Origin of the sequence: Caenimonas soli, from assembly GCF_013155545.1 — a bacterium.
In the GTDB taxonomy this organism is placed as follows: Bacteria; Pseudomonadota; Gammaproteobacteria; order Burkholderiales; family Burkholderiaceae_C; genus Ramlibacter; species Ramlibacter soli.
On record NZ_JABJVV010000012.1, the window covers coordinates 53,448 to 108,147 of the forward strand.

Genomic DNA, 54,700 nt, shown 5'->3' on the forward strand with positions numbered 1-54,700 from the left:
CCAGCGAGTTTTAACGTTATTGCCCGTACGCTATGTGTACGTTTTGCCTTTACGCCTGGCGTATTTGGCAGGGGAGGAAGGACTCGAACCCTCGCATGCTGGAATCAAAATCCAGTGCCTTAACCAACTTGGCGACTCCCCTACACGGGTTGACGGCTGCAATCAGCCGCCCACCGATGAATCGTCGCTGGGTGCCCATCCCAACAGGGGATGAGCCTCCAAATTACCGCATTCTCTAACCTGCCAGCCCACCGGAGCAGCCTGCAACGGCTTGGCCCCGGTTATCTGCGCAAATACCGCGCTGCCTGAGCCGGTCATCCGGCCTTGCAAGCCCTGCGAGCCCAGCCATTGAAGAGCCTGGGTGACGCCGGGGCAAAGCCTTTGGGCGACCGGCTGCAAGTCGTTCACTCCGAAAGCGTACGGGTTTGCAGCAAAGCCTGAAATTATAGCAGGCTCACTGCAGCGTTTCAGCAGCGGGTCCTTGAAGATTCCCGCAGTTTCCAGTCCCTCGGGTGGCTTCGCCACGACAAACCGGGCCCGCGGCAGCGCGATCGGGCTGAGAAGTTCCCCCACGCCTTCGACCCAGGCGTTACGCCCGCCCAGGAAAAATGGCACGTCGGCGCCCAGGCTCAAGCCGATTTCCGTCAGCCGGGCCAAGGGATAGTTCAGCCCCCACAGGCGATTGAGCGCGAGCAGGCAGCTCGCGGCGTCCGAGGAGCCGCCACCCATCCCCGCCTGGGAAGGCAAGCGTTTCTCGATCGCGATATGGGCGCCATGGCCGGTGGCCGAGGCTTGTTGCAGAGCGCGGGCAGCGCGCAGCACCAGGTCATCCGCCGGCAATGCATCGCCCAGGTCTTCCCGGCTGAGCCCCCCGCCAGGCCGCAACTCGAAGTGCAGCGTGTCGCACCAGTCGATGAGCATGAAGGCCGACTGCAGCAGGTGCATGCCGTCGGGCCTGCGCCCGGTGACATGCAGGAACAGATTGAGCTTGGCTGGCGCCGGAACGTCGTAGAGCGCCTTCATTAGCGCTCCAGCACCACCCGCAGATCGGCTTGCGGCGGGGGCTCGAGCCGCTTGGCTGCGACGCGCCCTTGAGCCAATTGGCTGAGGTCGGCCCGCCATCCGGCCACGCGGGTGTCGATGCCGCGCAACCAGTCGAACAAAGCCGCCACCGGAATGGCAGAGCCGGTCACATGGCCCACCAGGGCATCGACCGAGTCGAACTGGCGCGTCTGGCCGTTGGAGTTGAGGGTGGCGACGCCGGGCACCCAGGCCAATACCGCCAGGGTGCCGCCGAGCGGGTTGAAGAGGGTCAGCTCGCCGGAGCGCGCGCTGCCCTTGAGTTCGAAAGAAGCCGAGAACGACTGGCTCGCCTGGTCTTCCACTTGCAGGGCCAGCCGGCCGCTCCAGGGGCCGCTGACCGGATCGACGGGCCCGGCAGCCCGGGGCGGGCTGGCGCAGCCCGTCAGGAAGGCAAGGGCAAACACCACCAGCCCGGCGGCCCAGCGTGCGCGAGCGTTCATGGCTTGACGCGCAACCGCTTCAGCGTTTCCTGCAGGGTGTCGTTTTCGCTGTTGAGCAGCAAGCCTTCCTTCCAGATGGCCTGGGCCCGGTCGCGCTGCCCCAGGCTCCAGAGCACCTCGCCCAGGTGGGCGGCGATGTCGGCGTCCGGCCGGGCCTTGTACGCGGTGTCGAGGATGCGCAGCGCCTCGGCCTTGTTGCCCATGCGGAATTCCACCCAGGCCAGGCTATCGCTGATGAAGGGGTCGTCCGGCGCGAACGTCAGCGCCTTCTTGATGAGCTCCTTGGCTTCCGGCAGCCGAAGGCTGCGTTCGGCCAGCGAGTAACCCAGGGCGTTGTACGCATGGTGATAGTCGGGCTTGGCGGCGATGACCTGCCGCAGCAGACGCTCCATTTCCGGCAGGTTGTCCAGTTTCTCGGCCAGCATCGCCTGGTCATAGACCAGGTCGGCATCGAACGGCGGCTTGGCCGCGGCCTGGGCCAGCAAGTCGTAGGCTGCCTTGAACTGCTTGTGCTCCCGCAGCAGCTGGACTTCCGCCATCAGCTTGGTGCGGGCGTCGGTGGGGGCGCGATCGGGCAGCGAGCGCAACAGCTTGCGCGCCTCGTCCATCTTGCCCTGCCGCGCCAGGATGGAGGCGCGGCGGTGCTGCGCGGCCACCAGATCCTGCGGATTCTCGATCTTGTCCAGCCAGGCGCCGGCCAAGGCGTAGTCCTTGCGCTTTTCGGCGATCCGCGACAGCGACAGGTAGGCCTGGGCCAGCCCGCGGCTGCGTTCTTCGCCCGAGCGCTGGGCCTGGGCGAGTTCCAGGAATCGCTTGAGCGAGGTTTCGGCGGCCGCGTCCTGGTTGTCCTGCAGCTGCAGCGTTCCCTGCACCAGCCAGGCTTCGGGGTAGTCGGGCTTTTCGGCAGTGACCACTTGCAGCTGCTTCGTGGCCTCGGCGTAGCGCTGGGCGTCGAGCAGGGCACGGGCGTAGCCCATGCGCAACTCGGGCAGGGGCTTGCCTTCCATGTAGCGGCGCACGATGGGCTCGGCCTGGGGCAGCTTCGGGTCCATCAGTTCCAGCGCGAGCAGGGCAGGGCCCTCGGCCCGGGGATTGGCGGCCTGGCCGCGCCGCGCCGCTTCGACCGCGCCGGCGTTGTCGTCCGCGGCCAGCCGCAGCCGTCCGACGGAAGTCCAGGCGGACGCGGCGGTGGCGGGGTTGGCGAGGTAGTCGCCCAACGCCTGCTCCACCACGGTGGCTGCCAATTTCTTGTCGCTCACCCGGGCATAGGTGCGGGGGATGCCGGACAACACGGCGTTGCGCTCCTTGGCGTCGGACAGCGCGATGTCCGCCTTCAGGGGTTCGGCACTGTCAGCGACCCGGTTCAGCGCCACCAGGATCTGCAGCACATAGCGGTTGGCCTCGCGCGAAGTGGGATGCGCCTGCTTCCAGGCCCTGGCTGCCTGTAGCGCAGCGTCGCCGGAGCGCGACTGGAAGGCGACTTCCACGGCGCGCTGATAAAGCGCGGGGTCGTTGGTCTTGCGGGCCGAGTCGAGGATCAGCGAGTACCCGGTCGCCGGCTCCAGGCCTCGCGCGTTGAGCTCGCCCAGCAGCAACTGATAGAAAAGTTCGGCATCCAGGGGCGTGGGCGCAGGCGCCGGCGACGCGGTTTCCTCCGGCTGAGGGGTCTGGGGGGTTTGCGCGCAAGCTACCTGGGCCAGGGCCAGCAGCATGGCGCCGGCCGCGAGGGGAAATCTCTTCATCGAACCATAATAATCCAAGCCCCGATTCCCACCATGCCAGAACTGCCCGAAGTCGAAGTTACACGCCTGAGCCTTGCCGACCGCATCGCGGGGGCCAGGATCGAGTCGGTGCGCCTGGGCAAGCCTTTGCGTTGGCCGCTGGGCCTGGAAGCGCAGTTGCTGGTGGGCCGCACCGTGCGCGGGGTCAGGCGCCGCGGCAAGTACCTGCTGATCGACCTGAACGAAGGCGTGCTGCTCCTGCACCTGGGGATGTCCGGCAGCTTGAGCTTCGGGCTGGCGCGCTCCGCCGCCGGGGTGCATGACCACTTCGACCTGGTGACCAGCCAGGGCGTGCTGCGACTGAACGACCCGCGGCGTTTCGGCGCTGTGGTGTATGCACCGGGCGAAAACTCCCCGGAAGGCCTCAAGCTGCTGGGACGGCTGGGGGTGGAGCCCCTGACCGAGGAATTCGACATCGAGTCTTTCCACACCGGTCTCCGGCGCCGCAACGCGCCGGTCAAGCAGGTACTGCTGGCCGGCGATCTGGTCGTCGGCGTCGGGAATATCTATGCGTCGGAGGCACTGTTCCTGGCCGGCATCCGTCCAACCCTGCGCGCTTCCCGCATCAGCCGTCCCCGGGCGGAAAAGCTGCGGACCGCCGTGCGCGAGGTGCTGGCCCGCGCGGTGGCAAAAGGCGGCAGCACCCTGCGCGATTTCTCCAATGCGCAGGGGCAGGCGGGCTACTTCCAGCTGGAGGCCATGGTCTACGACCGGGCGGGCGAAGCGTGCCGAGTTTGCGGCGCTGTTGTGAAAACCATCCGCCAGGGTCAACGCGCCACGTATTACTGCCCCAATTGCCAGAAATCCTGAGAGGGAAAAAGCACCGGAATGCTATATTCAATTTCACTCCGGGGGCACAGTGGGCACTTCTTTCAACGAACAATTCGACCAGCATGGCACGTGGCGGCGCGAATTCGCCCTGCGCCTGAAGCTGCTGTCCGAGTGGCTGAAAGACCATGACCTGCTGGATTCCGCGGTCGAAGAGCGCCTGCGCCGGCTGGAGACGCAGATGCGCTCCGACAAGGTCATGGTGGCCTTCGTCGCCGAATTTTCGCGCGGCAAGTCGGAGCTGATCAACGCCATCTTCTTTGCCGGCTACAAGCGCCGCATCATGCCCGCCAGCGCCGGCCGCACCACCATGTGCCCGACCGAGCTGGGCTACGACGCCGACGTGCCGCCCTGCCTGCGCCTGTTGCCCATCGAAACCCGCCTGCAGCCGCAGCCGCTGATGGAATGGCGCATGGCCACCGAGAAGTGGACGCGAGTGGACCTCGACGTCAACGACCCGGCCCAGCTTGCCAAGGCCTTCGAGAAGGTGGCCGAGATCCGGCACGTCACCAAGGCCGAAGCCAAGGCCCTGGGCTTCTGGCATGACGACGCGCCCGAAGACAACCCGATGGTCAACGCGCAGGGCATGGTGGAAGTGCCGAAGTGGCGCCACGCCCTGATCAACATCGCGCACCCGCTGCTCAAACAGGGGCTGGTGATCCTGGACACGCCCGGCCTGAACGCCATCGGCGCCGAACCCGAACTGACCGTCAACCTGATTCCGCAGGCCCATGCCGTGGTGTTCATCCTGGCGGCCGATACCGGTGTCACCAAGTCCGATCTGTCGATCTGGCGCGAACACCTCATCACTGAATCGGACAACATCGATTCGCGCCTGGTCGTCCTGAACAAGATCGACACGATGTGGGACTCGCTGAGCACCCCCGCGCAGATCCAGGCGCAGATCGACCGGCAGCGCGCGACATCGGCCGAGATCCTGGGCCTGCCCGCGGAGCAGGTCATCCCGGTTTCCGCGCAAAAGGGCTTGGTCGCCAAGGTCAACAACGATGCGGCACTGCTGCAGGCCAGCCAGTTGCCCGTCCTTGAACGCGCCCTGAGCCAGGGCGTAATGGGCCAGCGCCAGAAGATCCTGCGCAGCGCCGTGGCAGGCGGCATCGGCGAGCTGCGGGTCGAAGCCGGCCGCGCAATCCACATCCGCCGCCGCGACCTGGCCGAGCAGATGCTCGAACTCAAGGGCCTGCGCGGCAAGAACACCTCGGTCATCAGGCACATGCGCTCGCGCATCGAGCAGGAGCAGGTGGATTTCGATGTGAGCGGCGCCCGCATCCACGCCGTCCGCTCGGTCCACCTGAAGCTGCTGCGGGACGTGTTCACGCTCCTGGGCACCGCCACGCTGAAAACCGAGATGGCCGAACTGACGGCGGCGTTGCGCCAGCCCGGCATCAAGCTGGGCGTGCGCAAGGCCTATGCCTCCACCTTCGATCGCCTGCGCTTGGGCCTGCAGACCGCCCAGAGCAAAAGCGCAGACATCCAGTCGATGCTGACCGGCACCTTCCGCCAGCTCAATGCCGAATACGGTTTCTCGCTGCAGGCCCCGCGCGAGCCCGATCTGGCCCGCTATGAGCGGGACCTGGATCTGGTGGAGCGCAGCCACAACCAGTACCTGGGCATGGGGAACGCGTTCCGTTTGGCGCAGCCCGAATTCGCCGACCGCCTCGTGCGGGCGTTGGGCACGCGCCTGCGCGTCGTCTTCGAGTCGGCGCTGGGCGAGGTGGAGCTGTGGAACAAATCGGCGGCAGCCCAGCTCGATGCGCAGCTGCGCGAGCGGCGCCGCAACTTCGGCCGCCGCCTCGAGGCGATCGAACGCATCCAGCAGGCCGCGACCGGCCTGGACGACCGCATTGCCGAGATCGAGGCCCACGAAACGGCCATCGACGAGCTGGACGCCAAGCTCACCGAGCTGACCGACCATCTGGTGAACATCCAGGTAACCGGCCACGCGCCGGCCGAGCCCCTGCTGCACGCGGCATGAGCATTTCGCCGGCGGGCTTTGCCAGCCGCGTGGTGCGCTGGCAGCAAGAGCACGGGCGCAACAGCCTGCCCTGGCAGAACACGCGCGACCCCTACCGCGTCTGGCTCTCGGAGATCATGCTCCAGCAGACCCAGGTGGCCACGGTGCTGGATTACTACGCCCGCTTCCTGGCGCGCTTTCCGGATGTGAAGACCCTGGCCGCCGCGCATTTGGACGAGGTGCTGGGTCTGTGGAGTGGCCTGGGCTACTACAGCCGGGCCCGCAACCTGCACCGCTGCGCCCAGGACGTGGTGGCAGTGCACGGCGGCGAGTTTCCGCGCCGCGCCCAGGTGCTGCAAACGCTGCCCGGCATCGGGCGCTCCACGGCCGCCGCGATCGCCTCGTTTTGTTTCGGCGAGCGCGCCGCCATCCTGGACGGCAACGTCAAACGTGTGCTCACTCGCGTCCTCGGCTTCGATGCCGATCTCGCCAGCGCGAGCAACGAACGCAGCCTGTGGGCGCAGGCCGAAGCGCTGCTGCCCGAACACAAGGTGCAGGAAGCCATGCCGCGCTACACCCAGGGCCTGATGGATCTGGGCGCGGGCATCTGCCTGACGCGCAACCCGAGCTGCCTGCTGTGCCCGGTTCGCGAGCTGTGCGCCGCGCGGCGCGAAGGCACGCCGGAAAAGTATCCGGTGAGGACCCGCAAACTCAAGCGCAGCGCGCATTCGCTGTGGCTGCTGCAGGCCCGCTCCGGCGACGGTGCGGTGTGGCTGGAGAAGAGGCCGGCGACCGGCATCTGGGCGGGCCTGTATTGTTTGCCCGCGTTCGAGAGCCGCGATGCGCTGGAAGCCGCGGTGCCGGCAGAGGGCAGGGCGCGCCTGCAGGACCATGCCCCGTTTCTGCATGTGCTGACCCACAAGGATCTGCATCTCCACCCGGTCGCCGGCGAGTTCACCAAGTCGGCGCTGCGCCGCGCCGGCGGCGCCTGGTTTGCCAACGATGAATGGGCAAAGCTGGGATTGCCCGCGCCGGTGCGCAAGCTGCTGGAGGCCGCCGCCTAGAGCCCGTCGAGCTCGCGGTGCCGCTTGAGGGTGATCCAGCGAGCGCTGAACGATGCGGCCAGCTTTTCCACCAGGAATACCGAGCGGTGCTGGCCGCCCGTGCACCCGACGGCCACCGTGACATAACTGCGGTGGTCGCGCGCCAGCGGTTCCAGCCAGTGGTTGAGGAAATGCTCGATGTGGCTGTACATCTGCTCCACGTCGGCATGCCGCGCCAGGAAATCGATGACCGGCTGGTCGCGCCCGGTCAGGTCGCGCAGCGCGGGCTCGTAGTGCGGGTTGGGCAGCATGCGCACGTCGAACACATAGTCCGCGTCCACCGGAACGCCGCGCTTGAAAGCAAACGACTCGAAGACCAGCGTGAGCTGGCTGACCGGCGCCGACAACAGCGACTTGACATGCGCCTGCAGCTGCGATGACCGGATCACGCTGGTGTCTATGGCGTGGGCCTGCTCGCGCAGGTCGGCCAGCAGTTCGCGTTCAAGCTCGATGGCATCGACTAGCGCATGTTGGCGGTCGTAGGCCACATCGCTGGTCTGCGCGCCGGAACGGCTGCCGGACAGCGGATGCCGGCGCCGCGTTTCGGAGAACCGCCGCACCAGGGTATCGGTCGTCGCATCCAGGAACAGCGGGCGCACGACGACGCCCTGCGCCCGCAGCTCGCGCAGTTGCGCCGGCACCAGCGGCAGCGAGGTGGCGCTTCGCACGTCCATGGCGATGGCCACCCGCTGGGCATTGTTCTGCTGCTCCAGCGCCACGAAAGACAGCAGCAGCTCGGGCGGGAGGTTGTCCACGCAGTAATAGCCGGCGTCCTCCAGCGCGCGCAGCGCCACCGATTTGCCGGATCCCGACATGCCCGTGATGAGCACAACCTCGAGCGTCATGATTTGACGGGTGCGCGCGCTGCCGCGCCCGACAGCATTTCCTTGGCGTGCGCCAGTGTGGTTCCGGACAGGTGCTCGCCGCCCAGCATGCGCGCGACTTCGGCCACGCGCTGCTCGCCCTGCACGGCCGCCACGGTGCTCGAAGGGCCGGAGGCGCCGCCGTGCTTGGCCACGACCAGGTGATGGTCGGCGCACGCGGCTACCTGGGGCAGATGCGTGACGGCCAACACCTGGCGGTCGCGCCCCAACTGCTTCATCAGCCGGCCCACGGTTTCGGCCACGGCGCCGCCCACGCCTGAATCGACCTCGTCGAAGATCAGCGTTTGCGCAGTGCCCAGGCGGCTGGTCGTCACGGCGATGGCCAGCGCGATGCGCGACAGTTCACCGCCCGACGCAACCTTGCCCACCGGCCGGGGCGTGGTGCCGGCATGGCCGGCCACCAGGAAGCTGATTTCTTCCAGGCCGCCTTGCGCCGGCTGCTCCATGGTCTGCAGGGCCACTTCGAATCGCCCGCCCTGCATGCCCAAACCCTGCATGGCCAGCGTCACCGCCTTGGCCAGCTGGGGTGCAGACTTGGCGCGCGCCTTGGACAGCGCGCGGGCTTCGGCCAGATAGGCGTCCGCGTCTTTCTTCTCGGCCGCTTCCAGCGCGGCCAGGTCGGCTGCGGCATCGAGCTTGGCCAGCTCCTGCTTCCACGAAGCCAGAAGCCCGGGCAGCTCCGCCGGTGTGCGCCGGTAGCGACGCGACAGCGACATCCACAGCGACATACGATCGTCCAGTTCGGCCAGGCGCTGCGGGTCCAGATCGGTCTTGCGCAGGTAGCCGTGCAGCGAATGCGCCGCGTCCTCGGCTTGGGCCAGGCTGGAGGCCAGCACTTGTGCCAGCTCGCGGAAGGCCGGCTCCACATGTGCCTGTCCCTGCAGCAGGGCCTGAGCTTGCGACAGGCTTCGCGCGGCGCCGCCGTCTTCGCCCTCCAGGGCTTGCAGCGCACCCTGCGCCGCCTCGAGCAGCGACTGCGCATTGGCCAGGCGGGCATGGTTGGTGTTCAGCTCGTCCCACTCATGTTCGCCCGGCGCCAGCTTTTCGACTTCGGCGATCTGCCACGCCAGGCGCTCGCGTTCGCGCTGCAGCGAATCCTGTGCGGCGCGGGCATCGGCCAATGTCTTTTGGGCGCCGCGCCAGCGCTGCCACAGCTGCTGCAGCGCCTGGGTGGTCAAGCCGGCGTAACCGTCCAGCAGACCGCGCACGGCCTCGGGCCGGGTCAGGCTTTGCCAGGCGTGCTGGCCGTGGATGTCCACCAGCTGGTCGGCCAGTTCGCGCAGCTGGGTGGCCGTGGCCGGGCTGCCATTGATCCAGGCCCGGCTCTTTCCCTGGCTGTCGATGCTGCGGCGCAGCAGCAGGCTGTCGTCCGCTTCGAAACCGGCTTCTTCCAGCCAAGGTGCCAGCGCGGGGGGCAGGTCGAATTCGGCGCTGATGTCGGCGCGTGCCGCACCTTCGCGCACCACACCGGCGTCTGCCCGGGAGCCCAGCGCCAGCTGCAACGCATCGACAAGGATGGATTTGCCCGCGCCGGTCTCGCCGGTCAGCACGCTGAAGCCCGAGGAAAGGTCCAGCTCGAGCTCTCGCACGATCACGAAGTCGCGCAGCGCAATACGCTTCAAAGCCATTCAGTTGCCCTCATTCCAATGCAGTTTCATGCGCAAGGTGTCGAAATAGGTCCAGCCTCGCGGATGCAGGAATCGTACGCGGTGCTGCGAGCGGCGCACGGTGATGCGGTCGCCATGCAGGAGAGAGGCCAGCGATTGCATATCGAAATTGGCGCTGGCGTCGCGTCCGGCAACCACCTCGATCGCGATCTCCGAAGCGTCGGGCAGCACGATCGGCCGGTTGGACAAGGTATGCGGCGCGATCGGAACCAGCACCCAGCCGGGGGTGGACGGGTGCAACAGCGGCCCGCCGGCGGAAAGGGCATAGGCGGTCGATCCCGTGGGGCTGGCGACGATCAGGCCGTCGGCCCGCTGGTTGGCCACGAAATGCCCGTCGACCTCGACCCGAAGCTCGACCATGCCCGAGGTCGCGCCGCGGTTGACGACCACGTCGTTCATCGCCAGCGCGTCGAAGACGCAATGGCCGTCGCGGACCACTCGGGCGTGCATCAGGCTGCGATGGTCTTCCTCGTACTCACCCCTGAGCATGGGCGTGAGGGTGGCGCGGAACTGGTCCAGCGGAATGTCGGTGATGAAGCCCAGTCGCCCCTGGTTGATGCCGATCAGCGGCACGCCGAAGCGTGCCAGCTGCCGGCCAATGCCCAGCATGGTGCCGTCGCCGCCCACCACCAGGCCCAGGTCGCACTGCGCTCCGATAGCCGGAACGTCCAGCGTGGTGTACCCTGTGATTCCGGCAGACGAAGCCGTTTCGCGTTCGACGACAACATCGCAGCCCTGCGTGCCCAGGAAGTGGGCAATGTCTTCCAGCGTGGCACGGGTGGAGCCCGCGCCCGACCCAGAAGCCGCGGCGTGATATTTGCCGATCAGGGCTACCTGGCGGAATTGGGATTTCATTCACAAATTACATCATTAAAATCCCAGAAAAGCCCTCAATCATGCTCGATGACCGTGCCAAGTTGTTGTTGAAAGCCCTGGTCGAGCGGTATATCGCCGACGGGCAGCCCGTGGGCTCGCGCACGCTGTCGCGCGCCTCCGGGTTGGAGCTTTCGCCGGCCACCATCCGCAACGTGATGTCGGACCTGGAGACTCTGGGCCTTATCGCCAGCCCGCATACCTCGGCGGGCCGCATTCCGACCGCACGCGGCTACCGGCTTTTCGTGGACACCATGCTCACGGCGCAGCGCGAACAGATGCAGGCGCCCAGCCTGGCGGCCGACCAGCCGCAAAAAGTCATCGCCAATGCGGCGCACCTGCTGTCCAACCTGTCGCAGTTCGTCGGCGTGGTCATGGCGCCGCGACGCACGTCGGTGTTCCGCCACATCGAATTCCTGCGCCTGTCGGAACGCAGGTTCCTGGTCATCATCGTCTCGCCCGACGGCGACGTGCAAAACCGCGTGGTCTTCACCGAGGCCGACTACACCCAGAGCCAGCTGATCGAAGCGGCCAACTTCCTCAACGCCAACTACGCCGGCATGGCGATCGAGCAGGTGCGCGAGCGCCTCAAGGGCGAAGTGGACAAGCTGCGCGGCGAGATCGGCGCGCTGATGCAGACGGCCGTGCAGGCCAGCTCGGATGCCATGAGCGAGCAGGACGAGGTGGTGATCTCCGGCGAGCGCAACCTGCTGGCCGTGAGCGACTTCTCCAACGACATGAGCCATCTGCGCCGGGCCTTCGAGCTGTTCGAGCAGAAGACCCAGCTGATGCGCCTGCTCGACGTCTCCAGCCAGGCGGCGGGCGTGCGCATCTACATAGGCGGCGAAAGCACCGTCGTGCCCTTCGAGGAACTGTCCATCGTCAGCGCCCCGTACGAGGTGGACGGCCAGGTCGTGGGAACCCTGGGCGTGATCGGCCCGACCCGCATGCCCTACGACAAGATGATCCAGATCGTGGACATCACTTCCAGGCTGGTCAGTAACGCGCTGAGCCACAACAAGTAGCCTCTTACAATCGGGGTCGGTTGGGGCGTTAGCTCAGTTGGTTAGAGCAGAGGACTCATAATCCTTTGGTCGTTGGTTCAAGTCCAACACGCCCTACCAAATTCTTGAGCGGCAGCCGCTGCGCTCTTCTTAGTAGTCCTAGGTGACCTTTGATTTCGGCTGGTCGGACCTGCGTTCGAGCAGGGCCGGGGCGGTCATGTCGCCTCCATGCTCCCAGTTGCCCTCGTTGCTTAGTAGTGAGTGAAGGCCCGGCTCGGTCGAAACGGGTTGGCTGTCCTCCCGTGCCACCGACAGCTTGGCTGCCTTGGAGCGTGTGATGGTGATCGCGGTGGCGTAGTAAAGGCAGGTCAGATCCTGCTTGAGGTGCCTGACGGTCAAGCCGGTGCGCTGGCGAAGGGCCTCGAAGGTTGCCGGCTCGACCGACAGCTCGCGCACCAGCATCAGCTGCGAATCACGCAGCCATCGCACCGGCACTCGGGGCACGTGGCGGTAATAGATTAGGTCGGTGACATAGCGCGCCGGCAGCAAGTCGCGATCGGTGCGGCAAACGTAGGCCCAGGCCAGCTGCGCCGGCGTGGCGGCAAGGAAGCCGGGAGGCGTGGCGCCCGCCCCAACCGGCCGCTTGTCCCATTGCGCCTCCCACAGATCCGCCGGGTGTGCGCCGGGCGAGATCGCGCACTTGCCCTCGTAGAGGTCGAGAACGGCTAGCAGGCTGCCGCTATAGCTGACGTGATAAACGCCTCGCCGCAGTTCGGCCTCACGCGCGACGAGCTGCGCGCCCAGGACAAACTGGACCCGCAGCAACCGCAGCCAGCCCTCGAATTGGGCAAGCACCCCATGTGTGGCGGCCTTCGAGGCGGGATCGAAGGTGCAGCGCGGCTCGATATCACCAGAGGCCAGCGGCAAAGCGAACGCCACGGGCCGGTCGACCTCGCTCAAGTTGAGATTCAGTGCCCTCTCCGTGGGCAAGCCGGGAGCGACCTTCAGGGTGCCGCTGGGCATCACGCGCACGTTCTGGCCGTTCACGAACCAGGCGTCGGCATCGCCGAACGCGCAGGTACGCCAACTCGGCGAGCCCGCGGAGCGTGTCAAGGACGCTTCCAGTACGGGCCGCTGCTGTGGGGCAAAGCCAGACATTCCCAGCCACAGGATGGGCTGTTCCGTCGCGGACTTGCCAGCATGCATGCCAGCTGTCACAACCGCTTCCTTTCAACCGTGCTCGAAACGCGACACGGTTCGTCGATTACATCTTGCTCCCGTTACGCAACTTCGCCATCCCCAGTTTGGGGGATGGCGCGCTGTTCAATGGCGATTTCTAGGGTTAACCCGCATTTGCCGTAGTCGAGGGTGCGGTTAGTGTTGTAACAAGTTGAAACACGATGCATATGACCTCGCCACAGCGCAGGATTGCAAACGCTGGAACGCTCTCTTCACAACTTGCGCAGAGCAGCGGAGCAGCTTGTGAAAAGATCCTCCTCCCGCAATGGTGCTCAGTTACGATTGCTAACGGTATCGGGGGGCAGACTGTGATCCAAACGCCTGGATTCATCCTGATAGGTATCGCGGCCATTGTCGGCACATTCGCAGGAATTTTTGCAGGTCGGTGGTGGGCACGCCGCGTTGCGAAGCAGCGAAGGCGCATTCCAAAGCATTGGCCACTTGATCCGCGAAGGATGGCCAGCTCCGCGGAATGCCTGGTCTGGCACTGGCTCAATCGCGTCTTTTTCGATCACCACATCATGATCAAGACTCCAGTGACGCGATTTACCTTGCCTAGCAGCAAAGAGAACGGCGCGCATTGGTATCAGCTGCTCAGCGGTGTGTATTGCACTTTCACGGTTTGTGCATCCGACGGTCATGTGGTCGGTTGCGTGGATGTGATTGGGCCCAGCGGCATTTCCCGAAGCAACCGGCAACTCAAGCTGACCTTGCTCTCGCAGTGCGGCATTGCCTATTTGGTTGTCAAGCCCAACAGGCTGCCAGCCTTGTCGGAAGTTCGTACGGAATTCCTAGGGGACAAGGCATTCATGCCAGGCAACAAGGTCACCGACGACGCGATTGTGACCACAGCTCATCAGCTCCGAACAGCCGTCCACCGCTTACGCGACCAACGTCCTAGCGACTTCGGCCGGCTCGAGCCCGACCGCGGTAACAGTTCGGGCTCTGGCCCGGAAAGCCTTCTGTCCGACAGCGACTTCAGCTCAGGTCCATGGCAGCAGGCCGACTCTTTCATCGCGCCGCTGGACAGCCGGCCGGCCACGCTGCACTGAGGCCCGCAGCGCAAGCAAAGGACGCTCTTCGCGGGCAATCGTCATGCAGCGCAAGACACAGCCGGTGCGGTTCGAGATCACAGGTGCTGCGCGCGAATCGCGGATGGGATCTTGCACGCGCAACTACCAGCGCGGCAACGCGACCAAAGGATTCTGAGTCAGCCACCCTCTGTTTGAAGTCAACAGCGTACGTGCAACGTTGCTCGGCCAAGACTGCATTTCGCATGGGCAGCATCGTGTTGGTTCAAGTCCAACACGTCCTACGAATCCATACTTGCACAACAAGGCGGGATTTGGCCTTTCAGCCGCGCAGGCCGACCGAAGTGCCGCGCCCAGGTTGCGTCGCCGGCCACAACTTGGTACCGTTGGCAAGGGCTGGACTTCCCAGGAAGGCCCCGACGAGCAAACAGGTTCAAAAAGGGGTAGAACATGTTAGCGTCCGAATGCGCGTGGGCCATCTTGCGTGCCGAGCACACTCGCATTCGTGAGTTGTTGGGTCTTGTTGCCCGCGCGCTGAAAACTGCAGATTGGACGCGCCCGGGACCGCAGGCGGCGACGCTCGTCGAACACATCGAACGCCTTGAAGCTTTCGAGAAGACGACACATCACCCCAAGGGCGTCGTCCTGCTCAAGATGCTGCGTGGCAGGTCGGCAGAGGCTGACAAGCTGCTTGATCAGCTGGAACTGGAGAGCGAGCGCTGTGACGACCTGCTTTCCCAGTCGAAGGCTTTGTTGAAGCTTGCCGAATCGGGGGAAATGGGCGCGGCCACGGCCGTTGAACCGCTGCTGCAAGAGCACGGCCGGTTGATGCACCACCATCTGGACCAGGAGGACACGCTCCTGCATTCGCAAACGGCCCTGTTGTTGACGCGCGAGGAATGGGTGGCCGTGGTGTCGTCGATGTCCAAAGTGGTGGGGCCTCGCACGACCGTGCCTCCAGCGCGGTAATTACGTCAGCGCGAGCTCCGCTACGGCCACGAACCATGCGATTCCCCAACCCAGGGCTTTGTCGTTGAAGTCGTAGCTGGGGTGGTGCAAAGGGGCATCTTGCTCGCCGATTGGTCTGCCCTGTCCCAGCCAGAGATAGGCGCCGGGCCGCTCGCGCAGCATGAAGGCGAAATCCTCCGAGGTGAAGGCCGGGTGCGGGGCAACGGCGGCCTCCAGGCCGACGCTCCTGGCGGCGGACAGTGCGAGCTCGGCCTCGGCCACGGTGTTGATCGTGGCGGGGTAGTAGCGCAGGTACTCAACCTCGATGGCAGTGCCGCTCGCCTGCGCAACGCCCTGCGCCACCTGGCGGATGGCCGCCTCGATGGCGTCCTGCCCCCCGGCGTCGAAGCTGCGCACCGTGCCCGTCAACTCGACCGCCGACGGCAGCACGTTGTGCGACTGCCCGCCGTTGATGCGCGTGACCGATAGCACCGCGTTCTCGGTGGGCGGCACCCGGCGCGAGACGATGGTGTGGAGTTGACTCACCAGTTCGCTGGCGGCCAGGATCGTGTCGGGCGTGCCGTGGGGTTGCGCGGCATGGCCGCCGCGGCCGCGCACGACGATGTCGAACCGATCCGCTGCGGCCATGATGGGGCCCGGCCTCGTGCGCGCAGACCCCAGCGGCAGCTCCGGCCAGTTGTGCAAGGCGTACACCGAGTCGCACGGAAACCGGTCGAACAGGCCGTCGCGGATCATGACCTTGGCGCCGCCGCGCCCTTCCTCGGCGGGCTGGAAGATGAAGTTCACGCAGCCGTCGAAGCGGCGGGTGCGCGCGAGGTGGCGCGCGGCGCCCAGCAGGATGGCGGTATGGCCGTCGTGACCGCAACCGTGGTGCACGCCGCTGAAGCGGCTGATGTGAGGGCGTCCGCCCTGCTCGAGGATGGGCAGCGCGTCCATGTCAGCGCGTAACCCCACGCTGCGGCCGCTGCTGCCCGAGCGCAACACGCCGACGACGCCGGTGCCGCCAATCCCCTCGTGCACTTCCAGGCCCAGGTCGCGCAGGGCCGCGGCGACGATGCCGGAGGTGCGGCGCTCCTGGAAGGCGAGTTCGGGGTGGGCATGCAGGTCCCGCCGCAGCGCGACCAAGTCAGGAACCAGGTCCGCGATTTCCTGGACGGGCGCGGCGCTCAGCACGGGGTATGCGGCTGGCGGGCCGCCGTGGTCATGTACTGCCCCGGCGTCATGCCGAATACGCTCTTGAAGTGGCGCGAGAGGTGGCTCTGGTCATAGAAACCCGCTTCGCTGGCCGCGGTGGCGGCCGGCACCCCTTCGCGGATCAAGGCCTGCGCGCGCTCCAGGCGCAGGCGGCAAATGTAGCGGTGCGGCGCGACGCCCACCTGCTGCCGGAACACCGTCGCGAAGCGCCACATGCTCAGGCCCGTGAGGCCGGCGAGCTCCGACAGTGAGAGCGGCTGGTTCAGGTTTTCATCGATGTGACGCAGCACACCTTGGATTGCTGCGGCCGAGCGGGGGGATGCCGGGGTGCGAGGCTCAGGATTCATTCTGCAAGCGTAGGCCGCTCGCGCCGAAGATGGCACTGCATGCGGCCGGCGGGACAGCAGCAAATGTGGAATCGGGGTGCGGCGCAGCAAGTAGTGCGGCGCCGGCGCGCCAAGGCTTCAGGCGTGCGGTGGCTGGATCAGCCGCTCGATCGGGTAGTAGTTCTTGATGAACGGCGTCTTGATGACGATGTAGCTGAAGTACTTCTCGATGCCGATGTTCGCCTCCAGCAGCCCTTCGATGATCTCCTGGTAGTGGTTCACCCCGCGCGTGATGAACTTCAGCAGGTAGTCGTAGCCGCCGGACACGAGATGGCACTCGACGATCTCGTCGATCGGCCGGATGCTGGTCTCGAACTTGACGAAGTCCTCGCGCTTGTGGTCCTGCAGCGTGACCTCGGTGAACACCAGCAGCGTGTCGCCCAGCTTCTCGAGGCGGATCTGCGCGCCGTAGCCGGCAATGTAGCCGGCCTGCTCCAGGCGCTTCACCCGAACGAGACAAGGGCTGGGAGACAGTCCCACCGCATCGGCGATCTCCACATTCGTGGCCCGACCGTTCTTCTGCAGGTGGCACAGGATCCGCAGGTCGAGGCGGTCGAGCTTGGGGTTGCCGGTAGAGGTATTCATCTGCGCCCGTTGTATGCAACATCCAACCCTTAGTCAAGCTATCGCGGCGATTGACGCCGCCTTGGCCTCAGTAGCCCTGCGAGCGGTCGACCACGCCTTCGAGCGGCAAGCCCGCAGCGTGGCGGCGCAGGTTGTCCAGCAGTGCCTGCGCGGCTGTCTCGGCCTGGGTGGCGCTGGCGACGTGCGGCGTGAGCCAGATGCCCGGATGGTCCCAGAAGGGATGGCCCGGCAGCAGCGGCTCGGGTTCACAAACGTCGAGGATGGCGGCCGAGAGCTGGCCGCGCTCCAGGGCGTCCAGCAGATCGGGCTGCACCAGGTGGCCGCCGCGTCCCGCGTTGACCAGCGAAGCGCCCGGCGGCAGGGCGCCGAAAATGCGCCGGCCGAGGATACCGCGCGTCTCCGGCGTCAGCGGCAGCAGGCACACCAGGATGTCGGTACGGGCCAGGAAGTCACCCAGCTCCGCCTCGCCCGCGTAGCAGCGAATGCCGGGATCGTTGCGACGCGAGCGGCTCCAGCCGGCGCAGTCGAAGCCGAGCTGGCGCAGCTGCGCAAGCGCCGCGCGCCCCAGCGTGCCCATTCCCATCACGCCCACGCGGCGAGAGGAGGCCGGCCGCACGGGATGTTCCTTCCACTCACCGCGTTGCTGCTGCCGCAGGTACTGCGGGATCCCGCGGTGCAGCGAAAGCACCGCCCAGCTCACGTACTCGCACATGCAGGCCGTCAGCCCGGGCTCCACCATGCGCACCACCTTCAGCCCGGGTGGCAGCGCGGAGAAATCGAACTGGTCCACGCCCGCGCCGACGGAGAACAGCACCTCCAGGTTGGGAAAGGCCTGATCGAGCCGCGGCGGCGGCTCCCAGGCGGCCAGGAAGCGCACCTGCGTCGCGTCGGCGACCTCGGGCCAGATGCAAAACGGCAACTCGGGCATCTTGCGCGCGAACTGTTCGGCCCACACCGCGCCCCGTCGCGTATCGCCTTTGTAAACGAAAGCCATGCTCAGCCCATCGCCTGGGCGACGAGCGCCCAGTAGCCGAGGGCCGGGCCGCGCTCCAGCGGGCCGTTGCGCACCATGGTCGTGACCGTGTCCACCCGGGGCAATCCCTGCGCTTCCAGCCATTCGGGCAAGCCGCTGGCGGCGTCCACGTCGATGCGCAGGAATTTTCCGGCGTAGCGGCTGCACCAGTGGCCGATGAGCGCCTGTGCGCTGGTGAGATCGGGCGCCACGACAGGACCGATGGCATGGCCGCGCCCGAAGCGCCGCACGATGGAAAAACCCACAGCCTCGCCGCCGCGTGCCAGCACCACCGTTTCGCCTTCGGCCAGCAACTGGTGCAACATGGCTTCGCGCGGCATGCCGGCGGAACGGGCATCCAGGGCGACGAGTGTCTTTGCGTCGTTGCGACCCAGCGGGCGCAGCCGCTCGCCCGGCGCCAACGCCACCAGTTGCGCCGGCGCAGCCAGGCCCTGGTGCTGCCGGACCTCGCCCACGATCTCGAAGCCCATCCGTTCATACAGGCCGCGTCCTTCGGCCGTGGCGTGCAGCAGCACGGTGCGGTCTTCAATCCCCGCCATCACCGCGTGCATGAGGTGCTGGCCGATGCGCTGCCCCTGCATTCGCGGCGAGACCATCACATGGCCGACCGTCGCGTGCTGCTTGCCCCAGGGCCAATGCAGCGCGGTGCCTACCAGTTGGCCGTCGCGCAGCGCCGCCACGCCCTGGCCATGCGCCAGGCTGAACTGCCAATCCTCCAGGCGGTGAGGCCACTGGAACTCGCGTGACAGCGCTTGCGCTGCCTCCAGGTCGTCCGCCTTCAGCCGGCGAAGCGTCACGCCGTCGGGCAGTGGGCGGCCCACCGCGGCAAGCGCCGCTTGAGGAATGAGCACGTGTTCGGACATGGAGTTATCCCTTCAATACTTCACCGGTGACAGATCAGTTGTGATGATGCGCGGTGCGGCGGGATGGCGGCTTGTACGAATTTGGCGTGGGCGAGGCGCGGGCGAAGAACGGCACAAAGCGCCTGCGCGCCCCCTCACATCCGGAAGATGCTGCGCGCGCGCGCTGCAGAACCGCAACATCTGCGGCGCCGCTTGCCTAGCATTGACTCTACTTGCCACCCCATCCACCAGCGAGACAACCATGATCTTCAAACCCAAGTACATCACCTTCGACTGCTACGGTACCCTCACCAACTTCCGCATCCACGATATGCCGAAACAGCTCTACGGCGACCAGTTGGCCGGTGAGCGGCTGCAGCAGTTCGTGAAGGACTTCACCGCCTATCGTCTGGACGAAGTCATGGGCGACTGGAAACCTTACGACCAGATCCTCAAGTCGGCCCTGCGGCGCACCTGCAAGCGCCATGGCATCGCCTACCGCGACGAGGATGGGCAGAAGTGCTACGACGCCGTCCCGACCTGGGGCCCGCACGCCGACGTGCCTGAGGCGCTCACGCGCGTGGGCAACAAGATCCCGCTGGTGATCCTGTCCAACGCCATGAACGAGCAGATCATGTTCAACGTGCGCAAGCTGGAGGCGCCGTTCCACAAGGTTTACACGGCGCAGGACGCCGGCGCCTACAAGCCGCGCCTGCAGGCGTTCGAGTACATGCTGGACCAGCTCGGCTGCGCGCCGGAGGACATCCTGCACGTGTCCTCCAGCCCGCGCTACGACCTGATGTCGGCGCACGACCTGGGCATCAAGAACAAGGTGTTCGTCAATCGCAACCACGAGCCGAAGCCCAACGAGGCGTACACGCACGTGGAGATCCGCGACATCAGTGGGCTGCCGGGGTTGGTGGGCCTATAAGGGCAGAGCAAAAAAAGCGGGCGCGAGGCGCCCGCTTTTTTGTACGCGCCGCGCTCAGGCGACCAGGCTGGCGACCGCCTTTCCCGTCTCGACGGTGGTCGCGCTGCCTCCCAGGTCGCGCGTGCGCGGCCCTTCGCGCAGGACCTGCTCGATCGCCCTGAGGATCGCGTCGTGCGCCTCGGGGTAGCCGAGAAACTGCAGCATCAACGCCCCCGACCAGATCATTGCGATCGGGTTGGCGATGCCCTGGCCGTAGATGTCCGGCGCGGAGCCATGGACTGGTTCGAACAGGGAAGGGAATTTCCGTTCCGGGTTCAGGTTGGCCGAAGGCGCGATGCCGATCGTGCCGGTGCAGGCCGGGCCGAGGTCGGACAGGATGTCGCCGAAGAGGTTCGATGCGACGACCACGTCAAAGCGCTGCGGCTGCAGCACGAAGCGTGCGCACAGGATGTCGATGTGCTGCTTGTCGTGCCGCACCTCCGGGAATTGCGCCGCCATCTGATCAGCGCGCTCGTCCCACCACGGCATGCTGATGGCGATGCCGTTGCTCTTTGTCGCTACCGTCACTTGCTTGCGCGTGCGCGACTGCGCCAGCTCGAAGGCATAGCGCAGCACACGGTCCGCGCCGTGGCGGGTGAACACCGACTCCTGGATCACCATCTCACGCTCGGTGCCCTCGAAGATGCGGCCGCCCAGATTGGTATATTCACCCTCGGTGTTCTCGCGGACGACGAAGAAGTCGATGTCGCCGGGCTTGCGTCCGGCGAGGGGGCAGGGCACGCCCTCGAAAAGGCGCACCGGCCGCAAGTTGACGTACTGGTCGAACTCGCGGCGGAACTTCAGCAAGGAGCCCCACAATGAAACGTGGTCGGGCACCGTGTCCGGCCAGCCCGCGGCGCCGAAGTAGATTGCGTCGCAGTCCGCCAGCTGGGACTTCCAGTCGGCGGGCATCATCGTGCCGTGCGACTGGTAGTAATCGCAGCTGGCCCATTCGATGTGCCGCCAGACGAGCTCGATGCCGAAGCGCCGCGCGGCTGCCTCCAGTACGCGGAGGCCCTCGGGCATGACCTCCTTGCCGATGCCGTCGCCGGGGATGACGGCGATGGTGTGCCTGCGCAACGGAGAGGGAGAGGGGGAGAGGAAGGCCGAGCCGCGTGTGTTGGAAATCATGGGACTAGCTTAGGCGCAGGCGGCCGAAGATGACGCCGTCGTGCCGGCCCGCATCCGCATTCCATGGTGTTCTTGCAGCAGACAAAAGCCTCTCGTGCTGCCTTACGCGAGATCCATTGCCAGGCACTCGGGAAAGAGCGGCAGGACGTGGCGTTGTTGCTGCTCCAGGACCTCGGCGTCGACCGCGTCAGCGAGCTCGCGCACGCAGGTGAAGTGCCAGTCGGGCTTGACTGGCTTGGCCGTAGGCCGGCCGGCGCCCGTGCCCTCCCGGCCCGCATGCCGATCGATCCAGCAGGTTCGCCAGCCCAGCGCCTGGGCAATGCGGATGTCGTGGAACTGGCTTTGGCCCACGTGTAGTGTCTCGGCTCGTTGGATGCCGTGGCGCGCCAGCATGTCCTTGAGCCAGACGAAGTACCGGGGATCCGGCTTCTCGCGCCGCGCGTCATCCCAGGTCACCGTCCAGTCGAACGGCATTTCCAGCGCGCGCTCGAAATGGGTCATGGCCCAGCGCTGGGCGTTGGTGGCCGCTACCAGCCGGAAGTGCTTCCTCAGGCGACCGAGCGCGACCACCGAATCGCCGAAGGCCGGCCACTGCAGGGCCGATGCGCGGAATGCGACGGCGGCTTGCTGGGGCAGGCCGAACTGGCGCGCCAGCTCGCTCCAGACGCGTTCGAGATCGTCGGGAAAGGGCCGTGCGAGCGGCGATGCGCGTGCTTCGCGGTAGGCGAGCAAGAACTCGCTGTCTCGAACGCGCGCCTGCGGATCGGTCTCATGCAGGAAGTCGAGCACGCCGCGCTCGAAATCGATCAGCGTGCCGACGACGTCGAACGTGATCGCTTTGAATTGCAGCAGGGACATGGCAGCACCTCATAGGGCGTGAACATGATTCAGATTAGGTCAGGGTGGCGGCCTTTGACGCCGTTGCGCGGCCCCGCCGCCGCATTCCATGGCGTTGTCGCGTGGCGTGCAGCATGTCGTGCGGGATGACAAATCCGTCCAATCGACCCAAACGCGACGCTGCTAACTTCGCGCTCAAATTCAATCGCGAAAGGACCCGCAGATGAGCAACCTCACCTTCTTCAAATTCGACGACCTCGGCCCCGGCCGCGAGAGCGGCCCCTTGCCCGAGAAGCTCATCGCCGGCGATCCGCGCTTCACGAACTGGGACGTGGAGCAGTCGCCGGACGGCAAGGTGCGCACCGGCGTGTGGGAGACCACGCCCGGCACGATCCGCTCGATCAAGGGCGGCGTCTGGGAGTTCTGCCACATCCTCTCCGGCGTGTCGGAGCTGATCGAAGACGGCAAGGAGCCCATCCGCGTGCAGGCCGGCGACACCTTTGTGATGAAGCCGGACTACGTCGGCAAGTGGCGCTGCATCGAGACCACGCGCAAGATCTGGATCATCTACGGCAGCGCGTGAGCCCCATGAAGCTCGAATCGTTCTGGACCGACACCACCCCCGCCTTCGAAGGCCGCACCGACGCGTTGCCCGCCAAGGCCGACGTGGTGGTGGTCGGCGGCGGCTTCACCGGCCTGTCGGCCGCCCGCACGCTGGCGCTGCGCGGCGCTAGCGTCGTGGTGTTGGAGGCGGGCGCGGTCGCCGCCGAGGCGTCCGGGCGCAACGGCGGCCACGTGAACAATGGCCTGGCGGTGGACTACGCCACCGTCGCGGCGCGCGTCGGTCCCGAGCGCGCGGCCGCCTGGTACCGTGCGTACGACGACGCGGTGGACACCGTGGAACGCATCGTGCGCGAGGAGGCGATCCAATGTGACTTCCATCGCCGCGGCAAGCTCAAGCTCGCATCGCGGCCCGCGCACTACGACGCGTTGGTCATGGGCTTCGAGCGGTTGCGCCGCGAAGCGGACCCGCAGGTCGAGCTGATCTCGCCGCAGCGCATTCGTGATGAGATTAGCTGCGACCGTTTCGCGGGCGGCCTGCTGTTCAAGAAGAGCGCCCAGATGCACATGGGGCAGTTCGGCCGTGGGCTGGCGGAAGCGGCAGCGCGGCGCGGCGCGCAGATTTACGACCATACGCAGGTGGAGCGGCTGGAGCGGCTGCACGGTCACGCGCACCGCGTGCACACCCGGCGCGGCGCCATCGATGCGGACCAGGTGCTGCTGGCCACCGGCGCGACGCGCCTGGGCGCTTACTCCAGCTTCTCCTTCTGGCGGCGCCGCATCGTGCCGATCGGCAGCTTCATCATCGTGACCGAGCCGCTCGATCCCAACGCCTTGCAGGCCCTGCTGCCGCAGCGCCGCACCTACACCACCACCGACACGCTGCACAACTACTTCCGCATCACGCCCGACCACCGGTTGGTGTTCGGTGGACGTGCGCGCTTCGCCCTGTCCAGCCCGCGCTCGGACGCCAAGAGCGGCGAGGTGCTGCGCGAGCAGTTGGTGGCGATGTTCCCGCAGTTGCGCGACGTGCGCATCGACTACTGCTGGGGCGGCATCGTGGACATGACGCAGGACCGCTTGCCGCATGCCGGCGAGAAGGATGGCCTGTTTTATTCCATGGGCTACAGCGGCCACGGCACGCAGATGTCGGTGCACATGGGCGAGTGCATGGCCCGCGTTCTCGCGGGCGATGTCGCGGCCAATCCCTGGCGCGACAACCCCTGGCCCGCGATTCCCGGCCACTTCGGCCCGCCGTGGTTCCTACCGGCCGTCGGCCTGTACTACCAGGTGAAGAACAAGTTCGCCTGAGCCCTCTTTCCAACCCAAAAGCAAAACGGACAACCATGAACCCCTACCTGGACCTCAACCCCAGCCGCCGTGACGTACTGGCCTTGCTGATGGCCGGCGGCGCCGCGTCGCTGGCCGTACCGTCGTTCGCGGCAACGCCGCGCCGCGGCGGCCGCATCAAGGTCGCCGGAGCGACCTCCGCGCTCAGCGACACGCTGGATCCGGCCAAGTGCTCCAACCACACCGACTACATCCGCAGCTGCATGTTGTACAACGGGCTGACCTCCCTCGACGGCAGCCTGACGCCGCAGCCCGCGCTGGCCGAGGAGTTCAGCACCAAGGATGCGAAGACCTGGGTGTTCAAGCTGCGCCAGGGCGTGACCTTCCACGACGGCAAGCCGTTCACACCCGCCGACGTGGTGTTCTCCCTCATGCGCCACAAGGATCCGTCGACCGGTTCTAAGGCCAAGGTGCTGGCCGAGCAGATCGAAGAGGTGAAGGCCACCGGCCCGCACGAAGTGACCATCCGCCTCGCGGCGCCCAACGCCGACCTGCCGGCTATCCTGGGCACCTGGCACTTCCATATCGTGCGCGACGGGATCACCGACGTGAATGCGCACATGGCGGGCATCGGTACCGGCCCCTACAAGCTAAAGGAATTCAAGCCCGGCGTGCGTTCGATCGCCGTGCGCAATGAGAACTATTGGAAGCCGAACCGCCCCTACCTGGATGAGATCGAGTACGTGGGCATTGGGGACGAGGCAGCGCGCGTGAACGCGCTGCTCACCGGAGAGATCGACCTGACCATGGCGATCAACCCGCGCTCGGTGGACCGCATCAAGGCGAGCGTCAAGCACGCGATCTTCGAGACCCGCGCCGGCCTCTACACCGACCTGATCATGCGCCGCGACAACGGCCCCGGCAGCAACCCGGACTTCGTGCTGGCCATGAAGCACCTGTTCAACCGCGAGCAGATGGTCAAGTCCATCCTGCTGGGCTATGGCGAAGTGGCCAACGACCATCCCATCCACTCCAGCAACCGCTTTTTCTTCAAGGGCCTGAAGCAGCGGCCCTACGATCCCGAGAAGGCCAAGTGGCACGTGCAGAAGTCCAACCTCGGCAGCGCCGCCATCCCGGTGGTGGTCTCGCCCGCGGCGACCAACTCGATAGAGATGGCCCTGGTCATGCAGCACGCCGCGCGGCAGATCGGCCTGAACCTCGACGTGCGGCGCATGCCGGCGGACGGCTACTGGTCGCAGCACTGGATGAAGCACCCCGTGGGCTTCGGCAACATCAATCCGCGCCCTTCGGCCGACGTGCTGCTCACGCAGTTCTTCAAGTCCGACGCGCCGTGGAACGAGGCCGGGTGGAAGAACCCCAAGTTCGACCAGCTGCTGGTGGCCGCGCGGGCGCAGCCCGACACGGCCAAGCGCGCCAAGATGTACGCCGACATGCAGGTGATGATCCACGAAGAGGGCGGCATCGGCATCCCGTTCTTCATGTCCAGCATCGACGGGCATACCAGGAAGCTCAAGGGGCTGTCGCCGATTCCGCTAGGCGGGTTGATGGGGTACAACTTTGCGGAGAATGTTTGGCTGGAGGCTTGAACACCATGCCCAACAACCTCCTCGTCACCTTCAACCTCGACCAACTCGGCGAGCCGCGTGAATACCGGCCACCGGCCGATCGCGTCGTCGAAGGCGACATCGTGTGCCGCAGCTGGGACGTCGACAGCGCCAAGGACGGCAAGGTGCGCGCCGGCGTGTTCGAGTCGACCCCGGGGGTCAACCGCTCGATCAAGGGCGACACGTGGGAGTTCTGCCTGATCCTGTCCGGGGTGGCCGAGATCACCGAGGACGGGCAGCCCCCCGTGACCTACCGGGCCGGCGACTGTTTCATCATGAAGCCCGGCTACACCGGCACCTGGCGCACGCTCGAAACCGTGCGCAAGGTCTGGGTCACGGCCTGACCGTCTTTCGCCGCCAGGGCGGCGGCGAGAGGGATTGGCGCAGCATGGCCAGGAAGGCGGTCGTGCGCGCACTTCGGCCGGACCGCGTGCCCAGCATGGCGACAACATCCGCCGCAGGAACTTCCCAGGCCGGCAGCACCCGCTTGAGGCGGCGGGCCGCGAGGTCGCCGGCAATGTTCCACTCCGAGCGGATCGCCACGCCTTGTCCGGCGATCGCCCACTCGCGCACCACCGCGCCGTCGTTGCTGCTCATGGTGGGATGAATCCGGACGGTCTCCGGCTCCCTTGAAGGGTGGGTAAAGCGCCACATCGTGACGTCCTCGTCGTTCTCCCTGACTACCAGGCACCGATGGCGCACCAGGTCCGACGGCCTTTGAATGGGTGGGGCGCCGGCGAGGTAGTCCGGGCTGGCGCAGAGGATGCGTCGGTTCGGGGCCAACGTGGTCACGATCTCGTTCAGGTGCGGCGATGGGCCGATGCGGATGATGACATCGCAAGTATCGATCAGGCGTGCGCCGGGAAAATCGGATAGCTCGAGCGTCACCGTCACGCCGGGATGCGCTCTTGCGAACGCGTCCAGTACTGGCGCCACATGGATGCGGCCGAAGCCGTGGGGGGCGGCAACCCGCAGGTGCCCGCTCACGGCGTTCTTCCGGTCCGACAAGGCTTCCGAAAGTGCCTCCATTGCACCGGCCACGATCGTGCCGTGCGAGGCGACGAGTGCGCCCTCGTCGGTCAAGGTGATCTTGCGGCCGGAACGGTCGATCAGCCGGATGCCGATGCGTGCCTCCAGCGCACGCAGTCGCTGCGTGACGGCTGGAGGGGTGACATCCAGCTTCCGGGCGCACTCGGCGAGCGTCGCGGACTTGGCCAGCACGTTGAAGAAGCGAAGATCGTCGGAGCTGATCATTAACAAGATCTTAATCCCACTGCAGATTGGGTTAATCGAAATCTGCACCCATTCCGCGCAGAACTTCGTGCCGATCCGCGCCATCGCAACGCAATGCCGTGCGCATGCAGGCAGGGCATTTCGCTAGAAGCTGCTGTAGTCAATTCCTACCATTCGCTGTCAGGGAGCTGCAAGCAACACCACCACTGAAGGAACCGAAAGTGACCATGCATCCATGCATCGCCTGGGCCATCACGTACATCGACGAACATCTTGACGAACGACTGTCGCTCAATGAGCTGGCCGCCAAGGCCGGACTCAGCGTCTGGCGCTTTTGCGTGGTGTTCCGGCAACATGCGGGCGTGTCGCCGCGCCGCTACATCTGGGGGCAGCGCATGCGGAAGGTGCAGTCGCTGCTCGCCGATGGCGAGTCGCCGGCATCTGCGGCGCTGATGACCGGCTTCTACGACCAGAGCCATCTCTGCCGCTATTTCAAGAACACCTGCGGCATGACGCCGGGCCAGTACATCGCCCGCCAGCGCAGTGCCCAGGCCGCCGCGAACTGCAACCGTGAACGGGAGGCCGCATGAAGCTCGCCTACCAATGGCACGGCCGCTTCGGCTGGGTGCTCGCGCCGCTGCTCGCAATTCAGGCATTGGGCGGCGCCGTCCTGTTGTGGCTGCAACCGCTGCCGGCGCCGCAGGAGAGCCCGCCGGCGGTGCAGGCCTGGGCCCAGGCGGTGGACCAGGGCGTGGCCGAACTGGCGCGCCGGTATCCGACGGCCAAGATCGAGTACGTGAACCTGCCGCACAAAGCGGACGCGCCCGTGAGCGTCCGCCTGCTCGCCTCGGGATCCAACGAAAGCGGCTGGGCCGACATCGACGCCGTGCGTGGCACGGCCGGCGCACTGCAGCCGGACAGCAGCCAGGTGAGGACGTTCCTGTACGGCCTGCACGAACGATTGCTGCTCGCTGACGCCGGGCCGTGGGTGCTGCGCGCGATGGCGCTGGCCGCATTGGTGCTGGTTGCGATGGGGCTGCTTGCCTGGTGGCGCGTGCGCCACCTGCCGCCGCGCACGCCGTGGCGGCGCGTGCATCGCCTGGTCGGACCGGTGGTCGTCTTGCCGGTGGCGATGATGCTGGTCACCGGCTTCGTGCTGCGCTCACCGGACTGGGCGCGCGCGGTGTTGTCGGCTGGGCCGGGTCAGGCGGCCGCGGCACCCGGCGCCGCTGCGCCCGCTGCCAGCGGGCCGCAGACGGCGACGCTGGGCCAGGCCCTCGCCGCCGCTGCGACGGCGTTGCCGGAGGCGCGTCCGATTCGCATCTACCCGCCCCGCAACGGTGAGGTGCGCGTTCGGATGCGCGGCGACGAGTGGCATCCCATCGGCCTGAGCAACGTGTTCGTGAGCGCCACTGACGCCTCGGTGCGGCGCATCGTGCGCGCCACCGAGCAGCCGCTGAGCGTGCGCTATCTCAACGTGGTCTACCCGCTGCACCTCGGCTGGCTGCCCGGCAGCCCGGGCGTGGCGGCCGCGCTCCTGGTCCGCGGCCTGTGGACCCTTATTGCGCTAGCACTCGCCGGGCTGGCCTTGACAGGCGCGGTGCAGCGCTTCCGGACGAAATGAAAACCCCCAACAACCTTTTGGAGACAAATCGAATGCAACCCAAATCGACCGCATTGAAAGCGATAGTGCCTGCCGTCCTCGCGACTTCGCTCGCCGGAACCGCTTTCGCTCAATCCAATGTGTCCCTGTTCGGTGTCGTGGACCTGGCCGTGGCGCATGGTTCCGGCAGCGTCTCGAACGCGAACCAACTGGCCAATGGCTACCTTGCCGCCTCCAGGCTCGCCTTGAAGGGCTTCGAGGACCTGGGTGACGGCCTCAAGGCCGGATTCTGGCTGGAAAGTGGCTTCAACGCCGACACCGGCACGGGCCAAACCACCAACACCAACAACCAGTCCACTGGTGCTGCGGGCAGTGGTGGCCTGACGTTCAACCGTCGTTCGCATGTCAGCCTGGGAGGTAACTGGGGTGAGATTCGCCTCGGCCGCGACTTCCTGCCGCAATACCTGAACATCGCCGACTTCGATCCATTCGACCTCAGCGGCAGCGGAGCCAGCCAGGTGCTCAATTCCGCGATCACCGGCCCGACCCTGGTCCGCGCCTCCAACAGCGTGTCGTACCTCTACGGTCATGGCTTCAACGCCGCCAACATCGGATACGGGCCCGGGGGCTTCGCCGGGTCCGGTTTCCAGATGCACGCAACCTACTATGTGGGTGAAAATCCCAGCGGGTCCAGCACCTCCAAAGATGGCAGTGGCTATGGCCTTCGCGCCGTCTACTCGACCGGCAAGCTCACAGTCTCCGCCGCCACCGGCGGCACGCGCTACGCAGCGGGGAACGTGCGGCAGAGCAACGCAGGTGCGAGCTACGACTTCGGTGTGGTCAATGTCATGGGCATGTACGAGCGGGACCGGAACGGCGCGATCAGCGGCAAGGGCTGGGTGGCGGGTGCGCGGGTCCCTGTCGGCGTCGGCACCATCCGGGCTTCGTACTCGCGTTACAGCACTGATGCGGCAGGCAGCCCGACGGCCGGGAAGTGGGCTCTGGGCTATATCCATCGGTTGTCGAAGCGTACCGAGCTCTATACGGCCGTCGCTCATGTGAGCAACAAGGGCCCGTCTGCCCAAGCCCTGAACGGCGCCGTGACGGGCCCCGGCAAGTCGTCCAACGGGTTCGACATTGGCATCAAGCACAGCTTCTAGCGTGGTCGCCGATGTAAACGCACGGTTGCGTGCCCGTTGTTGTTTTCTCCTGACCGCTCTGGCCGCGCCGCCGCTGGCGCAGGCCGCGGGCGGCCACCATTCGGTCGACGACGCCGACATCCTGCCGGCGGGAGCCTGCGAACAGGAGAACTGGGCGAGCCGCGCGCAGGGTGGCGCCCGCATGATGCACGTCGGCGCCGCGTGCCGGCTGGGTCCCGTGCAGCTCGGCGCCGCGGCGGAATACGCGCGCGACCAGGGCGCTTCGGCCACGGCGTGGGGCCTGGAGCTGAAGTGGGCCCACGCGGTGACGGACAGCTTGAGCCTCGGCGTGGTGGCGCAACCGGTCTGGCAGGCGCACCTGCGGCCGCGGTACCAGGGCGTGAGCGCGCTGGCGCTCGCCTCCTGGAGGCCCCGCGACGACCTTGCCTTCCATGCCAATGCGGGGCGCGACTTCGTGAAGGGTGGCGACGACGAGAAGCGCGGCGGCGTTGCCGCCGAATGGATGGCGGCGCAGGACTGGTGGCTGACCGTGGAACGCTACCGCGAGCAGGCCACGCACTTCACGCGCGCCGGTGTACGCTGGCTGGCGGCGAAAAACTGGAGCGTAGACGTCAGCCGCGCCCACCGCCTCGCGGGGCCGGCGCCCTCGAACTGGACGATCGGCTTGAGCTTCACTTTCGGCGGGGACTGAGCGCCGCCGGCATCGAGTGCCCTCGCGATCAGAGGTCCAGCACCAGCTGCCCGGACTTCGCGCGCGAGACGCAGATCATCATCTTGTCGCCGGCCTTGCGCTCCTTGTGGCTGAGGAACGCGTCGCGATGGTCTGGCGTGCCGGCGATGACGCCGGTCAAGCAGGTGCCGCAGACGCCCTCGCGGCACGAGGTGTCGACGTCTATGCCGTGCGCGCAAAGCGCGTCGGCGATGCTGCAGTCGGCGGCGACCGGAACCGTGCGCTTCGAGCGCTGCAGCTTGACCTCGAACGCGCCTCCCGGTGCCGCCGTGGCGGCAGGGTCGCCGCCGAAGTATTCGGTGTGGATCGCCCCGGGTGGCCAGATGCCGGCCGTGACCTCGCCGATGACATCCGTGAAGCGGCGCGGGCCGCACATGTAGAGGTGGTGGCCTTGCGGACATTGCCGCAGCAGCTGCCGCAGCAGTTCGCGCAACCGGTCGGCGACGGAGTAGTGGAAGTGCACGTTGCCGGCGTACGGCACGGACGAGAGCTCCTCATGGAACGCGGTCTCCGCGATCGAGCGCGTGAAGTAGTGCAGCTCGTACGACGCGCCGCGCGCCTGCAGCTCCTGCGCCATCGCGTGCAGCGGCGTGATCCCGATGCCGGCGGCGATCAGCACGTGGTGGCGCGCGCCGCCCTCGAGCGCGAAGTGGTTGCGCGGGCCGCCGATGACGAGCGTGTCGCCGACGCTTACGCGCTGATGCATCGCGCGCGAGCCGCCGCGCGAGTCGGGCGCGTTCTTCACCGCGATGCGGTACGCATCGCGCGCGCCTGGCGCACCGCAGAGCGAGTATTGGCGCACGGACGCGTCGTCCAGCCGCACGTCGATGTGCGCGCCGGCGCTCCAGGCGGGCAGCGCGGAGCCGTCGGCGCTCACGAGCTCGAACGACTTGATGTCGGCGGTCTCGTTGACGATGCGCCGCACGCGCACCTTCAGCGACGCGGCGGGAGTCCGCGCCGGGCGGCGGCCGCGCAGCCAGCTGCGGATCCCGGTCCAGCTGAGCACGGGGTCACTCGGGCAAGTTCGGCAGCACGAACGACAGCGTCGCCAGGTGTTCGTCGCTGTTCGTCTTCGCAGGGTTCGCAGGCGGCGTGGCGAGCGTTGCAGCGACGACGTTGAGGCCCTGGTTGCGCACCCTGATCGTGGCGGTGCCGTCGGCGCCGGTCTTCAGCGGTTCGGAGTCGGGGTCGGTGACGTAGTCGGCCTGCACGCTGGCGCCCTGCACGGGTTTTCCTTCATACAGCACCCGGACCGTGAGCGCCTGGCCCATCTTGTCCGGCAGTTGCATCACGAGCGGCACGATCTGCAGCTTGTGCGCGGGCAGCACGGGCGGTGCCACGTTCAGCCGGCGCAGGTGCACCGTGTACTTGATGGTGTGCTCGCTCTTCGTCGCATCCGGCACCTCGTCCTTGCCCTTGTTGTGCCACTTGCCGTCGGGCGTCTTGCTCCACAGGCCGTTGTCGAGGATTGCGGCAACGATTGCAGGCTTGTTGTCGGTGTTCACCAAGAGCAGCGGCCCGTTGGGGGCGATCTGAGTCGGCACCTCCTTGCCGTTCTCGTCGTAAGCCGCGACGGTCTTCACCTTGGGCAGTCGCTTCACCATGTCCAGGTCCTCGGCGCCGACCCCGTAGATCAGCGCGAGCTGGTTCGAGCGCTGCGCGAACCAGATGCCATGGGCCTGCGCCACGGTCGCGGCGCCCAGGCCTGCGATCACGCTCGCCGCGAGGGTAAGCTTGCCGAAAATCTTCATTGCGTCTCCTAATGTCTGGTGGTTGGAACAAGAACGATCACGAAGGATCTTGTGTTGCATGGCGAGGCGACTATAGGCGCCGCTTCGCGGTCCTTCTTGGATGGAATTGCTGCAATTGGCACGCAGCTGTTGGAAGCTCGTCGGAGCTGAGCCTTAAGACGGGCTTAACCCCCAATGCAGGTTTGATTAATTGCAATCTGTATCCAACCGGCGCAACATCGCATCCACCTCAAGCAACCAGCGGAGAAAAGACATTGGACTTGGCACTATCCACGGAACAGGCGCAAGCCGAAACGATCGCTACCACGTTGGGGGATCTGGCGACGCCTTGCCTCATCCTCGACGCTGACCGGATGGAGCGGAACATCGCGCGCCTCCGTACCCGGCTGGATGGCCTGGGCGTGGCGCTGCGTCCCCACCTCAAGACGGCCAAATCGGTGGACGTCGCGCGGCGCGTGATGACTTCGCCGGCGGGGCCCGCCACCGTTTCGACACTCAGGGAAGCCGAACAATTCGTCACGGCCGGCGTGCGGGACATCATCTACGCCGTCGGCATCGTGCCTGCCAAGCTGCCGCAGGTGCTCGCGTTGCGCGCCAAGGGCGCCGACGTTGCCGTGGTGCTGGACACGGTGGAACAGGCGCAAGCCGTGGCGCTTGCCTCACGCACGGCGGGAACGCGCATTCCCTCCCTCATCGAAATTGACTGCGACGGCCACCGCTCGGGCGTGCTGCCCAGCGACAAGCAGCGTCTTGTCGAGATCGGCCGCGCCCTGGCAGCCGGTGCGGAACTGCGCGGCGTGCTGACCCATGCCGGCGGGAGTTACACCGCGCGCGGAGCCGAGGCCTTGCGGCAATGCGCGGAGGCCGAGCGTCGCAGCGTTGTTGACGCCGCAGCTATCCTGCGCGAGGCCGGGTTGGCCTGCCCCGTGCTCAGCGTCGGCTCGACGCCCACCGCGCACAGCGCAACAGACCTCACCGGCGTGACCGAAGTCCGGGCGGGCGTGTTCATGTTCTTCGATCTCGTGATGGCAGGCGTGGGCGTCTGCCAGGTCGACGACATCGCCGTTTCGGTACTCGCGACGGTCATCGGGCACCAGCGCGAGAAGGGATGGATCCTCATCGACGCGGGTTGGATGGCCATGTCGCAGGACCGCGGCACGCGCAAGCAGGAAGTCGACCAGGGCTATGGGCTGGTATGCGACATCACCGGCAAGCCCCATGCCGACCTGATCGTTGCCGATGCGAACCAGGAGCACGGGATCATCACGGTGCGGCCAGGCTCGGGCGGCGTGCTGCCAGACCTCGCTATCGGGGACCGCGTGCGGATTCTGCCGAACCACGCTTGCGCCACGGGTGCGCAGCACGGGCGCTATCACGTCGTGCGCGGCAGCTCCGACAAGGTCGAAGCCGAATGGCCGCGGTTCGGGGGATGGCAATGACCCAGGCCCCCGCTGAGGCGACGCTGCTGCTGCTGGACAAGGACGCGGTGGAGCAGCTGCTCACACCCGCCGAAGTCACCGAGGCGGTGCGCGAGGCTTTCCTGCTGCACGGCCGGCGCGAAGGGCGTGTCTTCCCGGTGGTTCGCGAGAAGCTTTCCACCGGCGGCGTCTTCGGCATCAAGTCCGGCGATGTGCCGTCCCAGGGCCTGCTGGGCTTCAAGGCTGCGGGCTTTTGGCCGAGCAACCGCGAGCTGGGCGGTGAACCGCACCAGGCGACGATCCTGCTGTTCGATCCGGCCACCGGGCGACCCCTGTGTGTGATCGACGGCAATGCCATCACCACCGTGCGCACGGGCGCAGCGGGCGACCTGGGGCTGGCGCTGCTCGCCCGGCCGGACAGCGCCCGTCTCACCGTCTTCGGCACCGGCGTGCAGGCGCGCTCGCAGCTGCGCTTCGCCCTGCGCACGCTGCCGAAACTTTCCTCCGTGAACTATGTGTCCGCGGACCGCCGCGCCGACCCGGCCTTCGAGGCGGCGTTTGCGGATCAATGCACCATTCGCTGTGCGCCCGACGCCAACCAGGCCGTGGCCGAGAGCGATGTCGTCATCACCGCGACGCCCGGGGCAGGACCGTTGTTCGACGCCGGCGCTGTGCGCGCCGGCACGCACCTGAACTGCGTGGGTGCCGACACCGCCGGCAAGCGTGAACTGCCCCCGGGGGTGCTGGAGCGGGCACGGCTGGTGGTGGACGATCGCGAGCAGGCGCTGCAGCTGGGAGAGCTGCAATGGGCCCGAGAGACGCCGTGCGTCGAGCTGGGCACCCTGCTGCTGGGCGAGGCCCCGTTTTTTCGCGCCGCCGGTGACGTCACCGTCTTCGACATGACGGGCCTGGCCTTGCAGGACCTGACCGTGGCACGGCTCATCTACGAGCGCGCCTGCGCCCAGTCACTCGGCCGCCGGATCGGCTGGCCCTGGTAATCACTATGAAGCTCACTTCCTACTGGCTCGACACATCGAAACCCTTCGGGAGCGCCGCGGCGGGCCCGGTGCAGGGCCGCTGCGACGTTGCCGTCATCGGCGGGGGCCTGACGGGTTGTTCGGCTGCCCTCGCTCTGGGTGGGGCGGCATGGTCGACATGACGCGCGACCGGCTGCCACGCGCCGGCGAACGCAACGGCATTTACTACTCCATGGGCTACAGCGGTCACGGCACGCAGATGTCGACCCTGATGGGGACGATCATGGCGGAGGTCATGGACGGGCGCACCGACCTGAATCCCTGGAAAGACTTCACCTGGCCGGCCATTCCGGGCCACTTCGGACCGCCCTGGTTCCTGCCCCTGGTCGGTGCCTATTACCGGCTGAAGGACAAGCTCGCCTGAAGACCCCGAAGCCAATCCTCATTCACTCTTATCTCGAAGCAGACCATCAACGCGTGGAAGAACTGTTCCGCGACTTCAAGTCGGCGGGGGATCCGACGGCCAAGCTCCACTTGGCCCAGGTGATCTGCATGGAACTCACCTTGCATGCGATGGTGGAGGAAGAAATCTTCTATCCTGCATTCGCCCGCGCCACCGGCGATGAGCAGATGCTCCAACACTCGCTCAAGGAACACCAGGAACTGAAGGAGCTGATCGGGCGCGTACCCGCCGCCGAGAATCTGGAGGGTGCGATCGAGGCGATCAAGCAGCACACATTGCATCACGTCGAAGAAGAGCGCCGCGGCATGTTCGCGAAGGCGAAATCCTCCGGCATGGAGCTCGCCACATTGGGCGGCAGGATCATGACGCGGCGTTCCGAAGTGGCCGAGGCGATCCAGCAAGCCTGAGCAGGCGAACGCCTCATTTGCCGCTCGGCCGCTTTCTTGGCAACAGGCCAGCATGAGCTTGCGCGCTCGTCCAGTGCCCAGCAAACGCGCGTATCGCGCGCCAATCCTTTGCCGCCATCCGGCGAGCGTTCAAAAGCGGTAATGATGATGGTCATCGCGGGGCTCCTGGTGAGTAATAAGGCCGCGGCACACCATGCCGCCGCCCCTTCCCAAAAACGCAGTACTTGCCAACCGCCCCGGCCGGATCGAGACAACCGCCTCTCCGACCGGTGCTCCAATGCCACTATGCCCAACATGAAACTGGCCTCCTATTGGCTGGACACCTCGGAACCCTTCAGGAGCGCTGCCCCGGCGCCGGTGCAGGGCACCTGCGACGTTGCAGTGATAGGCGGCGGCCTCACGGGCTGTTCGGCCGCCCTGGCGCTCGCCAAGAAGGGCGCGCGCGTCGTGCTGCTGGAAGCCGACACCGTCGGCAATGCGGCGTCGGGCCGCAATGGCGGGATGTGCAACAACGGCTTCGCGCAGGACTACGGCATGTTGTCCGCCAAACTCGGCAAGGACGTTGCCAACCGGCTCTACCGCGCCTTCGACGCCGGGGTGGACACGGTCGAACGCCTGGTGGCCGAAGAGAACATAGACTGTAGCTTCGCGCGCGTCGGCAAGCTCAAGCTCGCGGCCAAGCCCGAGCACTACGACAAGCTCGCGCGCAGCCAGGAACTGCTCGCCGCCAACGTCGATCCCGACACCGAGATGGTCAGCCGCGCGCACTTGAGGGAAGAGGTAGGCACGGACCGGTACTACGGCGGGCTCGTGTACCGCAAGAGCGCCGGCATGCATGTCGGGCGCTTCGTGCGCGGTCTGGCGGAAGCGGCGGCGCGGCGCGGTGCCCTGATCCACGAGCACACGCCCATGACGGGCCTGCGGCCCGCAGCGGGCGGAGGCCATCAGATCGACACGCCGACGGGCCGGCTTCATGCCAAGCAGGTGTTTCTGGCAAGTGGAGCCTCGCAGACCGGCCCGCTGGGTTGGATCCGCCGCAGGATCGTGCCGGTCGGCGCATTCCTGATCGTCACCGAGCCCCTGCCGACCGCGACGCTGGATCGCCTGATGCCGCGGCGCAGGATGGCGACGGACACCAAGAACCTGGTCAACTACTTCCGCACTACGCCCGACAACCGGCTGCTGTTCGGCGGACGCGCCCGCTTCGCCGTGTCCAACCCAACCTCGGACGAGAAGAGCGGCGCGATCCTGCAAGCTGCACTGCACGACGTCTTTCCGGAGCTTCGCGCCGCGCGCATCGACTATTGCTGGGGCGGCATGGTCGACATGACGCGCGACCGGCTGCCACGCGCCGGCGAGCGCAACGGCATTTACTACTCCATGGGCTACAGCGGTCACGGCACGCAGATGTCCACCCTCATGGGCACGATCATGGCCGAGGTCATGGACGGGCGCACCGACCTGAATCCCTGGAAAGACTTCAGCTGGCCGGCCATTCCGGGCCACTTTGGCACCCCCTGGTTCCTGCCCCTGGTCGGCGCCTATTACCGGCTCAAGGACAAGTTGTCTTGAAGCCAATCCCGCAAGATGCCTGAATCACGCCTGTCTCGGCTCCAAGGCCCGGGCCGCGAGCTGGCCCGGCTGATGCTGGTCCAGCTGTTCCTCAACGCCTGCGTGACCGGCACGCGGATGGCCGCGCCGCTGCAGGCGCTGCGCCTGGGCCATGGGGAAGCCTTGGTCGGGTGCCTGATCGCGCTGTTCGCCCTATCGCAGGTTTTCCTCGCGCTGCCCGCGGGCCGGTACTGCGAGCGCCACGGGCTGAAGAGGCCGGTCGTGGCGGCGGTTGCGGTGGCCATGGCCGGTTGCGCCATCGCGGCTGCGTGGCCGGTGTTCCCTGTGCTGTGCGCGAGCGCCGTGCTCACCGGCGGTGCGGGCGGCGTCGCGAGCATCGCGGTGCAGCGCCACACCGCGCGCATCGTGAGCGAACCGGCCGCGCTGCGGAAGGCATACTCGTGGCAGGCCATCGGTCTGGCCTTGTCCAATGTCCTGGGCCCGGTCGCAGCCGGTGTCATGATCGACAGCGCCGGCTTTCGCGCGGCGTTCCTGGCGATTGCCACGCTGCCGCTGCTTGCCTGGCTGTCGGTGCGAGGAGCGACGACAAGCGTGTCCAAGCCGCCCGAGGTGGCCAACGGCCGGGGCGGTGCCTGGGAGCTGTGGCGCGACCCGGGCCTGCGGCGGCTGCTCGTCATCACCTGCCTCCTGTCCTCGTGCTGGGACGTGCACGCCTTCCTGGTGCCGGTGCTCGGGCACGAGCGCGGCTTGCCCGCCTCGGTGATTGGCAGCATCCTGGGCGCCTTCGGCATCGCCGCCGCGGCAGTGCGGCTGCTGACGCCGCTGGTGGCGGCACAGCTGCGTGAATGGGCGATCCTGTTTGGCGCGATGGCGGTCACCGCCATCCTGTTCGGCCTGTATCCGCTCATGCATGCTGCGCTGGCCATGGGCTTGTGCTCCGCGCTTCTGGGCTTCACCCTGGGCAGCACGCAGCCCATGGTCATGAGCTTGCTGCACCAACTGGCACCCGAGCACCGCTATGGCGAAGCCGTGGCGATGCGGGTGATCGTGAACAACATGTCCAGCGTCAGCATCCCCATGGTGTCCGGCCTCGCCGGCTCGCTGATTGGAGCGGCGGGCGTGTTCTGGGCCGCCGGGCTGATGGCGGGTGCCGGCGCCAGGCTGGCGCTCGGTTTCAAAAGAACTTAACAGACAGAGGTCGTGCAATGAAAACACTTTTTCTCAAGAAGGAACAAGTCCGGAAACTGATTTCCATGAAGGAAGTCATCGGCACCGTGGAAGAGGCCTACAAAGCCTTCAACAGCAACCAGGTCATTCAGCCCCCCTACATCGGGATCGAGCTTCCTTCGCACCGCGGGGAGATCGACTTCAAGCTTGGTTATTACCAAGGCAACGAGATGATCTCCATGAAGGCGTCGTCTGGCGGGTTCAAGAACAACCCGGAGGAGTACGGCGTGCCTAACGGCATGGGGACCATTCTGCTGTTCGATGGCCGAAACGGCGGGCTGGTCTGCGTGATGGATGGAAGCCTGATCACCGGCCTCAGAACCGGCGCCTGCGGCGCTGTGTCGGTGAAAGCGCTCGCAAGAAAGAACGCGAAGAAGATCACCTCGATCGGCACCGGCAATCAGGCAAGAATGCAGATCCGGGCCATCACAGAGGTGATGAAGATCGAAGAGATCCATGCATGGGACAACCACCCGGAGACGCTGGCCAACTACAAGGCGGACATCGAAAGGGAGTTCGGCATTCCTGTCGTCATTGCGAACTCCAAGAAAGAAGCCGTAGCACAGGCTGACATCCTGATTACCACCACCCGCGGAAAAGGCTCTTTGGTGGAAGCCGAGTGGATCAAGCCCGGCACACACATCGTCGCGATCGGTACGGATGCGCCAGGCAAGCAGGAACTGGATCCGGAGATCTTCAGGGGTGCGAAAGTCGTCGTCGACTCCATCGCGCAGTGCATCGAGAAAGGCGAAACACAACACCCTTTGAATCAGAAGATCATGGCCAAGGGCGACATCCATGCAGAGATCGGCGAGATCCTGCTGGGTAAGAAGCCGGGACGAGAAAATGATGAAGAAGTCACCATCTTCGACTCCACCGGCATGGCCATCCAGGACAACACGACGGCGGCCAAGATCTACCGGAACGCCCTCGAGAACAAGGTCGGCGCGTTCTTCGAGTTCTTCTGATTCGCCGCACCCTTTGAGCAAGAGGCCGCTGCGCGGCCTTTTGTTTAGTCGTTGCCCTTGTAGACCTCGGCAAGGTCGCACAAGTCCCAGTTCCCGCCGCTCAATACCGCGCAGACCTTCTCATCCGGTCTGACCTTGACAGCGCCGGCCAGCAAGGCTCCGATTCCGATGGAAGCAGCGGGCTCGGCGATCAGCTTGGCATCCCTGGCCAGCACACGCATGCCCGCGACGATGTGCTCGTCTTCGACGAGAACGATCTCGTCCACGTACTTCTCGATGATGGGGAAGGGGTTCTGGCCCGGAACGCTGATTCGCACCCCATCCGCGATGGTATTTTTCAGAGGAAGCGACGTGCGTTCCTTGTTGATCCGGCTTTGGAAGTACTTGGGCGTCAAGGCAGGTTCCGCACCTATGACCCGCACCGACGGCTTCGTTTCCTTGATGGCGGTGGCTATTCCCGAAAGCAGGCCGCCGCCGCCGAGTGGAACGATGACGGTGTCCACATCCTCCAGATCCTCCAGGATCTCGCACCCGATGGTTCCTTGGCCGGCCATGACCAGCGGGTCCTCGAAGCCGTGAACCGCCGCGTACTTGTTCTCTTCGGCGATCTCGCACACCCTTTTCCATCGGGCGGCCGTGTCGCCGTCGAAAAGAACGACTTCCGCTCCCATGGCTTTGGTGTTCTCGATCTTGATCTTGGGTGTAGTCACCGGAACGACCAGGATCGCCTTGACGCCCAGCATCCTGGCGGCATAGGCGATCCCCTGGGCATGATTGCCCGAAGAAGTCGCAATGAGGCCGTTGGCGATCTCTTCTCTCGGGAGCGACAGAGCCTTGTTCAGAGCGCCTCGAATCTTGAAGGCGCCCGTGATTTGCAGGGTTTCAGGCTTGAGGTAGAGCTGGCAACCAACGGCCTTCTCGATTTTCTCTGCTCGCAGCAACGGCGTATGCCGGATGTGCGGTTTCAGCCGTTCCTGGGCTTCTCGGATGTCCTGAATGGTGGGGTAGTTGCGCATGGTGCTGATCAGCTTTCAAGCCGGTTGGTGCAGCCAATCGTAGGCGCGGGTGGGCAGCCGGAGCTGCCGGATCACGGGCGGCGCGCAAACGACGATGCTGTTCTTGGCGCATGGAACGGACAATCTGCTTTCATGGCGCGTAGCCTGCCAGCTTCGCAAGCTGCAGCGCGGGGTACATCCGGTCGATGGCCATCACGTCGAACTTCATCTCCTCCACGATCCATTCGCTAAGTTCCAGGACCGCGGAACGCGGCGGCCGATTGGCGGGATGCAACAAGCGGCATGCGCGCTCCGTGACGATCGCCTCCTGCTCGCCGGGCACGAGCGCTCCGGTCGTCAACCAGTAAGCAGTGGAGTTGAGCCAGCCGAGCGCCATGCCCTGGCCGACCAGTGCTGCCTGGAGGACGATCGCATAGTCGGAGAAGTCGACCACCCGCGCCACGCGGCGGCCGCTCTTCTGGAAGCTGGCGAAGCGGCGGTGCCAGTCGCGATGGTCTTCGCTGAGGTTCATCAGCGTGTCGCCCTCTTCCACTTGCGAGCGTGCGTGCTCGGCGTAGCCCGGACTGCAGACCGGCAGCACGATCTCCGGCATCAGCAGGACACCCTGTTCGTGCGCTTCGTCGCGATGCGGAAAGCGCAGCCCGAGGTCCACATCCTGCACCGGACCCCGCATGGGCCCGGGAGTGAGCTGGAAGCGCAGATCGACAGATGGGAAAGCCTTGTGCAACTTGTGCATGCGCGGCATCAGCCAATGCGTCGTGAAGGCGGTGGAGAGGGACAGCGTGATCGTCTCCGTGCCGGTCCTGCGTGCCTCGATCTCGTCGAGTGCGGCCTCGATTCCGCGGAAACCCTCCGCAATGCGCTTGTAGAGGATTTCCCCGCTTTCGGTGAGGCGGACCTTGGCATGCGCCCGCTCAAACAGCTTGACGCCCAGGTGCTCTTCCATGCGCGAAAGCATGCGGCTCACCGCAGGCTGTGTGACGTACAGCTCGAGAGCCGCTTTGCTGAAGTTGCCGCAGCGGGCGGCGGCCTCGAACGCGAAGAGCGCGTTCGCGCTGGGGAGCTTTCTGCGCAGGCTATGCATGACTTGATGTTATGCCCGTGCTGACAATTGCGCAATTGCCTTCTAGAGATGCGTTGCCTATTCTCGGGCCATCAATCTCATAACTTTTTTGCCGAAACCAGGAGAACGCAGACATGACCTTCCGCCCCAAGTACATCACCTTCGACTGCTACGGGACGCTCACCTACTACCCCATGCACCAGGCGGCATACGACATCTACGAGGGGCAGCTGCCGCCCCAGCAGATGCACGTGTTCCTCAAGAACTTCAACGACTACCGCTTCGACGAAGCCATGGGCGACTGGAAGCCCTACCTGGACGTCCTGCGTTCGGCCCTGGAGCGTGCGTGCAAAAAGCACAAGCTGCAGTACCGCGACGAGCACGCGAAGAGGATCTACGACATCGTGCCCACCTGGGGGCCGCACGCCGACGTGCCGCACGCGCTCACGCGCATCGCGAAGAAGATCCCGCTGGTGATCATGTCCAATGCGATGAACGAGCAAATCCACTCGAACGTCGACAAGCTGCAGGCCCCCTTCCACAAGGTCTATACAGCGCAGGACGCGGGGGCCTACAAGCCGCGCTACGCGGCCTTCGAATACATGCTGGACCAGCTCGGCTGCGCGCCCGAAGACATCCTGCACATTTCCGCGAATCCGCGCTACGACATGTTCACGGCGCATGAACTCGGCATCGTCAACAAGGTGTTCGTCAACCGGGGGCATGAACCGCGGCCCAACGAAGCCTTCAGCTACGCCGAAATCCGCGACATCAACGGGCTTCCGGCCCTAGTTGGCCTCTGAAACCGAAGCGGCACGGGCATCCCTGTCCGTGCCGCCTGCGGCACCTACGCAAGCAGCGAGATTCACAAGGAGACAGGACCATGGAAGAGAACAAGCAGTTGCCCGGCCTGATCGGCCCCGAAGAGAGCACGCGGATCCTCGGCGCATTGAAGCGCGGCGCGAACCGTCGCGATGTGCTGGCCATGTTGACTGCCGCCGGAATGCAGGCAGCCCTGGCCGGCAGCATCGCCAGCGTCGCCGCCACGGCGCATGCGCAGACGCCGCGCAAGGGCGGCCGCATCAAGGTGGCGGGGTCAACGGCCGCCGTCAGCGACACGCTCGATCCTGCCAAGCAGTCCAACGGTACTGACTACGTCCGCGGCTTCATGTTTTACAACGGGCTGACCTACCTGGACGGCAGCCTGGCGCCGCAGCCGCAGCTGGCCGAGGAGTTCACGACGAAGGATGCCAAGACTTGGGTCTTCAAGCTGCGCCGCGGCGTGACTTTCCACGACGGGAAGCCGCTGACGCCGCAGGACGTGATCTTCTCCCTGATGCGCCACAAGAACCCCGCGATTGGTTCACGCGCCAAGCCGCTGGCTGACCAGATTGATGAGGTCACCGCGACGGGCCCGAATGAGGTGACCATCCGCCTCGCCGCACCCAATGCGGATCTGCCCGTGATCCTGGGCACCTATCACTTCCACATCGTCAAGGACGGCACGACCGACTTCAACGCCGGCATCGGGACCGGGCCCTACAAGGTCAAGGAATTCAAACCCGGTGTGCGCGCGGTCGGTGTGCGCAACGAAAGCTACTGGAAGCCCAACCGGCCCTACCTCGACGAGATCGAACACGTGGGCATCGGCGAAGAGAGCGCGCGTGTCAATGGCCTGCTGGCCGGCGAGCTCGATCTCGTGCTCTCGGTCGACCCGCGCTCGGTGAGCCGCGTCTCCGGAAGCGGCCAGCACGCCGTTTTCGAAACCAAGGCGGGCCCCTACACGGATCTGGTCATGCGCCGCGACAGCGCGCCGGGAAACAACCCCGATTTCGTGCTGGGCATGAAACAGCTGTTCAACCGGGAACAGATGATCAAGACGATCGTTCTCGGCCACGGCGTTCTGGGCAACGACCAGCCGATCCATCCCAGCATGCGCTTTTACTTCAAAGGGCTGAAGCAGCGCCCCTACGACCCCGACAAGGCAAAGTGGCATCTCCAGCGTGCCAATGTCGGCTCAGCGCCCATCCCTATGGTCGTGTCCCCCGTCGCGAACGGATCCATCGAGATCGCGACAATCCTGCAGCACGAGGCGCGCAAGTACGGTGTCAACTTCGACGTGCGCCGCATGCCGGCGGATGGCTACTGGGCCCAGCATTGGATGAAGCACCCTGTGGGATTCGGCATGATCCAGCCGCGCCCCTCCGTGGACGTGATGCTGTCGCTCTTCTTCAAGTCCGACGCCCCACAGAACGAGTCCGGTTGGAAGAACGACAAGTTCGACCAGCTCCTGCTGGCCGCGCGCGCGGAGACCGATGAAGCCAGGCGCGCCCAGATGTACGCCGACCTGCAAACCATGGTCCATGAGGACTCCGGCATAGCAATCCCGTACTTCACGTCAAGCCTCGACGGCCACAACAGGAAGCTGCGCGGACTCTCTCCGATCCCATTGGGCGGCTTGATGGGCTTCAGCTTCGCCGAACACGTGTGGCTCGACGCGTGAACGCCGCAGTCAACCGTGTCGTGGTGATCGGCACCGGCATCGTCGGGCTCAATGTCGGGCTGCGACTGTTGCGGGAGGGAATGCGGGTCGAGTTCATCGATCCGCGCCCGCCGGGCAGCGGCGCGTCTTACGGGAACGCCGGCGTCATCGCCGTCGAAGCCGCGGTCCCCTCCGGCATGCCGTCGATGCTGTTCGGCGCCCCGGGCTTTCTGTTTCGGCAGCAGGGACCCATCGCGGTGAAACCTGCCTACTTCCTGCAGGCGCTCCCTTGGCTGGTCCGGTTTCTGCCCGCTTGCCGGCCGCACCGTGTGGAGCAAATCTCGGCGGCGCTCCACTCAATGACGAGGTTCGCTCTGGAGGAGTACGAGCGGCTGTTTGCCGACCTGGGGCTAAAGGACGATATCCGGCGCACCGGCGCACTCATGCTGTACTACACACCAGCCTCGTTTCAAGGCGCCCAAGCCGCCATCCAGCTGCGAAGGAGGCGAGGCGCCAACATCGAAATCCTGGGCGAGAAAGAGGTGCAGGACCTGGAGCCCGCCTCGGGCCCGGTCTGCAGGGGCATTTACTTCCCGGACTATGCATCCCTGGACAGCCCCCAGCGGCTTTGCCAGCGCCTCGCGGACCGGGCGTCAGCGCTGGGCGCAGTCTTCCATGAAGCGGAAGCCCGCAGCATCGGCGTCGCCGGCGGCCGGTCGGTCTCCATCCTTTGCGGTGATGGGCGCGACCTTCAGCTCAAGGGCGCCGCGGTCATCATCGCGGCAGGTGCGCACTCGAGAGGCCTGGCGGCGGATGTCGGATGCGATATCCCGCTGGATACGGAACGCGGCTATCACGTCGAGATAGCGAACCCCAACATCACGCTGGGGCGGCCCGTCCTGGTCTCGGACGGCGCCTTCTTCGCGTCGACGATGCAGGGCCGCCTCAGGCTGGCCGGAACCGTCGAAATCGCGGGGCTGAAGAGAGAGCCGGATTGGCGTCGTGCGGACGCGATGGTGGAAAGGGCGAAGACGGCCTTCCCTGGGCTGCGGGCGACCGAATGGACCCGATGGATGGGGTTTCGCCCATCGGTGCCGCATTCGCTCCCGGTGATCGGCGCCTCGCCGCTCGTCTCGAACGCCTATGTCGCCTGTGGACATGGGCATCTTGGCATGACCTTGGGTGCGGTCACGGGGACGCTGATCGCGGACGCGATCCTGGGTCGCGATCCCATGCTCGACCAAAGCCCCTTCGCGCCTCGCAGGCTGCGCTCTTTCAATCCGCGTATCCATCGACCCGCACACCCTCCAACCGAGGGCGCGCAAGCATGAGTGGTCCCAAGGGATTCGCGGACGCTCGCTCGCTGTGGAAGAGTACGGCCGAGCCCGGGCCCGCACTCCCGATGCTCGAGACGGACCTGAGTGCCGACGTCGTCATCGTCGGCGGCGGCTACTCGGGGCTTTCCGCGGCGCATGCCCTTCAGCGGCGGGGCATCGAAGCCGTCGTGCTCGAAGCAAGGTCGGTTGGCTGGGGGGCGAGCGGCCGCAACGGCGGCGTCGTCAGCGCAAAATTTCGCGTGCCCTTTCCAGCGATGGCCAAGACCCACGGCCCGGAGACCGCGCGGCGCATGCACGGCATCGCGCATGAGTCGCTGCACGTCGTGGAAGAAATCATCGCAGACCTGGGCATTCCCCATGCGCAGTTCGAGCGTACCGGCAACCTGCGCTGCGCGCATAACGCGCGCGCGCTCGATGCCCTCATTGCCGAGGCGCAGTGGCTGCGCAGCGAGCTGAAAGACGACTCTTGCTCCGTGCTGTCGCGTGCGCAGCTTGCACAGGAGATCGGCTCGGACGCATTCGTCGGTGGTGTCCTCCATCGTTTGGCCGGCACGATCCATCCGCTCAACTACGCCCGCGGCATGGCAGCGGGCTTGGTGGCGCGCAAGGTGCAGATTTTCGAGAACAGCCCTGTCACCCGCATCCTGCGGGAACCGGCAGGCGTGGTGGTCGAAACGCCGGGCGCCAGGGTGCGGGCACGCCAGGTCCTGATAGCCACCGATGCCTATTCAGAACTCACCTCAGCGACCGGCCGGGTGAGCCGCAGCATCATCCCTTTCCGCAGCGCCATCATCGCGACCGAGCGCATGCCGCTGCACCTGCAGGCGAAGTTGCTAACGGCCCGTCGTGGCTACTCGGAAACGCGGCGCATGATGAAGTGGTTCCGCAAGGTCGACGGCCGCTTCGTGTTCGGCGGACGCGGGGCTTTCGGCAGGGAAGACACGGCGTCGTCATTCGAAGCCCTGCGACGCGCCATGACGACACTGTTTCCCGAACTCGAAGGCCTGGCAATCGACTTCCAATGGTCGGGGCTGGTGGGCATGACGCTGAACCAGCTGCCGCACGTTGGCCGCATCGATGACCGGCCCTGCGTCTCGTTTGGCTACAACGGCGTGGGCATCGCCATGGCGTCGCTGCTGGGCCAATATGCCGGCGCCTTGCTGGCCGGCGAGTCGCCGCAGCTCGCTTTGCTCGACGCGTCCCGGCAGAAGCCGGTGCCCTTCCACTCGCTGCGCGCACCCGGTGTACGGATAGTCACCGGCTGGTACCAGATGCTCGACGCGCTCGGGCGATGAGATATCGGACCGGCAACATCGTGACGCGCACGGCCGCGGCACGTCCACCCTAGGGAAGATGGGGCTCCGACTTCGCTGCCGCGATGAGACCCAGCGGATACCTGCGCTTGCCGGATGACTGGCGCAACACGATGCGGCTCGTGAACTTCTCGATCCCGATATCGTCCTGCAGCAGGCGCTCCATCAGCTCCTGAAAATGGGCGACACTCGGCGCCACGATTTTCAACAGGTAGTCGTACCCGCCACTGACGTTGTGCCACTCCACGATTTCGCCGTGCCGGTCGACGGCCTCCTCGAACTTGCGGAAGTCCGGGGGGCGATGGCTGCTGATCGTCACCTCGGAAAAAACGGTGACGCAATTGCCCAACTTCTCCAGCGCGATGTGGGCGCCATAGCCGCGAATCACACCGATTTCCTGCAACCGTTTCGTCCGTACGAGGCACGGGCTCTGGCTCAGGCCAACGGCGTTGGCCAACTCCACGTTCGAACAGCGTCCCTCGCGCTCGAGGTGCGCAAGTATCTTGAGGTCGAACCGGTCGAGGGAAGCTGGCGGGCCCATGGGTGAATGGTAGCGTCAGATGCAGCTCGCAACTAGTTCGCGCCGGCCGCCCGCGCTTCGACCAGGGATTCGTCGAGCGCCTTGATGACCAGGCCGGCCTGGTCCGCTGACAGCACCAGCGGCGGGCGGATCTTGAGCACGTTGTGCCCCATGGCACAGGCGCTGATCAGCACGCCCCTGTCGCGCATCCGATTGACCACCTGGCTTGTGAGCCCGCGATCCGGTGCTCGCGATGCGCGGTCGGAGACGAGTTCAACTCCGACAAAAAGGCCTGCCCCGCGTACGTCGCCGATGGCCTCGTGCCGGCCGGCAAGGGAGGCGATGCCGTCGTGCAGAATCTTCCCCACCTTGGCAGCGTGCTGCACCAGCCGGTCTCTATCGATCGTGTCCAACACCGCCAGCGCTGCCGCGCAGGAGACGGTATTGCCCGCGAAGGTGTTGAAGTAGCGCGAGCTTTTTCCGAATTCCGCCAGGACGTCGGCTGTCGCCAGCAGTCCCGCGATCGGCTGGCCGTTGCCCATCGGTTTGCCCATGGTAACGATGTCGGGCTGGACGCCATGGCGCTGGAAGCCCCAAAGGTGCTCGCCGGTCCGCCCGAAGCCGGGTTGCACTTCGTCGGCAATGAACAGGCCGCCCGCCCGCTTGATCGCGTCGACCGCGCCTTTCAGGAAGCCTTGCGGTCCGGGCAGGATGCCGTCGCTGGTGAACAGCGAATCGACGATCAGCGCGGCCGGCTTGATGCCATGGCGCTTCAGGTCAGCGATCGCCGCCTCGACGTCGCGGGTGAAGCGTTCGGAAAGGTCGGCGCCCTCGGCGTGATACAGGCGCGGCGCCGGAACCAGGCGAACATGCGCGCCGAGATCGACGGTCACGCCCAGCGAGGGCGAGAATTTCGATACGGCGTCGGTGATGCCGTGGTACGCGGTGTCGGTCACGATCACGCCGGTGCCACCGGTGCGGACCTTCGCAATGCGATAGGCGAGGTCGTTGGCTTCGCTGCCCGTGCAGGTCAACATCAGGTGGGCTAGCTCGGTCTCGGGCACGCTGGCGAGCAAGCGCTCGGCCAGTTCGAGAATCGTGTCGTGGAGATAGCGCGTGTTGGTGGCCAGCGTCTGCACCTGCCGGCAGATCGCCTCGGTCACAGCCGGATGGCAATGGCCGAGCGACGTGACGTTGTTGTAGGCGTCGAGGTAGCGGCGTCCCTCCGGGTCGATCAGCCAGGCGCCTTCGCCCCGTACGATATGCAGCGGCCGTTCATACATCAGGCGGTACGCCGGGCCGAGCAGGGCGTCGCGGCGCGCGATCATCGCCGCCGTGGCCGGGCCCACGTCGGCGCGGCCGGGGATGTAGGCGTTGACCATGTTCAGGTCGGTTGTGCTTTTCATTGAGTGGCTCCAGTTCTTGCACCGGCCAGCAGCCGGTCACGTGCGGTATCGCGGGAAAGGTCGGCCATGTGGGACAGCGCCTCCCACGCAGCGGGGTTGTGTCGCATGATGTAGGCGCGGTTCTCGGGGTAGCGCGCGGCGCGCCATTCGGAGATCAGCGCCGTAATGAGGTGGCGCGTCGCCATGAGATCGGCAACGATTTCCTGTTCGGCGTCGGTGAGCGGCAGCACCGCGTGGTAGGCGGCCACGAACTGGGCGGGCCCCTCGAATGGATCGGCGCTGCCGGCCATGTGGAAGGCGGCTGCGGTGCCGACTTCGCCGACCAACGGCGCGCGCACCATGTCGCCGAAGTCGATGATGCCCACGATGCGCGCCTGATCGTCGGGTGCGACCAGCACGTTGTAGAGGTGGTAGTCGTTGTGGATCACCTGGGAACGCATCGACGCCAGGCGCGGCAGCACGTGCACCTTGAAGCGCTCCATGAAGGCCCGGGCCAGCGCGCGGCGTTTGCCGTCTGGGAGGCTATCGAGCTGTTCGGCCAGCCGATGCGCCGTGGCCACGTTCCAGAGCAGGTCATGCGCCGCGCCCGGATGCGCGATACCGTGCAGTGCGCGGTTCAACGCGGCAAGGCCTGCCCCCATGGCGCGCCGCTGTTCGGCGGTGCGCACGGTCTCGCGGATCTGGATGCCGTCCAGGTAGGTCAGCATCCGCACGCGTGTGGGGCTGCCCTCGGGCAGCGCTATGGTGCCGTGCGTGCGTCCTTCCAGTGTCCGCACCACGCGCGGCACCGGCTGATCCGGTGACACGCGGGCGATGTGGTCCAGCGCCGCGATCTGGAAATCGACGACCGCGGCCGCCTCGGATGGATTGCTGATCTTGAAGACGTAGCGACTGCCATCCACCGCCTGCACCAGGCAGTTCTGGTCACGCTCGCCCGCCAACGGCCGGGCGCTGCCCTCGATGCCGTAGATGCGGCGGACCAAGGCCTCCACCGCCGCGGGCGCGAGGTCCGGCGCGGTGGTGCTCAATGCGGTCATAGGCCGAGCAGACCGGGAAGCTGGCGGATGTCGGTCAGGCGGGAGACGCCGTAGCCCTCGAGCGCCGGTTCATGCGCGCGATCGATGAATGCCTTCGCCATGAAGCCCAGGTCGGACGCCGTCATCAGGTCATACCGGAAACTCGACGAGACGTGCATCATCTGGTCCGGGGCGCATCCGAGCTGATCGAACATGTATTCGAAAGTCTGGAACCGCGGCTTGTACGCACGTGCCTCCTCGGCGGTGTAGACCGCGTGGAACTTCGCCTTGAGATGGACGACGCTCGCCGGGATCAGGTCGATCATCGAGTTCGAGAGGATCACCAGGGGGATGTGCGGCGCGATCGCCTCCAGAACCTCGACAACGTTCGGATGCGGTTGCCACGTTGGGACGGCGTCGTACAGCGCGACGGCGTCCGACGGCCTGTACTCGATGCCGTGCGCTTTGCATGCCCGCTGGATGGAGTTCTGCACGACGTCGAAGAAGGGCTTCCACTCGCCCAGGACTTCGTCGAGACGATAGGCTCGAAAGCTGTCGAGGAAGGCGGGCATCCGTGCGGCCGGAACGCGGTCCTTGAACAATTTGCTCGCGGCCGGACCCATCTCGAAATTGATGAGCGTGCCGTAGCAGTCAAAGCTGATGAATTTGGGTTTGAACGTCATAGAGCAATCCACGTGTTGGGGTGGATACGAGTCTATGAATCCCCCGGCTTCGGAAATGCCGCATTCACATGCGGTGCAAGTGGAATCCGTTTCAATCTTGACGCTTGCCGGAACTTTGCATGGCCCCGGGCTCAGAACTCAAAGCGCGGCCAGCTCTTCGAGCGTGATCGGCTTGAGGGGAGGGCGGATGCGGTAGTGGCCGACCTCGGCCGGAGAGACACCGCGCGCCTGCGCGATGACCTCCGTGACCGTGAGGCCGCAAAGGCGGCCCTGGCAGGGGCCCATGCCGCAGCGCGAGAAGGCTTTGGTCTGGCTCGGCCCCGCGCAGCCGAGCGCGACCATACGGCGCAACTCGCCGGCCGAGACTTCCTCGCAGCGGCAGGCGATCACGCCGTCGGCCGGCACGCGGTGCTGGAGCTTGGGACGGTAAAGCGCATCGAGGAAAGGCCGGATGTGAAGCTGGCGACGCAGCGCCGACCGCAGTGGCTGGGCCGCGCGGTCTCGCTCGCGTTCCGGCAAGCGCCCTGCGCTGTGCGCCGCGGCCAGTGCCGCGAGCTGTCCTTGCAAGGCCGCCGCTGCGCCGCCGGAAATGCCACGACCGTCGCCGGCGATCAGGAAGCCGTCCAGCGCGAGGCGGCCCCAAGCATCGGCCGTCGGCACCCAGCACAGCTGCTGGTCGTCCCAGCGGTGCGCGAACCGCAGCGACGCCGTGATCTGGTTGTTCGGCACCACGCCCTGGTGCAGCAGCACGAGGTCGGTCGGGACGCGGTGCGACTTAGCCCCCAGACGGAAGCTCAGGGCCGTGGCCCGTCGTCGCCTTCCACCGCGAGATCGGTTGCGCCGCGGTAGAAGGGAATGCCGGCGCCCTTGATGCTGCGGATCAGCCCCAGGCCCTTCTTCACGTCGCGCCATCCCGCCAGCGCGCCGCCGATGTGGCGCAAGGCCCGCAGGTAGTCGCTGCGCTGCGTGGTGTCGACGATGGCGCCGATGCGAACACCGGCCCGCAGGTACTGCCAGGCCAGCAGGTACAGCAAGGGTCCGCAGCCCGCCAGCACGACGGGCTGCGACGGCGCGAGCCCGGCGCTCTTGAGAAGGATCTGCGCCGCGCCGGCGGTCATCACGCCGGGCAGCGTCCAGCCCGGAATCGGAAACGGCCGCTCCATCGCACCGGTGCACAGGATGACCTGGCCGGCCGTGCTGGACCGGGATCGCCCATCCTTCAAGTAGTGGATGACGCGATCGCGCGTGACTTGCCAAACGGCTGCGCCGCCCATGTGACGCGCCGTCGATTGTGCGAAGCGCTCGACCAGCGCTCGGCCGGCGGCATAGTCGTCGCCGAGCACCTGCAGCCGCTCGACCCCGGCGCGCGCGACGTCGCGGTAGATCTGTCCGCCGGGATGCGCCTGCTCGTCGAGCAGCGCGACCGACAGGCCCAGTTCGGCTGCGGTGGCGGCCGCTGCGAGACCCGCCGGGCCCGCACCCACGACGGCCACGTCTACCGCCTCAAGCTGCATGGCGGGCGCCTTCCTGCGAGCGAATCTTCATGCCCGCATGCACTGTCACGAGGCAGGCCTGACGATTGGCTACGCCGTCGATTTCCAGCAGGCATTCGAAGCAGACGCCCATCATGCAGAAGGGCGCACGCGGCGCACCCGAGACGGGAGTGGAGCGAAAGCGCGTCACGCCGGCCGCCAACAAGACGGCAGCCATCGAGCCTTGACCCGGCACCTTCAGGGGGCGACCGTCGAACTCGATGTCAATGAGGAGTGCCGTGACGTCGGAGATCGGGCGAAAGAGCGGATCAGTGGGCATGATGGTGGTCCAGGGCCGGTGTCGAATGGTCGGCGACGGAGAAGCGCTCGACCCGAAAGGCCTCCAACTCCTCGGGTGCGGCCGCGCCGTTGATCCACGGGGCGATTCGAAAAGCATGGGCCGCCGCCAGGGTCACACCGCTGTGGCAAGTGACGACGTAGGCGCCGGGGCAGGACTTCGATTCCTGGTAGATCGGATAGCCGTCGGGCGTCATCACCCGCAGCGCGCCCCATACCCGAACCACGTTGAGCTGGCCGATCACGGGAAAACTCGCGACGGCGCGGCGCGAGAGTTCGGCCAGCGTCTTGCTGGTCGTGCTGTCGTCGAAGCCCGCATCTTCCATGGACTCGCCGATCTGGATGCCGCCCTCGTCGGTCTGGCGGATATGGCCCGTCGGATGGTCGAGGATTTTTTTGCACCGCTCCGTGATGATCAATTGCCCGCGATTCGGACGCACCGGCGCATGCAGGCCCACTTGCCCGGCCAGGCCTGCATTGCCCAAGCCTGCTGCCAGCACCAGCTTGGGCGCGCGAAACTGCCGGCCGCCGCTGTGCGCAGTGAACACCCCGTCTGCGTACGTGATGCGCTGCACCCCGTGGCCGGTCTTGAGCATCACCCCTCGCTGCGCGCACGCGGTGTGCAAGGCGCGCAGCAGCTTGAGCGGATTGACGTGGCCGTCCATCGGCGAGTAGCTGCCACCGATCACGGTCGGTCCGATATGGGGCAATCGCTGCAATAGGGCCGCGCGGTCCAGGATTTCATACGGGTAGTCGCCGCCTGCTTCATCGGCAACGGCGGCAAGCCGCTCGCGCCGCGCCTCGAGTTCGGCCTCGGAAAAGCACAGCGTGAAAGCACCCATCTGCCTGGCCTGGACATCGATGCCGGTTTGCTCCTGGAGTTGGGCGGCCAGCGCGGGCCATTGCCGGGCGGATTCGCGCGTCCAGCGGGCATATTGGGGAAAGCCGCGGCCCTTGCCATGGACCCAGATCAGGCCGAAGTTCCCGCGCGACGCGCGAAACGCATCGTCGCCTTCGTCCAATACGGTGATGTGCTTGCCGGGCTGCGCCAGTCCATAGGCCAATGCCGTGCCGACCAGGCCGCCGCCGATCACGATCACATCGCTAGCAGGCATGTATTCCAATCAGCGGGACATCCTGCAACTCTCCAGGGCCGGGGGAGCCATGTCGCGGCCAACCAAGGCGCGCGCAAAGAGATAGTCGTTGCGCACCCGTTCGCTTAACTGGTTCATGTCGACATGGCCCGCGGGATTGCATGGAAACGCGTAGCACCGCCCATCGACAAGGGACTGGAAGCGCAGCTCGTATTGCGGCATTGTCTGATCGCTCATTTCAGGTCTCCTGCACGCCCTGCGTGTGTTCACGCAATCAAGGTGGGTTCATGCAAACAAGATTACGCCGCCTTCGCAGTACATGGCGTCGCATGCGCGCGCAGGAGCAGCAGCAAATACCGGATGCGGCCCGCACGCGGCCAAAACTGCGGAATGAACTCCGCCACCGTGCGAACGACAAGACCGTCCAATCGCCGGCAGCACGGCGGAGCTAACTTCGCGCCTTCGGAAGTTGTGAATTCATCGCGCGATGTGCAGGAGCAAGAATGACCGTGGCCCTCGTGCTGCACCGTGCCGACGGCGCACCCGTTTCAACCTCTTTCCGCAGGGCGGCGTTCGGCAAAAGCGATCCCTTTGCGCGGCATCGCGAGATCGCCTGGGACGGGCCCGACTCGATGGTCGCGGGCCGGACCAGCTTCATCGGTGAGATCGAAGTCGCGAGCTTTCCCCACATCGAAACCATCGTCGTGGTGGAGGGTGAGCTGACCCTGACGGCGGCCGGGGCGGCCCCGCTGGTGCTCGGTCCCCAGACGGGTGCCGTCATCGGATGCGGTACGGCGCTTCGCATCCTGGCCGGATCCCGCGCGCGGTTCGTGTTTTGCGCGGCCGCCTGCGACAAGCCGACGAAGCGCGGCCTTTTCCCTCTGCGCGCCGACGCCGATTTCAAGCCGTCCGCGTCGCTGCCGGCCGAGGTGCTCCTGGGCCCGGCGCCGCAATGCCGCAGCGACAACGTCTTCACCGACGACGGCGCGGACTACCGCGCGGGAACCTGGGATTCCACGCCCTACCACCGGATCGTTCGCCCGCACCGCGTGAACGAGTTCATGCATCTGCTGGCCGGCAGCGTGCGGTTCGCGGCCCCGGATGGCGGCGTGCTGTCGGCGGGCGCCGGCGATGCGCTTTTCGTGCCCAAAGGCGCACCGACCGGATGGGAGAGCAGCGATCGCGTGGCGAAGTTCTACGTGATCCAAGCTGTCCAGGCTTGATATCGCCAATGACCACCACAGGCGTCAGCTACCGGCGGATGAACGCCGATGACCTTCCCTCGGCGAACGGCCTGACGCAGGTGTTGCGCTGGGCGCACCGACTGGAGGACTGGCAGTTCCTGCACCGCCTGGGCGCGGGTTTCGTGGCGCAGGAATCGTGCAGCACCAGGGCACCATGAAGAAAACGGCCCCGATTGCACTGGCCGCGGGAGAGCGAATCCGCCCGGTCGTCCACGCTGGAACCTAGCCGATCACGTGGTTGCCGGAACTTTGCGCGGCCTGGTTTTTCCGGCGTTGATTTAGTTATTCAATGCAACTATATTGACATCCATCCGGAAACCTGTCTCTCCTATTCCCATGGCCCACGCCCCCCTGCCAGGACCCGACGGCCTGTTCACCGTGACCGTCCCACCGCGCTTCGGTGTCGACAGCAGTGCCGTGGGCTGGCGTGGCGCTTTTTTCACGGACCTCCAAGCCGCCCCGCAGGGCATAGTCGATCACTGCCATGTGCGCTTCAGCGTGCAACAGTCGGCCGTGCCGATTCAGATTCGCGAGCTGCGTGCCGGCGCCGCGTGGACCACCGCGACGCCGGGCGTTGGCGTCTGGCAACCGGGTGACGAACAACGCTTCGAGTGGCGGGGCGGTGGAAGCCGGCGGTTTCTCTTTGTTGATCCGGCCATGGTCGAGCAGGTTCTGGACCGCCCGGCCGCTCCACAAACCTCACGCCGAGGGCCTGCTGAGGTCATCGCTTCTCCTCTTGCGGCGACGCTTCTACAGGCACTGGTGCACGACTTGCAGGACGGCAGCCCCGGGGGGCCACTCGTGGGCGACAGCGTGATCGTCGCGCTGGTGGTCCACCTGTGGGGAACCGGGTCGGACCG

Annotated in this window: 55 protein-coding genes, 2 tRNA genes and 2 pseudogenes (1 of these 59 running past the window's edge); 30 read left to right on the top strand and 29 right to left on the bottom strand. The window is 66.2% G+C overall.

Annotation, left to right across the window (positions count from 1 at the left end):
* Positions 1–65 precede the first annotated feature (65 nt).
* From HNE04_RS18670 to HNE04_RS18685, 4 genes are all read right to left on the bottom strand, one after another.
* Positions 66–142 (bottom strand) — tRNA-Gln (locus HNE04_RS18670).
* Positions 143–162: 20 nt separating this feature from the next.
* The gene (gene ispE / locus HNE04_RS18675) at positions 163–1,023 is read right to left on the bottom strand and encodes a 4-(cytidine 5'-diphospho)-2-C-methyl-D-erythritol kinase (protein ID WP_172222486.1); all 861 of its coding nucleotides are present in this window, start codon (positions 1,021–1,023) and stop codon (positions 163–165) included.
* Positions 1,023–1,523, bottom strand: a complete 501-nt coding sequence (locus tag HNE04_RS18680; protein ID WP_172222488.1) for an outer membrane lipoprotein LolB — start codon at positions 1,521–1,523, stop codon at positions 1,023–1,025. The genes ispE and HNE04_RS18680 overlap by 1 nt, the downstream gene beginning before the upstream one ends.
* Positions 1,520–3,265 (bottom strand): tetratricopeptide repeat protein, encoded by a 1,746-nt coding sequence (locus tag HNE04_RS18685; protein WP_172222491.1) that lies wholly within the window; start codon positions 3,263–3,265, stop codon positions 1,520–1,522. Before HNE04_RS18685 ends, HNE04_RS18680 begins: the two co-directional genes overlap by 4 nt.
* 33 nt (positions 3,266–3,298) lie before the next feature.
* Here HNE04_RS18685 and mutM point away from each other — a divergent pair, with 33 nt between their 5' ends.
* Genes mutM through mutY form a run of 3 tightly spaced genes read left to right on the top strand, consistent with a single transcriptional unit; the run spans position 3,299 to position 7,168 of the window.
* On the top strand, positions 3,299–4,114 hold the full coding sequence (gene mutM, locus HNE04_RS18690; RefSeq protein ID WP_172222493.1) for a bifunctional DNA-formamidopyrimidine glycosylase/DNA-(apurinic or apyrimidinic site) lyase: 816 nt from the start codon (positions 3,299–3,301) through the stop codon (positions 4,112–4,114).
* Between the two features lie 49 nt (positions 4,115–4,163).
* Complete coding sequence (locus tag HNE04_RS18695; RefSeq protein WP_172222496.1) at positions 4,164–6,125, top strand: dynamin family protein; 1,962 nt, start codon at positions 4,164–4,166, stop codon at positions 6,123–6,125.
* Positions 6,122–7,168, top strand: coding sequence for an A/G-specific adenine glycosylase (gene mutY / locus HNE04_RS18700; protein ID WP_172222498.1), 1,047 nt, complete (start codon positions 6,122–6,124; stop codon positions 7,166–7,168). The genes HNE04_RS18695 and mutY overlap by 4 nt, the downstream gene beginning before the upstream one ends.
* Here the strand turns inward: mutY and rapZ are convergent.
* Genes rapZ through HNE04_RS18715 form a run of 3 tightly spaced genes read right to left on the bottom strand, consistent with a single transcriptional unit; the run spans position 7,165 to position 10,613 of the window.
* On the bottom strand, positions 7,165–8,052 hold the full coding sequence (rapZ, locus tag HNE04_RS18705; RefSeq protein WP_172222501.1) for an RNase adapter RapZ: 888 nt from the start codon (positions 8,050–8,052) through the stop codon (positions 7,165–7,167). The two genes, mutY and rapZ, sit on opposite strands and share 4 nt — an antisense overlap.
* Positions 8,049–9,719 (bottom strand): DNA repair protein RecN, encoded by a 1,671-nt coding sequence (gene recN / locus HNE04_RS18710; RefSeq protein ID WP_172222506.1) that lies wholly within the window; start codon positions 9,717–9,719, stop codon positions 8,049–8,051. Before recN ends, rapZ begins: the two co-directional genes overlap by 4 nt.
* Positions 9,720–10,613: an NAD kinase gene (locus HNE04_RS18715; protein WP_172222507.1), complete on the bottom strand. Its 894-nt coding sequence runs from the start codon at positions 10,611–10,613 to the stop codon at positions 9,720–9,722. It abuts the gene before it with no gap.
* 41 nt (positions 10,614–10,654) lie between these two features.
* On the opposite strand from HNE04_RS18715, the gene hrcA reads away from it, so the two are divergent.
* Positions 10,655–11,656 (top strand): heat-inducible transcriptional repressor HrcA, encoded by a 1,002-nt coding sequence (hrcA, locus tag HNE04_RS18720; protein ID WP_172222508.1) that lies wholly within the window; start codon positions 10,655–10,657, stop codon positions 11,654–11,656.
* 22 nt (positions 11,657–11,678) lie between these two features.
* Positions 11,679–11,755 (top strand) — tRNA-Ile (locus HNE04_RS18725).
* 39 nt (positions 11,756–11,794) lie between these two features.
* Here the strand turns inward: HNE04_RS18725 and HNE04_RS18730 are convergent.
* A complete protein-coding gene (locus HNE04_RS18730) occupies positions 11,795–12,748 on the bottom strand; it encodes a hypothetical protein (protein WP_172222509.1) in 954 nt (317 codons plus the stop codon).
* A 581-nt stretch (positions 12,749–13,329) separates the two neighbouring features.
* Here HNE04_RS18730 and HNE04_RS18735 point away from each other — a divergent pair.
* Positions 13,330–13,926, top strand: coding sequence for a hypothetical protein (locus tag HNE04_RS18735; RefSeq protein ID WP_172222510.1), 597 nt, complete (start codon positions 13,330–13,332; stop codon positions 13,924–13,926).
* Positions 13,927–14,355: 429 nt separating this feature from the next.
* Entirely contained in the window at positions 14,356–14,874 is a 519-nt protein-coding gene (locus HNE04_RS18740; RefSeq protein WP_172222515.1) for a hemerythrin domain-containing protein, read from the top strand.
* Here HNE04_RS18740 and HNE04_RS18745 read toward each other — a convergent pair whose 3' ends face one another.
* The 5 genes from HNE04_RS18745 to HNE04_RS18765 all read right to left on the bottom strand — a co-directional run bounded on the left by HNE04_RS18745 (position 14,875) and on the right by HNE04_RS18765 (position 18,935).
* On the bottom strand, positions 14,875–16,047 hold the full coding sequence (locus HNE04_RS18745) for a M20 aminoacylase family protein (RefSeq protein ID WP_172222517.1): 1,173 nt from the start codon (positions 16,045–16,047) through the stop codon (positions 14,875–14,877). It abuts the gene before it with no gap.
* A complete protein-coding gene (locus HNE04_RS18750; protein WP_172222520.1) occupies positions 16,041–16,415 on the bottom strand; it encodes a helix-turn-helix domain-containing protein in 375 nt (124 codons plus the stop codon). The genes HNE04_RS18745 and HNE04_RS18750 overlap by 7 nt, the downstream gene beginning before the upstream one ends.
* 117 nt (positions 16,416–16,532) lie before the next feature.
* Complete coding sequence (locus HNE04_RS18755) at positions 16,533–17,039, bottom strand: Lrp/AsnC family transcriptional regulator (RefSeq protein WP_172222522.1); 507 nt, start codon at positions 17,037–17,039, stop codon at positions 16,533–16,535.
* Between the two features lie 67 nt (positions 17,040–17,106).
* Positions 17,107–18,033, bottom strand: coding sequence for a 2-hydroxyacid dehydrogenase (locus HNE04_RS18760; protein ID WP_172222525.1), 927 nt, complete (start codon positions 18,031–18,033; stop codon positions 17,107–17,109).
* A 2-nt stretch (positions 18,034–18,035) separates the two neighbouring features.
* Positions 18,036–18,935: a GNAT family N-acetyltransferase gene (locus tag HNE04_RS18765; RefSeq protein ID WP_172222528.1), complete on the bottom strand. Its 900-nt coding sequence runs from the start codon at positions 18,933–18,935 to the stop codon at positions 18,036–18,038.
* Positions 18,936–19,176: 241 nt separating this feature from the next.
* On the opposite strand from HNE04_RS18765, the gene HNE04_RS18770 reads away from it, so the two are divergent.
* On the top strand, positions 19,177–19,845 hold the full coding sequence (locus HNE04_RS18770) for a haloacid dehalogenase type II (protein ID WP_172222530.1): 669 nt from the start codon (positions 19,177–19,179) through the stop codon (positions 19,843–19,845).
* Between the two features lie 54 nt (positions 19,846–19,899).
* Here the strand turns inward: HNE04_RS18770 and HNE04_RS18775 are convergent, their stop codons facing one another.
* Both HNE04_RS18775 and HNE04_RS18780 read right to left on the bottom strand, forming a co-directional pair.
* Complete coding sequence (locus HNE04_RS18775) at positions 19,900–21,015, bottom strand: tartrate dehydrogenase (RefSeq protein ID WP_172222533.1); 1,116 nt, start codon at positions 21,013–21,015, stop codon at positions 19,900–19,902.
* A 102-nt stretch (positions 21,016–21,117) separates the two neighbouring features.
* Positions 21,118–21,873 (bottom strand): HAD-IA family hydrolase, encoded by a 756-nt coding sequence (locus HNE04_RS18780; RefSeq protein ID WP_172222536.1) that lies wholly within the window; start codon positions 21,871–21,873, stop codon positions 21,118–21,120.
* 202 nt (positions 21,874–22,075) lie between these two features.
* Here HNE04_RS18780 and HNE04_RS18785 point away from each other — a divergent pair, with 202 nt between their 5' ends.
* Genes HNE04_RS18785 through HNE04_RS18800 form a run of 4 tightly spaced genes read left to right on the top strand, consistent with a single transcriptional unit; the run spans position 22,076 to position 25,672 of the window.
* Positions 22,076–22,435, top strand: coding sequence for a cupin domain-containing protein (locus tag HNE04_RS18785; RefSeq protein ID WP_172222538.1), 360 nt, complete (start codon positions 22,076–22,078; stop codon positions 22,433–22,435).
* A 5-nt stretch (positions 22,436–22,440) separates the two neighbouring features.
* Positions 22,441–23,724 carry an NAD(P)/FAD-dependent oxidoreductase gene (locus HNE04_RS18790; protein WP_172222541.1) on the top strand — a complete coding sequence of 428 codons (1,284 nt, stop codon included), beginning with the start codon at positions 22,441–22,443 and terminating at the stop codon, positions 23,722–23,724.
* A 35-nt stretch (positions 23,725–23,759) separates the two neighbouring features.
* Positions 23,760–25,310 (top strand): ABC transporter substrate-binding protein, encoded by a 1,551-nt coding sequence (locus tag HNE04_RS18795; RefSeq protein WP_172222544.1) that lies wholly within the window; start codon positions 23,760–23,762, stop codon positions 25,308–25,310.
* Between the two features lie 5 nt (positions 25,311–25,315).
* Positions 25,316–25,672: a cupin domain-containing protein gene (locus HNE04_RS18800; protein WP_172222547.1), complete on the top strand. Its 357-nt coding sequence runs from the start codon at positions 25,316–25,318 to the stop codon at positions 25,670–25,672.
* Here HNE04_RS18800 and HNE04_RS18805 read toward each other — a convergent pair.
* Positions 25,662–26,582: a LysR family transcriptional regulator gene (locus HNE04_RS18805; protein WP_172222549.1), complete on the bottom strand. Its 921-nt coding sequence runs from the start codon at positions 26,580–26,582 to the stop codon at positions 25,662–25,664. The genes HNE04_RS18800 and HNE04_RS18805 overlap by 11 nt on opposite strands.
* A gap of 206 nt (positions 26,583–26,788) precedes the next feature.
* Between HNE04_RS18805 and HNE04_RS18810 the strand changes: the two genes are divergently transcribed.
* From HNE04_RS18810 to HNE04_RS18825, 4 genes are read left to right on the top strand one after another with little or no spacing between them, the layout of a single operon-like run.
* Positions 26,789–27,151, top strand: coding sequence for a helix-turn-helix transcriptional regulator (locus HNE04_RS18810; RefSeq protein ID WP_172222725.1), 363 nt, complete (start codon positions 26,789–26,791; stop codon positions 27,149–27,151).
* Positions 27,148–28,185, top strand: a complete 1,038-nt coding sequence (locus tag HNE04_RS18815) for a PepSY-associated TM helix domain-containing protein (RefSeq protein ID WP_172222552.1) — start codon at positions 27,148–27,150, stop codon at positions 28,183–28,185. The genes HNE04_RS18810 and HNE04_RS18815 overlap by 4 nt, the downstream gene beginning before the upstream one ends.
* A gap of 32 nt (positions 28,186–28,217) precedes the next feature.
* Entirely contained in the window at positions 28,218–29,324 is a 1,107-nt protein-coding gene (locus HNE04_RS18820) for a porin (RefSeq protein ID WP_172222555.1), read from the top strand.
* 25 nt (positions 29,325–29,349) lie between these two features.
* Positions 29,350–30,015, top strand: a complete 666-nt coding sequence (locus HNE04_RS18825) for a hypothetical protein (protein WP_172222558.1) — start codon at positions 29,350–29,352, stop codon at positions 30,013–30,015.
* A gap of 28 nt (positions 30,016–30,043) precedes the next feature.
* On the opposite strand, the gene HNE04_RS18830 is transcribed toward HNE04_RS18825, so the two are convergent.
* Both HNE04_RS18830 and HNE04_RS18835 read right to left on the bottom strand, forming a co-directional pair.
* Positions 30,044–31,060: a PDR/VanB family oxidoreductase gene (locus tag HNE04_RS18830; protein ID WP_172222560.1), complete on the bottom strand. Its 1,017-nt coding sequence runs from the start codon at positions 31,058–31,060 to the stop codon at positions 30,044–30,046.
* 4 nt (positions 31,061–31,064) lie between these two features.
* On the bottom strand, positions 31,065–31,805 hold the full coding sequence (locus HNE04_RS18835) for a DUF4198 domain-containing protein (RefSeq protein ID WP_172222563.1): 741 nt from the start codon (positions 31,803–31,805) through the stop codon (positions 31,065–31,067).
* Between the two features lie 353 nt (positions 31,806–32,158).
* Between HNE04_RS18835 and HNE04_RS18840 the strand changes: the two genes are divergently transcribed.
* The 4 genes from HNE04_RS18840 to HNE04_RS18855 are packed head-to-tail and all read left to right on the top strand — an operon-like array spanning position 32,159 to position 35,070.
* Positions 32,159–33,244: an alanine racemase gene (locus HNE04_RS18840; RefSeq protein ID WP_172222728.1), complete on the top strand. Its 1,086-nt coding sequence runs from the start codon at positions 32,159–32,161 to the stop codon at positions 33,242–33,244.
* Positions 33,241–34,221 (top strand): ornithine cyclodeaminase family protein, encoded by a 981-nt coding sequence (locus HNE04_RS18845; RefSeq protein ID WP_407926610.1) that lies wholly within the window; start codon positions 33,241–33,243, stop codon positions 34,219–34,221. The genes HNE04_RS18840 and HNE04_RS18845 overlap by 4 nt, the downstream gene beginning before the upstream one ends.
* Before the next feature lie 34 nt (positions 34,222–34,255).
* Positions 34,256–34,624, top strand: a complete 369-nt coding sequence (locus HNE04_RS18850; protein WP_328700363.1) for an FAD-dependent oxidoreductase — start codon at positions 34,256–34,258, stop codon at positions 34,622–34,624.
* 20 nt (positions 34,625–34,644) lie between these two features.
* Positions 34,645–35,070, top strand: a complete 426-nt coding sequence (locus HNE04_RS18855) for a hemerythrin domain-containing protein (protein WP_328700364.1) — start codon at positions 34,645–34,647, stop codon at positions 35,068–35,070.
* Positions 35,071–35,135: 65 nt separating this feature from the next.
* On the opposite strand, the pseudogene HNE04_RS28135 reads toward HNE04_RS18855, so the two are convergent.
* A pseudogene (locus tag HNE04_RS28135) lies at positions 35,136–35,225 on the bottom strand (glutathione S-transferase family protein); the annotation flags it as partial.
* Positions 35,226–35,364: 139 nt separating this feature from the next.
* Here HNE04_RS28135 and HNE04_RS18860 point away from each other — a divergent pair.
* The 3 genes from HNE04_RS18860 to HNE04_RS18870 are packed head-to-tail and all read left to right on the top strand — an operon-like array spanning position 35,365 to position 38,837.
* Positions 35,365–36,642: an NAD(P)/FAD-dependent oxidoreductase gene (locus HNE04_RS18860; protein WP_172222731.1), complete on the top strand. Its 1,278-nt coding sequence runs from the start codon at positions 35,365–35,367 to the stop codon at positions 36,640–36,642.
* A gap of 15 nt (positions 36,643–36,657) precedes the next feature.
* Entirely contained in the window at positions 36,658–37,830 is a 1,173-nt protein-coding gene (locus HNE04_RS18865; RefSeq protein WP_172222570.1) for an MFS transporter, read from the top strand.
* A gap of 17 nt (positions 37,831–37,847) precedes the next feature.
* On the top strand, positions 37,848–38,837 hold the full coding sequence (locus HNE04_RS18870; RefSeq protein WP_172222573.1) for an ornithine cyclodeaminase family protein: 990 nt from the start codon (positions 37,848–37,850) through the stop codon (positions 38,835–38,837).
* Positions 38,838–38,881: 44 nt separating this feature from the next.
* Here the strand turns inward: HNE04_RS18870 and HNE04_RS18875 are convergent, their stop codons facing one another.
* Positions 38,882–39,853, bottom strand: coding sequence for a threonine/serine dehydratase (locus tag HNE04_RS18875; protein ID WP_172222576.1), 972 nt, complete (start codon positions 39,851–39,853; stop codon positions 38,882–38,884).
* Positions 39,854–39,983: 130 nt separating this feature from the next.
* Positions 39,984–40,937 carry a LysR family transcriptional regulator gene (locus HNE04_RS18880; RefSeq protein ID WP_172222578.1) on the bottom strand — a complete coding sequence of 318 codons (954 nt, stop codon included), beginning with the start codon at positions 40,935–40,937 and terminating at the stop codon, positions 39,984–39,986.
* A 113-nt stretch (positions 40,938–41,050) separates the two neighbouring features.
* Here HNE04_RS18880 and HNE04_RS18885 point away from each other — a divergent pair, with 113 nt between their 5' ends.
* From HNE04_RS18885 to HNE04_RS18900, 4 genes are all read left to right on the top strand, one after another.
* Positions 41,051–41,719 carry a haloacid dehalogenase type II gene (locus tag HNE04_RS18885; protein WP_172222581.1) on the top strand — a complete coding sequence of 223 codons (669 nt, stop codon included), beginning with the start codon at positions 41,051–41,053 and terminating at the stop codon, positions 41,717–41,719.
* Between the two features lie 80 nt (positions 41,720–41,799).
* A complete protein-coding gene (locus tag HNE04_RS18890; protein WP_172222583.1) occupies positions 41,800–43,419 on the top strand; it encodes an ABC transporter substrate-binding protein in 1,620 nt (539 codons plus the stop codon).
* A 20-nt stretch (positions 43,420–43,439) separates the two neighbouring features.
* Positions 43,440–44,729 (top strand): NAD(P)/FAD-dependent oxidoreductase, encoded by a 1,290-nt coding sequence (locus tag HNE04_RS18895; protein WP_172222586.1) that lies wholly within the window; start codon positions 43,440–43,442, stop codon positions 44,727–44,729.
* Positions 44,726–46,030 (top strand): NAD(P)/FAD-dependent oxidoreductase, encoded by a 1,305-nt coding sequence (locus HNE04_RS18900; protein WP_172222589.1) that lies wholly within the window; start codon positions 44,726–44,728, stop codon positions 46,028–46,030. Before HNE04_RS18895 ends, HNE04_RS18900 begins: the two co-directional genes overlap by 4 nt.
* A 49-nt stretch (positions 46,031–46,079) precedes the next feature.
* On the opposite strand, the gene HNE04_RS18905 is transcribed toward HNE04_RS18900, so the two are convergent.
* The 8 genes and pseudogenes from HNE04_RS18905 to HNE04_RS18940 form a co-directional block, all read right to left on the bottom strand.
* The gene (locus HNE04_RS18905; protein ID WP_172222591.1) at positions 46,080–46,589 is read right to left on the bottom strand and encodes an Lrp/AsnC family transcriptional regulator; all 510 of its coding nucleotides are present in this window, start codon (positions 46,587–46,589) and stop codon (positions 46,080–46,082) included.
* A gap of 32 nt (positions 46,590–46,621) precedes the next feature.
* A complete protein-coding gene (locus tag HNE04_RS18910; RefSeq protein WP_172222594.1) occupies positions 46,622–47,974 on the bottom strand; it encodes an aspartate aminotransferase family protein in 1,353 nt (450 codons plus the stop codon).
* On the bottom strand, positions 47,971–49,011 hold the full coding sequence (locus HNE04_RS18915) for a phosphotransferase (protein WP_172222596.1): 1,041 nt from the start codon (positions 49,009–49,011) through the stop codon (positions 47,971–47,973). Before HNE04_RS18915 ends, HNE04_RS18910 begins: the two co-directional genes overlap by 4 nt.
* The gene (locus HNE04_RS18920; RefSeq protein WP_172222599.1) at positions 49,008–49,673 is read right to left on the bottom strand and encodes a haloacid dehalogenase type II; all 666 of its coding nucleotides are present in this window, start codon (positions 49,671–49,673) and stop codon (positions 49,008–49,010) included. The genes HNE04_RS18915 and HNE04_RS18920 overlap by 4 nt, the downstream gene beginning before the upstream one ends.
* 138 nt (positions 49,674–49,811) lie before the next feature.
* Positions 49,812–51,187: pseudogene (locus HNE04_RS28430) on the bottom strand (FAD/NAD(P)-dependent oxidoreductase).
* Positions 51,177–51,485, bottom strand: coding sequence for a (2Fe-2S)-binding protein (locus tag HNE04_RS18930; protein WP_172222602.1), 309 nt, complete (start codon positions 51,483–51,485; stop codon positions 51,177–51,179). Before HNE04_RS18930 ends, HNE04_RS28430 begins: the two are co-directional and overlap by 11 nt.
* Positions 51,475–52,617, bottom strand: coding sequence for an NAD(P)/FAD-dependent oxidoreductase (locus HNE04_RS18935; RefSeq protein ID WP_172222604.1), 1,143 nt, complete (start codon positions 52,615–52,617; stop codon positions 51,475–51,477). The genes HNE04_RS18930 and HNE04_RS18935 overlap by 11 nt, the downstream gene beginning before the upstream one ends.
* A gap of 9 nt (positions 52,618–52,626) precedes the next feature.
* Positions 52,627–52,833 carry a hypothetical protein gene (locus HNE04_RS18940; protein ID WP_172222606.1) on the bottom strand — a complete coding sequence of 69 codons (207 nt, stop codon included), beginning with the start codon at positions 52,831–52,833 and terminating at the stop codon, positions 52,627–52,629.
* Between the two features lie 266 nt (positions 52,834–53,099).
* On the opposite strand from HNE04_RS18940, the gene HNE04_RS18945 reads away from it, so the two are divergent.
* The 3 genes from HNE04_RS18945 to HNE04_RS18955 form a co-directional block, all read left to right on the top strand.
* A complete protein-coding gene (locus HNE04_RS18945) occupies positions 53,100–53,819 on the top strand; it encodes a cupin domain-containing protein (protein WP_172222608.1) in 720 nt (239 codons plus the stop codon).
* An 8-nt stretch (positions 53,820–53,827) separates the two neighbouring features.
* A complete protein-coding gene (locus HNE04_RS18950) occupies positions 53,828–53,998 on the top strand; it encodes a hypothetical protein (protein ID WP_172222610.1) in 171 nt (56 codons plus the stop codon).
* 178 nt (positions 53,999–54,176) lie between these two features.
* Positions 54,177–54,700 carry the 5' portion of a helix-turn-helix domain-containing protein gene (locus tag HNE04_RS18955; RefSeq protein WP_172222612.1) on the top strand. Its footprint extends 211 nt past the window's final position, so the window shows 524 of its 735 coding nt (coding positions 1–524); its start codon is at positions 54,177–54,179; its stop codon lies beyond the right edge, outside the window.

What these genes read in the sequence shown, in the direction of transcription:
- ispE (WP_172222486.1), bottom strand. Translation starts at nt 1,023, where the DNA reads ATGAAGGCGCTCTACGACGTTCCGGCGCCAGCCAAGCTCAATCTGTTC.
- HNE04_RS18680 (WP_172222488.1), bottom strand. Translation starts at nt 1,523, where the DNA reads ATGAACGCTCGCGCACGCTGGGCCGCCGGGCTGGTGGTGTTTGCCCTT.
- HNE04_RS18685 (WP_172222491.1), bottom strand. Translation starts at nt 3,265, where the DNA reads ATGAAGAGATTTCCCCTCGCGGCCGGCGCCATGCTGCTGGCCCTGGCC.
- mutM (WP_172222493.1), top strand. Translation starts at nt 3,299, where the DNA reads ATGCCAGAACTGCCCGAAGTCGAAGTTACACGCCTGAGCCTTGCCGAC.
- mutY (WP_172222498.1), top strand. Translation starts at nt 6,122, where the DNA reads ATGAGCATTTCGCCGGCGGGCTTTGCCAGCCGCGTGGTGCGCTGGCAG.
- rapZ (WP_172222501.1), bottom strand. Translation starts at nt 8,052, where the DNA reads ATGACGCTCGAGGTTGTGCTCATCACGGGCATGTCGGGATCCGGCAAA.
- recN (WP_172222506.1), bottom strand. Translation starts at nt 9,719, where the DNA reads ATGGCTTTGAAGCGTATTGCGCTGCGCGACTTCGTGATCGTGCGAGAG.
- HNE04_RS18715 (WP_172222507.1), bottom strand. Translation starts at nt 10,613, where the DNA reads ATGAAATCCCAATTCCGCCAGGTAGCCCTGATCGGCAAATATCACGCC.
- hrcA (WP_172222508.1), top strand. Translation starts at nt 10,655, where the DNA reads ATGCTCGATGACCGTGCCAAGTTGTTGTTGAAAGCCCTGGTCGAGCGG.
- HNE04_RS18735 (WP_172222510.1), top strand. Translation starts at nt 13,330, where the DNA reads ATGGCCAGCTCCGCGGAATGCCTGGTCTGGCACTGGCTCAATCGCGTC.
- HNE04_RS18740 (WP_172222515.1), top strand. Translation starts at nt 14,356, where the DNA reads ATGTTAGCGTCCGAATGCGCGTGGGCCATCTTGCGTGCCGAGCACACT.
- HNE04_RS18750 (WP_172222520.1), bottom strand. Translation starts at nt 16,415, where the DNA reads ATGAATCCTGAGCCTCGCACCCCGGCATCCCCCCGCTCGGCCGCAGCA.
- HNE04_RS18755 (WP_172222522.1), bottom strand. Translation starts at nt 17,039, where the DNA reads ATGAATACCTCTACCGGCAACCCCAAGCTCGACCGCCTCGACCTGCGG.
- HNE04_RS18760 (WP_172222525.1), bottom strand. Translation starts at nt 18,033, where the DNA reads ATGGCTTTCGTTTACAAAGGCGATACGCGACGGGGCGCGGTGTGGGCC.
- HNE04_RS18765 (WP_172222528.1), bottom strand. Translation starts at nt 18,935, where the DNA reads ATGTCCGAACACGTGCTCATTCCTCAAGCGGCGCTTGCCGCGGTGGGC.
- HNE04_RS18770 (WP_172222530.1), top strand. Translation starts at nt 19,177, where the DNA reads ATGATCTTCAAACCCAAGTACATCACCTTCGACTGCTACGGTACCCTC.
- HNE04_RS18775 (WP_172222533.1), bottom strand. Translation starts at nt 21,015, where the DNA reads ATGATTTCCAACACACGCGGCTCGGCCTTCCTCTCCCCCTCTCCCTCT.
- HNE04_RS18780 (WP_172222536.1), bottom strand. Translation starts at nt 21,873, where the DNA reads ATGTCCCTGCTGCAATTCAAAGCGATCACGTTCGACGTCGTCGGCACG.
- HNE04_RS18785 (WP_172222538.1), top strand. Translation starts at nt 22,076, where the DNA reads ATGAGCAACCTCACCTTCTTCAAATTCGACGACCTCGGCCCCGGCCGC.
- HNE04_RS18790 (WP_172222541.1), top strand. Translation starts at nt 22,441, where the DNA reads ATGAAGCTCGAATCGTTCTGGACCGACACCACCCCCGCCTTCGAAGGC.
- HNE04_RS18795 (WP_172222544.1), top strand. Translation starts at nt 23,760, where the DNA reads ATGAACCCCTACCTGGACCTCAACCCCAGCCGCCGTGACGTACTGGCC.
- HNE04_RS18800 (WP_172222547.1), top strand. Translation starts at nt 25,316, where the DNA reads ATGCCCAACAACCTCCTCGTCACCTTCAACCTCGACCAACTCGGCGAG.
- HNE04_RS18805 (WP_172222549.1), bottom strand. Translation starts at nt 26,582, where the DNA reads ATGATCAGCTCCGACGATCTTCGCTTCTTCAACGTGCTGGCCAAGTCC.
- HNE04_RS18810 (WP_172222725.1), top strand. Translation starts at nt 26,789, where the DNA reads ATGCATCCATGCATCGCCTGGGCCATCACGTACATCGACGAACATCTT.
- HNE04_RS18815 (WP_172222552.1), top strand. Translation starts at nt 27,148, where the DNA reads ATGAAGCTCGCCTACCAATGGCACGGCCGCTTCGGCTGGGTGCTCGCG.
- HNE04_RS18820 (WP_172222555.1), top strand. Translation starts at nt 28,218, where the DNA reads ATGCAACCCAAATCGACCGCATTGAAAGCGATAGTGCCTGCCGTCCTC.
- HNE04_RS18835 (WP_172222563.1), bottom strand. Translation starts at nt 31,805, where the DNA reads ATGAAGATTTTCGGCAAGCTTACCCTCGCGGCGAGCGTGATCGCAGGC.
- HNE04_RS18840 (WP_172222728.1), top strand. Translation starts at nt 32,159, where the DNA reads ATGGAGCGGAACATCGCGCGCCTCCGTACCCGGCTGGATGGCCTGGGC.
- HNE04_RS18845 (WP_407926610.1), top strand. Translation starts at nt 33,241, where the DNA reads ATGACCCAGGCCCCCGCTGAGGCGACGCTGCTGCTGCTGGACAAGGAC.
- HNE04_RS18860 (WP_172222731.1), top strand. Translation starts at nt 35,365, where the DNA reads ATGAAACTGGCCTCCTATTGGCTGGACACCTCGGAACCCTTCAGGAGC.
- HNE04_RS18865 (WP_172222570.1), top strand. Translation starts at nt 36,658, where the DNA reads ATGCCTGAATCACGCCTGTCTCGGCTCCAAGGCCCGGGCCGCGAGCTG.
- HNE04_RS18870 (WP_172222573.1), top strand. Translation starts at nt 37,848, where the DNA reads ATGAAAACACTTTTTCTCAAGAAGGAACAAGTCCGGAAACTGATTTCC.
- HNE04_RS18875 (WP_172222576.1), bottom strand. Translation starts at nt 39,853, where the DNA reads ATGCGCAACTACCCCACCATTCAGGACATCCGAGAAGCCCAGGAACGG.
- HNE04_RS18880 (WP_172222578.1), bottom strand. Translation starts at nt 40,937, where the DNA reads ATGCATAGCCTGCGCAGAAAGCTCCCCAGCGCGAACGCGCTCTTCGCG.
- HNE04_RS18885 (WP_172222581.1), top strand. Translation starts at nt 41,051, where the DNA reads ATGACCTTCCGCCCCAAGTACATCACCTTCGACTGCTACGGGACGCTC.
- HNE04_RS18890 (WP_172222583.1), top strand. Translation starts at nt 41,800, where the DNA reads ATGGAAGAGAACAAGCAGTTGCCCGGCCTGATCGGCCCCGAAGAGAGC.
- HNE04_RS18900 (WP_172222589.1), top strand. Translation starts at nt 44,726, where the DNA reads ATGAGTGGTCCCAAGGGATTCGCGGACGCTCGCTCGCTGTGGAAGAGT.
- HNE04_RS18905 (WP_172222591.1), bottom strand. Translation starts at nt 46,589, where the DNA reads ATGGGCCCGCCAGCTTCCCTCGACCGGTTCGACCTCAAGATACTTGCG.
- HNE04_RS18910 (WP_172222594.1), bottom strand. Translation starts at nt 47,974, where the DNA reads ATGAAAAGCACAACCGACCTGAACATGGTCAACGCCTACATCCCCGGC.
- HNE04_RS18915 (WP_172222596.1), bottom strand. Translation starts at nt 49,011, where the DNA reads ATGACCGCATTGAGCACCACCGCGCCGGACCTCGCGCCCGCGGCGGTG.
- HNE04_RS18920 (WP_172222599.1), bottom strand. Translation starts at nt 49,673, where the DNA reads ATGACGTTCAAACCCAAATTCATCAGCTTTGACTGCTACGGCACGCTC.
- HNE04_RS18930 (WP_172222602.1), bottom strand. Translation starts at nt 51,485, where the DNA reads ATGCCCACTGATCCGCTCTTTCGCCCGATCTCCGACGTCACGGCACTC.
- HNE04_RS18935 (WP_172222604.1), bottom strand. Translation starts at nt 52,617, where the DNA reads ATGCCTGCTAGCGATGTGATCGTGATCGGCGGCGGCCTGGTCGGCACG.
- HNE04_RS18940 (WP_172222606.1), bottom strand. Translation starts at nt 52,833, where the DNA reads ATGAGCGATCAGACAATGCCGCAATACGAGCTGCGCTTCCAGTCCCTT.
- HNE04_RS18945 (WP_172222608.1), top strand. Translation starts at nt 53,100, where the DNA reads ATGACCGTGGCCCTCGTGCTGCACCGTGCCGACGGCGCACCCGTTTCA.
- HNE04_RS18950 (WP_172222610.1), top strand. Translation starts at nt 53,828, where the DNA reads ATGACCACCACAGGCGTCAGCTACCGGCGGATGAACGCCGATGACCTT.